The following is a 57,671-nucleotide window of genomic DNA, read 5'->3' as shown; positions in this document are numbered from 1 at the left end:
AAAATAATGTATGAAAATATTTTGCAAGCATTTGGGCCATCAGGGTGTGAAGAACAAGTTGTTACATTAATGAAACAATATTATCAAAAGTATACAACAGAAATAATTCAAGATAATTTAGGAAGTTGTTTTGCGGTTATTCGTAATCAAAAAGGAATTAAAAATGCTAAAAGGGTAATGCTAATGGCGCATGGTGATGAAGTTGGTCTTATGGTTAGTCAAATTAATGAAAAAGGATTAATTAGAATTAATCCATTAGGAGGAATTTGAGAACAAACATTATTAGCTAAGCGGGTAAAATTATTAAAAGATGATGGAACTTTTATAACCGGAGCAATTTCGGCAATTGCTCCCCATTTGTTATCACCAGAAGCACGCTTAAAACTAACGTCAATTAGTAATATGCTAGTTGATTTTGGATTTACTTCAAAAGCAGAAGTATATGCTGCTGCTGTTCGGGAAGGCAATTTTGTTATTTGTGAAGGACCAACTGTTTTTTAAATGACAAACGATTGTTATCAAAGGCAATTGATAATAGAATGGGTGTGATTTTAGGATTAGAAGTATTAGAACAAATTAAAAATAAGGGATTAGATTTTGAATTATATGTTGGTTTTAGTGTTCAAGAAGAAGTTGGAACTCGTGGCGCAGCAACTGCGACAACGTTAATTAAACCAGATTTTGCAATTGTAACAGATGTTTCACCCGGGCAAGATTATGAATCAACAAATACCTTTGGTCAGTTGGGGCAAGGTGTAATGTTACGAGGAATGGATAATGGTTATGTTACTCGGCATGATTTGATCAAATATCAACTTGATTTAATGCAGCAACATCAAATTAAGTATCAATTTTATATTTCCCCAGGTGGTACTGATGCTGGACGTGTTCATTTAATGGATTGTGGAATTCCGACAATTCCGGCTTGTTTAATTGCTCGTAATTTACATACAATTAGTGGTATTATTGATTTAGATGATTTTAATGAAACAATTAAGTTGGTAACAACTATTATTGAAGATTTAAATGAGACAAAGATTAAGAATTTTAATTGAAGTGAGAAGAGGTAAAAATGGAGACAGTATTAATTGGTTTATTCTATCAGCCGGATTTTGATGTTTTAGTTGGGTATGAACCAATCGTTACGCAAGGAGAACATACGATTAAGAAAGAATGGTTTTTTTCATAATAAAAATATTCAATGTCATAGTTTTAATTTGTTAAATGCTAGTCAGCATTTAACAACAAAATTAAGACCAGGTATTAATAGTGATAATCAATTATTATTAACAGAGTTAGCAACAATGTTTAAAAAACAAGGGTATCTATTTCATAATATTAATAATAAACCCCAATTTATTGTTGGTCAAATTTTAGAATGTAAGCAACACCCTAATTCTGATAAATTAAATATTTGTCAAGTTACGATTGGTTCTGAAATTCTTTAAATTATTTGTGGAGCAGATAACTGTGAGGTTGGTCAGTTAGTTGTTGTCGCACGAGTTGGTGCAATTATGCCCTCAACATTACAAATTGTTCCTAGTAAATTACGAGGTGTTATGTCAAATGGAATGTTATGTTCAGAACGAGAATTAGGATTATCATTTTCTAGTATTGGTAAAAAAATTATGTTATTATCACCAAAACAATATCATCTTGGAAATAGTTTTTGAAAGGAATATTATAATGAGTAAAATTAAAACAGGATATTATAGTGCCTTTTATTTTTTAAAAACAGCTAATATTTTAAAAAATGAGAAACCAAATGATATTATAACAATGCAATTTTTTCAGCGGGAAGAAAATGTTATTTTGGCGGGGGTTAATGAGTGTGTTGAATTATTAAAAACGGAATCTTTTAACCCAGAGACACTTGAAATTACAGCTTTGACTGATGGTGATGTAATTCAACCAAATGAGCCAGTGTTAAAAGTTACGGGGCATTATTATCAATTTGGTCATTTAGAAGGAATCATTGATGGTATTTTAGCACGACAAACTAGTATTGCGACTAACTGTCATCGAATTTTACAGGTAGCAAATAATAAACCAGTTATTTATATGAACGATCGTAGTGATTATTATTATAATCAAGAAAATGATGGTTATGCTGCTAAAGTTGGGGGAATTACCAATTTTGTGACAACAGCTCAGGTAACAAAATTGACAGGGAATTATGAACCAATGGGAACTGTCCCGCACGCTTTAATTCAAGCATTTAATGGAGATTTAATTGTGGCACTACATGCTTATCAACGATTTTATCCAACTGATAAATTAGTGGCCTTAGTTGATTATAATAATGATGTTATTACTGATACTTTAAAAGTGGCAGTTGAATTCCCAAATTTATATGCGGTTCGTGTTGATACATCGCAAGCTTTAGTTGACAAATATTTTCTTGGGAAAGAAAAACAATACCCACTTGGTGAAATTAACGGGGTAAATAAACATTTAGTTTGTGCCTTACGCCAACAATTAGATCAACAAGGTTATGATTATGTTAAAATCATTGTTTCTTCAGGATTTAATGTTCAAAAAATTATTGAATTTGAGAAGGAAGGAGTGCCAGTAGATATTTATGGGGTTGGTCAATCTTTAGCAAAAATTAATATTGGTTTTACTGGTGATGCTGTGCAATTAAATGGTGTTGATCAAGCCAAATTTGGTCGGCATAACATTATTTCAAATCGACTAGTTAAAAAGTAAGAAATGTTTTATAATATAGGTAAATAAAGGGGGGGTTTTCATGATGAGTGAAAATAAAAACCAAAAAATCGAATCTTATTATAATCATGATGATGCTTATCCTCATCTAAAGCGTGAACAAAAACGACAACAAGAAGAAGTATCAAAAGCAACTAATATTGAACCTCCAGCTGAGGAAAAACCTTCTTTAAATTCATTGGGAGAAGTTATTTCACCATTGTATGGGAAAAAACTTGATGGGGCTAATGATTTTAAAAGTACGATGAGTAGTTATGAACATAATTTGCATGATGAATTAGAAAGTGCTGCTTCTAATTCAATTAATGAAATTATTGAACAAAAAATTGTTGAGAAAAAAGCTGAGTTAGCAAAAATTCATGTTGTTGAAGAAAAAGTTTCAGATGCTGAAAAAGTTAATATTGAACAATATTTTAAAAAATATAATCCATTGACAGATGGTGGCACAATTAAGTCAACTTTAAAAAATCGCAATAAATTATCAGAACAAGCAGCCCAAACCGTATCATTTTTATTTAAACCACGTAAAAATGGGGAAAATTTTTTTGGGGAACGAACAGCTGAATTAACATTGGAGTTAGAACAAATTAAACAAAAAATTAGTAATCCCAAACCACGTTATCAAGTTGATGAGTATGAACAAACGGCATTGTTCGAAGGATTAGAAGAACAAAAACTAATTAATGAACAAATTCGTCAAGCGGTTGCAGAAGCTTATCATATTGATGATAATTTTTCCGAAAATATGCCATTAGAACAACGCCGTTGCTTGATTCAACACAACTCAACTAAAGCAGGAGCAGTTCGATTTAAGACCCTACTTAATTTACAAGAGAGTAATTTAAATAATCAATTCTTACGTCGTTCAAAACCAATCGCACAATATCATCAAAATTTGCATGATTTACGAAAAGATGATTCAAATTCAGAAACAAAACATGTTAATGATTATTATACTAAACGTAATCCATATTTATCACGTATGTTAGAATTGGAAGAACGTACTGCGCGAGAAGCTGAGGAAAAACGAAAAGAACGAGTTAAGGCTCAAATTAATGAAAGTAAAAATCTTGATAAAGATGAGAATAAATAAGGATTTTTATTTTGATATTAAATAAAATAAGTTATAATGTAAAAGTAATATTTAATTTGATTAGAAAAAAGGGTGGAAGAAATGATATATATCTTAGCAACTAGTGACGATTTATTAATTTCACAAACAATTTTAATTATTGTTTTATTATGTTTAGCGATTGTATTTTGTTGTTATGGAATTATTGCCGCTCGGAAAGTTGCAATTGCTGCTAAGAAATTTGATTATTTTGTTGAAGACTTAACTTATAAATCAGAAATGTTAAACTCTACTGTTGACACAGTTGTTAAAGTTTCAAATTATATTGATGTATTTGAAGCCTTTGCTAAACGGAATGTTAAGGCATGAGTAAAAGTTATTGCTCGTAATAAAGATATTGCTTATCGAATTGTTGATAAATTAAAAGATTTTGCTAATTCTGATGAGAAGGAATAATTATGGCTTTTAAGTTTGTTAAAACATTAGCAATTATGGTAACGGGGATGCTTATTGCTCCTAAAAAAGGATCAGAATTACGGCAAGATTTTATTAATTTAGTTAAAAAGTATAATCCACAATTGAAAAAAATGGTTAATAAAATTGAAATTGTGTGAGAAAAATCACAAGGAATCGAATCAGATGAAGTAGCAGCGGATATTGAATTACGAATTAAAGATGTTAAGGGTGCTGTAGAAATTTTAGATTCTGCTTCAACGAAAGAAATGGCCTATAAAGCATTAAAAAAAATTGATGTTGGGGCTGTAAAATTAATTAAAGCTGCGGCAAAATCACCAAATGTTCGGGCAGTTGCGAAAGATTTAGCTAAAATAACAGTTTCTGCAATTGATGCCGGAATTAAGGTAACGGAAGATTTGAAAAAAACATCAGCGTCAATTTCAGAAAAAATTATTGAAGAGGAAAAACCTAATCAACTTAAAAAAATCGCAAAAGTCGATAAAGAATAACTCTAACATTTTAGAGTTTTTTAAATAGTAGAGGGAATAAATGATGGTAAAAGATATTATAGAAGAATTAAAATGACGAGGTCTATTAAAGCAAGTAACTAATGAAACAAAATTATTAAAAGCCCAAGCTTTAAAAAAGGGGGTTTATTGTGGGTTTGATCCAACAGGTGATTCATTACATGTTGGTCATTTAATTCAAATTATGTTGTTAAAACGTTTTGAAATGTTTGGTTTTCAGCCAATTGCTATTATTGGTGGTGGAACCGGAATGATTGGTGATCCAAGTGGTAAAAAAGCAGAACGGATATTATTAGATGACCAGACGATTATGCATAATGTTCAAGCAATAAGCACCCAAATGCAACAATTAATTGGAAAAAATGTACGAATGGTTAATAATGCTGATTGGTTACAAAAAATGACTTTAATTGATTTTTTACGAAATGTGGGGAAAGACTTTAATATTAGTTACTTGTTAGCAAAAGAAAATATTGCAACAAGAATTGAGGTTGGGTTATCATATACCGAGTTTGCTTATACTTTATTGCAAGCGTATGATTTTTATCAATTATATGTAAATTATGATTGTGCTGTTCAAACGGGGGGAAGTGACCAATGAGGAAATATTACTTCAGGGACAGACTATATTCATAAACAAATCGGCGAAGATAATTTAGCATGTGGTTTAACAATGAATTTATTAACTAAAGCTGATGGGTCAAAATTTGGAAAAACAGAATCAGGAGCGGTTTGATTAGATCCAAAAAAAACATCACCATATGAATTTTATCAATTTTTCTTTAATCAAGATGATCAAGAAACTGGAAAATTATTACGTTATTTAACAATGTTGACGGAAGCAGAAATTATTGCAATTGAAAAAGAACATCAAAAGGAACCAGCAAAGCGTATTGCACAAAGAAAATTAGCTGAAGTAGTAACATTATTTGTACATCAAACTGATGGATTAGCAACAGCACAAATTGTAAGTGAAGCATTATTTAATGGTAATTTGCACCAATTATCGAAACAGCAATTGGGTCAATTGCAAGGTAGTTTATCATCTTTTTCATTAACAACTTTTGATTTGCCAATTCTTGATTTATTAGTTCAAGCTGAAATTGTGCCATCAAAACGAGAAGGACGTGAGTTCTTAGAGCAAGGGGCAATCACAATAAACGGGAATGTTGTTAATGATGAAGCATGGGTTGTTACAAAAGATAAATTTTTATTTAATAAATATTTAATTGTTCGTCGTGGAAAACGAAAATACCATTTAATTTCTTGTGAATAATTATGTATTTAAAATAAAAAGACACACTTTTATAAGTGTGTCTTTTTAAGATATAAAATTATTTTAATTCAACGGTTTTGTTCTTGGCAGCTTTATTTTTATTTTTAACATAAAGACGAGTATAATAAATCACTTGGATTAATAATACAACAAAGATATTAATAAATGCAAATAAACGACAATGTCAAGGTGTTTGTGGTAATGCTAAAACAGCAATTAACAATGCTAAAGCATAAGCATTTAACGTTCCTCAAATTATAATTTTATGTCATAATTTTAATTTTCTTTTCTCAGTTTTTTTCATGTTTAGAACCTTTCTGGTATGTCTGACCATTTATATCTGTGTAAAATACACTTAATATTATTTTAACTTAAAAATCTGAAATTATGTCTTTTATTCTTTAATTTTTAAATTATTTTTCTTATTTTTAATATACATTTATATATTAAAAATCTGGATATATAAGGGAACATATTATTATGAACAATTTTTTAATTAAAACAATAAAATTTAGTGGCTTTCGAAAATTTGATAAAGAAATAGAAATAAAATTTGATACTAATAAAAACTTATATAATTATAAATATTCGGTTAAAGAAGTAGAATTTAAAAATAATAAGACAGAAAATTTTAATTCCGTTAATTATCTTAAATTAATAAATAAAAAATAATACATTCTGTATTATTTTTTATTTATTAATTAGGAGTTTTCTTTTTATTCAATTCTAATTCATTTTTAGCTTTTTCGTATATTTCAACAATTGCTTTATGACGTAGATATTCTTCTTCAGAAATATTTTGAATCACACGTTCCTTAATTTCATCTTCAATAAATAATGATATATATTTATTTAGTGTGTTAATTGCTTTTTCAATTTCTTCGTTTGTTGCAACATAATCAGAAATTAATTCAAATTTTTCCTCTCAAGTTAAACTATTAACAAATTCTAAAATAAACCGTGGATTTTCTTTAATGTATTCTGATAAAGGTTTATCAATATGTTCATCAATAAAAATATCAATTTTTTCTGGTAACATTTATCTTTTTTTACCTCCTGAATCTTTTTAATGTTAATATTTTTTTCTTTAAATTATCAACTTCGTTTTAATTATAACATTTATTTTTAAAATACCGAATATCAAATTAGGTACCTCCTAAACCGCTTAACGGGCGGTTTTTTATTTGCAATCGTACGATAAAATAAGGATTTTTTCAGGTATTTTAAAAGTTAGATACTATTTTTCATTGTTGTCAAATTTTACTCAGTTTGTTATCTTTATATTATTTATTTAATAAAATGACTGAATAAAATGATATTTTAATTAGTTACAAATCCTTATTTTACGTAATAAACAAATGGGAGGTAGAAATGACTATAAAATTATTTAAAAAAATATATAAATCATATATTTATGATTTTTTAAATGAAAATGCAATTGATGAATGGATACATCGTGTTTTAATACTTGGTTCTTGTAATGCTCAATTTTTAGCTAATTACCCTGATTGTGAGAGACAACTATTAAATTTAAATTCATCTGTAATTTTTTCGAAGATTTTAAAAAAGAGGAAGAGCATTTAAACTCTTGGAAAGAGCGAATAAGAAATCAGGAATGGATATCATGGACTTAATGAATGAAAGAATATCGATAAATGAATAGAATAGTATTAGAGGGCATCGATGGTGTTGGCAAATCAACTTTTGCAAATAAATTATGTAATAATTTAAATTCACAAGGGATAATAATACACTCAGATTCAAAAACGCCTAATACTTATGAATGATATTCAAAATTAAATTCTGATGATTCCTTAAATATAATTTTTGATAGATATGCTTATGGAGAAATTGTTTATTCAAAAATATTTAATCGAAAGTCTAAATTAACTGTTACTGATCTTGAAAAATTAGAATTAGAAATTGCTAGTCAAAATGGATATATTATTTATTATCAAGCTTCTAAGTTGGAATTATGTAAAATGAAGTGCAACAAATCTTATTAATTAAATAATAAAACAAAAATTATAAAAAATCAATTATAAATTTTTAAAAATTAAAATATTTATAATTTTTATTTCATTTTAAGGAAAATTAAGCACACTGAAAAATAATTTATTAAATTGTTCAAATAAACTTATCTAAAATTCTCTAAAAATACTTCTTTTGCTGTTCTTCAATTTAAAATAGGCCTTAATTTTCCATTTATAACTTCAACTACTCAATCTATTTTTTGTTGACTAATATTATTAAAATCAGTTCCCTTAGGATATCATTCTCTAAGTTCAGAATTCATATATTCAATTAATGGTTTTTGTTGTGGTGAACCAGGATCACAAAAATAAACTTGTGTTTCAGCAAATATTTCTAATTCTCTTCATTTACTAAATTCTTTTCCTCTATCAGTTATTATTCCTTTAATTTTACCAATTAAATTATTTCTTATAACAATATCCTTAAACTTTTTTACAACTTCATTAGCGGTATGATTTTTCAATTTCATTACAAAGTAATTTTTACTTAATTTTTCAACTAAAACTAAATTACTAGATTGATGGTCTTTTCCAACTACGGTGTCCATTTCAAATCAACCAGCATCAGATTTTTTATTTTCAATATCTCATATTGATTTAAAATTAGTTAATTTACCACGATTATCAAATTTCCCTTTTTGGAATGGCAAGGGTTTTTTGGACAAATTTTATATAGAGTAAAGATTTTTATATTGGATTGGTGATAAATAATTTAATTTGCTATGAATACGAGTATTATTATATCAATTAACATAATCAAATAATTCTAATTTAAATTCTTCAATACTTTTAAATTTTTTATTTTTGACTAATTCAGTTTTTAAAATTTTATAAGTAGATTCAGCTACTGCATTGTCATAAGGATATCCAGGTTTACTATAAGATTTTTGTACATTGTTCTTAGTCAAAAGTTTATAAATAGTACTATTGTTAAATTCACTTCCTTGGTCAGTATGAAATATTTTAATATTTTCTAAAGAAAAATTAAGTTTGTTAAAAGTACTTTCAACTAATTTTGCATCTTTATGAGAACTAACATCATAGCTAATAATTTCACGATTAAACAAATCAATCAATAAACATACATAATATTATTGATTATTAATTCAAACATAAGTTAAATCACTGACAACAACTTCATGTAATTTATAATTATCAAAATCTTGATTTAACAAATTATTATATTTGTAAGTGATATTTTTGTTATTATGATGTTTATATTTAATTTTTGTATAATTTGAAATTAAATTATATTTTTGCATTATTTGACTAATTTTTATTCGTGACAATATAATATTTTGTTGTGCTAACATAACTTTAATTTTTCTTGTACCATAGTTTTTTCTACTTTTTAAGAAAATACTGATAATAGTATTATCAATATGTTGGGCTTGACTAAGTTTATTTGATTTTAATTGATAATAAAATGTTGATCTAGCAACTTTTAGTGTTTTACATAAATTAGTAATTTTATACTTTTCTTTGTTATTTTTTATAATTACTATTTTTTGCCTATTATCAGTGTTGTTTGCTTTAAAATATCATTTTCCATTCGTAATTGTTTGTTTTCTTTTCGCAACTGAATAAGTTCATTTTCTTCAACAGAGCGATTGTCTTTAGCTTTAAATGATCCTGAATTGTTAAATTCATGCACTCATTTTCAAACAATGGATTTACCAATTTGATAGTCATTAGATAATTGACCAGATGTTTTGCCTGATTTATAAAGACCAACAATTTGTTGTTTAAATTCATCGGTATAATGATTCTTTGTCATATAATTACACCTCCATTGTAACTTAATTATAATCTTTTACTCTACATTATTGTTGTCCAATTTATCTTAACCCATCCAATACAAAATTAATCACTCATTTAGAATACTTTAAAAATAAATCTAATTTAATTACTAAACAAAATAATTTATTAAATGTAATTAAATACTTAAAAAAACGTAAAGATGGTATTATTGCGTATAAACATGATTGATGTTTAAGCGCATGTGCAGAAGCATTAATATCACATACAATAAAAGCACAGTTAGGGCATGAAAACAAGATATATTCATATGATTCATTTAGGAATATCTTAGCCTTACGTGTAGCAAAAATTAATGGATTAAACTTAGTTAAAGAAATGTTTAAAGAACAGCTTGAAAATAAAGATATTTCATTAGAAAATATGAAAATGGCTAAGTAAAATAATGATGCTAATAATTCATTATATGAACCTAAAAAAGGAGGTATGCCTGTAATGCAATATCATACTACTGGAATTAGTAAAGCATTAAAAGAAATAATAGTAGTAAGATAGTAGCTAAAAAGTCATTAATTTTGCAAAAAAGAATATTTTTAAAATATTCTCATTTTAGTATTCCCTTTTTTCAAGAAGTGTGTTTTAATAAATATGTAAATAAGATACTTTTAAATTAAGCGGTTTAATGATTAACTATTTTTGAAAATAGTTAAGAAATTTTTGTTAAACTGGTACCTAAAATAATATTTGGACTTTTTAAAAAAAATTTTTGCATTTTTGTAAATAAATATATATAATAGTTGAAAGTACCGGAAATAATTTAAAAAAAGCAAAGGTATGAGAGCAGATGGACAAATTAATTTTTACATTTTTTGGGTTTAAATATATTGATTTAGCATTATTAATTTTTATTGCTAAAATATTAGTTTTTTTTGCGGTTCTTTATCTTGCTTCATATATTACTAATCTTTCTGTTTTAAAAATAAAAGTTAAAAAAACCTTGGCAATTATTTTTTTAGTTATAATTCAAATTAGTTTTTATTTTTTATTAAATATGTCACGATTACTAATTATTCATAATTTACTACATTTAATGACCTTTACTATTAGTTGATGAGTTTTAATAGGCAAGCATCATTTTCCAAATTATTATACTGATTCCATAATATGTATTGTTTCTATTGTTTTTGAATTTATCCTAATTGCAGTGTATGCAATTGACAAAGTTAAAGTTAGAACAGGTGATAGTGTTGTTATTTTTGGGTTTTTAGGTTTTGTTTCAGTTATTGTAACATTATATTTTTTCAGACAACTGTGAACAAAATATTTAAAAATAATCTTAATTAATAAGATTTTAACTTACATTAATTCAATGAAAGCAATTCATAGTGATTTGTTTGAAAATAATCTATCTGTTGTGTTGTTTTCACAAAGTGTTTTTGTATTGTTTTCAATTGCTTTTTCAGTTGATAGTTTAATTATGATTCATAAGATTTTATTAATTTTCAAAAAACATAACATTAAACAAAACTTTAACTTTGTTTTATTAATCGAATTAGATAATATTATTAAATGGTTGCAAATGTATATGTTGGTTAATAAACGTAGTGAAAAAGAATTAAAAATCATTGTTAATGGTTATCAACGGGAGTTATTAAATTAGAATGTTCTCGGGTAGTTATTTTTAATTAAATAAAAGTTTTTATTGATAGTAGAGAGTGTAAAGGAAATAAAGAAATGAAAAAACTTTTAACTATTTTAGGGAGCTTTGTTTTAACTAGTTCAGCGGCTTTGAGTGGTACAGTATGTCAGAATCAACCTTCTGGGGTAAAGCCAGACAATGATTCAAATACTAAGCATGATCAAGTAGATGATCCAACTACTGTTAAAGATCCTGTCCAAGCGGCAAAAACTAAAATTATTAATAAATTAAATCGTTTTTCTGAATTAACGCTGATGATTATTGATAGTAATGATTTTCAAACAGTTAATGCTGATGATGCTTTTAATATTTTAAAAAATAATTTTACTGAATTTGGTGATGATTTAATATTAAAACAAACTAATTTTAGTAAAATTGAAGTTGTTGATGAATCAGTAATGCATTGTGGGCAACTGGAGTTAACTGCTGATTTTAAGGGAGAAGAATTAGTTAATCCGAAAACAGAAGATAATAATTTTGCTGTTGCGGTTACTACTAATGATTTGAAATTAACTAACGAAACAATTCAAAAATTAAATCAAAGTTTAACAATTATTTTTTCAAAAATGGACCTTCCAATTTCGGGAAGTAGTTTATCAATTGAAACTATTTTAGGCATAGTTACTCAGGTTGGTTTATTTGATAATTTACCAACTGTTATTCCAACAAAATTTAATAATAGTGATTTAAATTGAAGAAAATGACAAAATTTTATTAATTTATTAACTAATTTACCAGGTGTTGGTGATTTCCTAAAAGATGGAGCAATTGATAAAACAATAGAACAAAATATTATTATTGGAACAACAGCAACAATTACGATTAAAGCAAAATATCTTGATATTCTAAATAGTTTAGCATCAGATATCATTCATTTTCGTAATTTTGTAGTTGAACAACGCCAACAACAAAAATCACAAAATTTATTGTTACTATTAATTCAATATTTATTTGATACACCACGAAATATTAATGATGATGGTTTTCTAGATGTTAATAAAGATATTGATAGTAATAATGGTGGCAAAATTAAATTTGGTACTAATTTAGAACGTATTTTACATAATTTATTTGATGGTTGAAAAAACAAAAGTAATGAGTGATCGGCTGTTAGGACACCAATTTCAGTTGTGATTGCGGTAAAAGTGCTTTTTGTTACAACAACTATTAATATTAAATATGAGCAAATTCCGCCACGTTGATACCAAGTAACATCAGGAACAGAAGGAATTATTGATATTCTTCCGGTAAAACATGTTAAATCTTTTATTAATCAATTATTTAATTATGATTTAAATTCAGATTTAAAATTAACAGCTCATATTGTTAAATGAGATTTTAATTTTTCAATTCCGCTGAGCAAAGAAATTCAACAATTAATTCCAACGATGTTAAAAATAAATGGTCACAGTGAAACAGCAATTGCTAATAGTAAGGTTAAATTAACTAGTGGTAAATGGCATATTGAATATCAAGATCAACCAAATGGTGAATGAAAATTAGCCAATGGTGTTGATGATTTAGCAACAGCATTTGATGTGCGAATTAACATTGATGGTATTGGTTTTACTGTAAAATCAATTAATGATAAGACAATTTTATTTAAAACAACCAATGAAGATTTACATATGATTTTTATTCCGGATATTAACTCAAAAATTTTAGGGTCATAATTTTTGAGAAAGTTGCTATAGATTTCTTTTAAGTTAAACAGGGATAAATAATAAATATAAATGACTTTGGTATTATTACCAAAGTCATTTTTTAAATTATTGCATTTTTAATTTATAATCAGTATAATTTAATATAATTATGAATAGTAAAAAATGGAGGCTCTATATGAAGAAGATTAGTTTAATTTGTTCAGCGGGGATTAGTACTAATCGAATTTTAGATAAGATTAATGATGTTATTGCAAAAAATAATTATGATATGCAGTTTTTTGCAATAACGCCAGAAGAATTAGAAAATGATGATTATGATATTATTTTATTAGCCCCGCAAGTTGAATATTTAACAACAAAAATTAGAGCTATTTTAAAAAATAGTAAAGTTGTTGTGTTACCATCTGAATTATATATTAACAATGATTCAGAAGGGATTATTAATTTTGTTAATACATTATTTGATTAGATTAAGCAAAATAATGCAAAGATAGTCTTTGCATTATTTTTATCAAACTTTTTATTTATTTATTTTATACAATAAAAATATTTTTTATATAAAAACCATATCCCTTCCTTTTTATGTTAAAATATATGTGTATTATTTTTGACTAAAGAAAGAGTGGTGATATTTCTATGCTTGGACAACAGGAACAGTCCGGAACCAGTATGGACCGGTTAACGAGGGGTATTAATTTTAATAAAAGTAATACATTATTATTTAATATTGTTTTTGACCATCAAAGAGATAATCACCGTAATTGTGCATAATTGCTAAATTTTTTGCTTGCGTTAATTTATCTTCTTATTTTGTTGTGTCAAGAAACAAAGTAGGAAAGGAAGCAGAATATGTTTGGGAGAGATAGAACAAAAGAAGCTTTATTAAAGAAGCTGAATTTTAATGATAAAAAATTAAAATCATGTTCAAAACTGAACCAAACTGAATTATTAACTAAATTCAAAGATAATCAGTTTGGGGTAAAAACTACTGATGTAGAAAATTTACAAAAAGAATATGGATATAATAAAGTAGATACGACAAAATTCAACTGAGTTTTAAATTTCTTTAAATCATTTTTTGGACCATTTAACTTAGTTTTAATGGCAATTAGTGTTTGAAACTTTTATGAATTTTTCTCTACTCCTGTTGCTGAACGGGGAATTGCTGATGTTTTACCAGCAATTATTGTTGCAATAATGATTTTTGCAAGTGGGACAGTTGTTTATATTCAAACGATTAAAGCCCACTTTGTCACAAAAAAATTAATTAGTATTGTAAGCAATAAGGCAATGGCGATTCGTGATATTGAAGGATATGGGAACATTAATCATAATAATATGTTTGAACTAATTAAAAAAGGAGAAGATATTGATGTTCGTGATTTGGTGCCTGGTGATTTGGTTTACTTATCAAGTGGGGATATGGTTCCTGCGGATGTTCGAATTTTAGTTAGCCGAAATTTATTTATTAACCATGCTTCACTAACGGGAGAATCAATGCCAATTGAAAAACATGCAATAACAAGTAATTCTAATTTATTAGAATTAGAAAATATTTGTTTAATGGGGACAAGTGTTGTTTCAGGAAGTGCAATTGCAATGGTGATTCAAACTGGAATTAAAACATATTTTTCATCAATTTCAAGTGCATTACAAGAAAAACGCCCACTAACAAATTTTCAAACAGGAGTACAACGGGTAACATTTTTATTAATTATGTTTGTGTTAATTATGGCCCCAATTATTTACCTAATTTATTCGGGAACTAAAAATGATTGATTGGGGGGACTTACATGAACAGCAGCGGCAGCAGTTGGAATTGTTCCAGAAATGTTGCCAATGATTGTGACAAGTAACTTAGCACGGGGAGCTCGGAAAATGAGTCGGAGTAAACTTGTTTTTAAAAATTTAGGAGCAATTCAAAATTTAGGAGCAATTGATGTTTTATGCACGGATAAAACCGGAACATTAACAAATGATAAAATTGAGTTAATTAATTATGCAAGTTTAGATAATAAAAAAGAAACAAATTTATTGAAACTTTTATACTTAAATAGCTACTTTCAAACTGGAATTAAAAATCCATTAGATACAGCAATTATAGATCATGTTAAGGATAGTTCACATTATTTTACTCCTGATAAATATCAAAAAATTGATGAAATTCCTTTTGATTTTGAACGTCGTCGCTTAACAATAATTGTTAAAAACGAGGAGGAAACAAAATTAATTTCAAAGGGAGCAATTGAAGAAATTATTAATGTCTCAAATAAAATCTACTATCAAAATAAAATTGTTGATTTAGATGATGAAATGAAAAAACAAATTACTAGTACTGTAACGCGTTTGAACAATCAGGGATATCGTGTTTTAGGAATTGGTTATAAAGTTGTTAATGATGATAAAAAAGCATATAGTATTAGTGATGAGAAAGATTTAATTTTTTATGGATATGTAACATTTTTAGATGTACCTAAACCATCAGCAGCAAAAATGGTAAAAGTATTAGCGGCTCGTGGTGTTGATTTAAAAATTTTAACAGGGGATAATGCTGCTGTAACTCGTTCAATTTGTGACCGTGTTGGAATGCAAATTAAAGGGATTATTTCTGGAGAAGAATTAGACAAATTAACTGATTATGAATTAAAACGTGCCGTTGAAATTAATAATGTATTTGTTAAACTAAATCCAATTGAAAAATCAAGAATTATTGCTTTATTAAAAGCTAATAATCACGTTGTTGGTTTTATGGGTGATGGAATTAATGATGTTCCTGTCTTACGACAAAGTGATATTGCAATTTCAGTTAATAATGCAACTGATGTTGCTAAAGAAGCATCAGATATTATTTTATTAGAAAAATCATTAGATGTAATTGAACATGGAATTGAACAAGGACGTTTAACATTTGGAAATATTTTAAAATATATTAAAATAACAATGGCGTCACAATTTGGAAATGTTTTTTCCTTAATTGTTGTGGCATGATGAATACCATTTACTCCGATGCTGCCAGTACAAATGTTATTCCAAAATTTAATTTATGATTTTTCACAGTTTGCAATTGTGTTTGACCGGGTTGATGAAGATTTCTTATTACAACCACAGCGTTGACGAACAAAGGGAATGCTGTCGTTTACCTTTGTTAATGGTCCGATTAGTAGTGTCTTTGACATAATTACCTTTGTTATTTTAGGTTATGGCTTTGGTGTCTTTAATGCATATGTTGCTGATCCAAATTCAGCAAATGCTGCTTACCATGTTGCCATTTTCCAATCAGGATGATTTATTGAAGGCTTAATTACACAATCAGTAGTAATGTTAATGTTCAGAACAAAACAAATTCCATTTATTCAATCAAGACCAACTTGACCAGTTAATGTGTCAACAGCGCTTGTTATGGTGTTGGGATTCTTAATTCCATATGTCTTTAACAATGTCTTTCCGATGACCGCCCCACCATTGGTATATATTCCAATTGTTTTGGGTGTCATTGCGGCATATTGTATTACCGCACAATTGTCAAAAGTTGGTTATATTAAAGTGGTTAAAAATTGATTATAAAATAGTATAATGAAGTATTTAGAAGGAATGTGTTAATAAAATTAACAATTCCTTTTATTTTTTATTGGAATTATCATTTTAATGTTAAAATTTTAAATATACTTGTGTTAAAATTTTGATATTAAATAATATACTAAAAATTATTATTTAGCGTTTCATAATTTTGAGAACTGAAAAATAAATTAATGGAAAGGGTGAGATTGAATTATGCAGAAGAAGGCTGCTCAAAAATATGGATTTTTTATGTGTTTTTGTATGGTTGTTGGAACAGTTGTTGGAACGGGAATCTTCTTTAAAAATGAGGGTGTTTATGGATTAACAAATGGTAATGGAATTTTAGGATTAATTGCTTGAATTATTGGGGGTGTGATGGCACTTTCATTTGGATTGTCATTTATGGAAATTTCATCAGCAAAACAAGATTCTAATTCAGGAATTGCCTTATATGCAAAATTATTTGGTGGGCAACGTTTTGGCCGTGTTGTACGAAATGCAATGAATCATATTTATATTCCCTTAACTACTTTTACTGTAGCTTATTATACAACAAAAGCATCAATTTGAGCTTTTGGTGGTGGATTAGATGCTGAAATTGCGTTTAGTTCAAGGGTTGGTGGTTATGGAAATTATCAATTAATTTTAACTTTTTTTGCAATTTTTTATACTATTTTATTAATGTATATTTGTACTTATTTAGAAAAAACTGGGAAATATATCCAAATGACAACAGTTGTTTTAAAGTTAATTCCGTTAGTTTTAGTTGGTTTAATTGGAATGTTCTTTTTTAAAAATGATCCAAATGCTTTTAGTGAATCGGGCTTAGGGGATCCTGACAAATATAAGTTAGTATCAAATAAAAGTGGATTTGAAATGATTTTAATGGCTTTACCGGGGATTTTATTTTCATTTGATGGGTTTTTATCAACAACATATATTCAAAAAGATGTTAAAAAACCAGAACGTAATATTCCATTAGCATTGGTACTAGGATTAACATCAGTGACGATTCTTTATCTAATTGTTTCAATTGGAACTTTAAACTTAGATTCTAGTGGAAGTGTTGCTGCTGTTGCCGGAAAGATTTTTAGTAATCCTGTTACGAACAAAGTTTTTGAACGGGTTATCTTTGTCTTTATTTTAATTAGTGCTTTTGGAACTTTAAATGGCTATAGTTTTTCAATGGTAAAATTAAGTCGGTCATCAATTGAGGATAATTTTATTATTGGGGCAAAATGGTGTAATAAAATTGTTGCCAAACGTAGTCTTAATTTAGCAAATTTTGTTGCTGCAGTCATCATAACATTAGTATGGGGACTAATTATGGGAATTCCAACTGTTTTTGCAAAAGAGACTTATAATTTTTATGATTTTATTAGTAATGCTGGTGTTGTTATGGCCTTTTTGATGTATGGAGCAATTATTGGCTTAGGAATTTACAATTGTTATCATCAGCGGATTAAAACAACTAAGAATTGATATTTTATCCCGGCAGCTATTATTAGTGTGATTTGTATTGTAACAATTATTAGTTATAATGTTTATTCATATTTCTTAAATGCAATTGTAATGTTAGAGAAAACAGGACCAATTTTAGCAATTGTTTTATTAATGCTAATTTTAGTTTTACCATGACTTGGGTTATGAATGAAAGACAATGAAACAAAAGGGAAAAATATTAGGACCATTAAAAGCATAGATTACCAAAATAATGGTGATAATAAAAATATTAGTGTTGACACAGATGATGATAATATTGAAGAAATTAAAGATAATAAAACGTAGGTAACAAAAAAAGTAAACATATTTTCTTAGATATGTTTTTTATTGGTAATAAAGTCCCCTTTCGATAGGGGGAATAAATCTTTTTAATAGGGGAGTTTTTGGTAGTTTATTCGTTAAAAAAGACAAGAATTAATTTTTTATGTAGAATCCCCTACATAATAGCAATAAAAAGAATAAGTAATATTACTGTTAAAATTAGAATTACTTTTTATTGTTTTAGTGATATAATAAAAATATAAATTTTATTATGTAAATTGTAAATACAAGTGCAACAAATCTATTAACTAAATAATAACATAAAATAAAAAATATTTTTTGTAAAATTAACATAATTTACTAAATTATGATATTATATCTCTATGTTAATAAAGGAACTATTTTATGAAAAAAGAAATAATTATACCAAAAAATGTAAATAAAGAAGGAACTGAAATTAATTTTACTAAAAGAAACATAGAATATTATGGTAAAAAAATAAGTTTTAAGGATGAAATGGGAAATTTTAATTTTATTACTCAATCTGAAATAGATTTTTTCAAAAATTATTATTACTTGCATTTAATATTAAACCAACCAACAAAAAATTTTGAAAATTATTAAGAAGATTGTTTTATAACATTATTTATTAACATGATTTCTAAAAATTCTAAAATAAAAACAAAAGAAGAATTATCTATTTTTTTGGAAAATAAGTTATCAAAACAAAGTTATAATTTTAAATGAATTTTAACAATTATTGGTTCTGAGTATTCTAATATTAGAAATAATATACTTATAATTTTTGATACTTTAGCTAATAGTACAAAATTTTATTAGAATGATAAATATAGCATTTTTATTCGAAACAAATAAATTAACAAAAGAAACCGAAGATAAGATTTTAGATAAAGTTTGACTTAATCTAAAAGATGATAAATTGTTAAAAACAAAAGAAGATATTAACAAAAATTTTTATGATAGTTTTGATGAAAATGAAATTAAAATTTGAAATCAAAATTATAATGATTTGCAAAAAATCAGAAATATTCTTCAACATCCTACAAAAGTATATCAACCAAGTATAAAAAATATTGCATATGAATATTATTCACTTGAATATTTTGAAGAAAACAAAAAGTTAAAATACAAATATATTGAGGCTAATCGCTTAGGAATACAATCTGTTTTAAATGATAATGAAGAATATAAGATAAATTTAAAACATCAGAAATACGATATATTTAAAATACTTATTAATTGTTTAAAATTAATTTTTAAACATATTGATTCATATAATTAAAAAATTTAGAAAAGTTATAAATAAATAGATTAAACCTGAATTATTTCTACAAATTTAATAGTTATTTAAAAAAATGAATAAATAAACTTTTTGCTGAATTTCAATTTAAACATGGTCTTGGTCTTTCATTTATTATATTAGCTATTTCATCATAATATTGTTGTGAATAAATATCTAAATCTATTCCTTTAGGAAATCAATGTCTTAAATCACGATTAATCCGTTCAACAATAGGTTTTTGAGAAAATACTTTTAATAACTCTAATTACTTCGTTTGGTGTCTTATCTTTTAACTTTTTTACAATTTCAAATTTAGTTAATTGTTCAGTTAAAACCAAACAAACAGATTTCAAATCTTTGCCAACTATTGTATCCATTTCAAATCAGCCAAATTCATTTTTATTATGTTTAGCTTCTGCAATAGTTCTAAAACTAGTTAATTTACCACGATTATTAATAGTTTGCTTACTCTTGTTTTTTTGACCATGAAAGTATAAATTACGTTTATTTAAACCAAATAAACCAAGAAAAATATACTTATATAAAGTTTTAAACATACAGGAAATTTAATACCAAATTCACGTTTATATTGATAACAAATAATCTCTGGGGATCAATGAAATTTATTAAATTTTTCATCTAATCACATTAATTGGTGATATGAAAATTTAATATGTTTGACTGATTTTTTACGATTTTTAAGATACTTTTTATGAGCTTTAACAGCATTATAATACTTTGCATTATAAAAACGATTAATTTCACGTAAAATAGTACTTTGATGTTTATCCATTGCTTTTGCTATTTTAGATAAATTTGGTTTACCATTTTTCTTTTGAAATAGTTTTGATACTAATAACTGACTTAATATAACACGTTCATTAATACTGAAATGCTTATAATTCATTATTAAATACCTTTCTAAAATTTTTTGTTATAATTATTACAAGTTTTTAATAAAGGTAGGAATAAGTTGAAAATGAAAAAGTTACTAAGTATTTTAGGGGTATGTGGACTAGTTGGAATGTCAGCAAATTTAACAGCTTGTGATAAACCTAATAATAATGAAAACGGTAACGGTAATAAACCTGATAAACCTTGAATTCCACAACAACCACCAGAAAATAGTAATTGAAAGTTAATAACATCTGTTATTGGTGAAGGAAATACTGGTAAAACTTATATTGGTATTTTTGGAAGTAAAACAAACTGAAATATTATAGATTGAAAAGGAATTGAAGGAGAAGGAAAATGACATTTATATGAGTATAAATCAATTTATCGTTGAGATGGTGAAGGTGAGCCTGAAATACCAACAGTTGACAATAAAACAGGAAAAATTACAGATTGAAAAGAATAAAAGGAACTTAATAGTTCCTTTTTAAATTAATCGTACAAATTTCATAAATATAATTAATAGGAATATATTTGTTATTGTGTTATATAATGCTGGACTAAATTTTCATACCTCAAATGTTTGATTAAAAAAACTATATATTGTTTGAAAAATCTTACCAACGCCACTTGCTAATTCATTCATTTGCTTAACACCTGGAATATTATTAACAATTCAAATTGCCGCATTTCGAATATGACATGCTAAGTTATATCAACTACAACTTTCATATTGTGCTTGTCATCATTGACCGTCAGGGAATAATTCACCATTATTAATTTCTTGTCAGTTATAGATTCCAAAATTAAAATCATAATATCGATACATATCATTTTCTTTTTGAGCTTGTAATTCAAAAACATTATAATCAATTTTTTGTTCTTCAATTTTTTTGTATTTTAAACCATATTTATCTTTTAAAGCACCTTCAAAAACATAACCCTCATTTTGATTAATATTATAGTCATTTGCAACTGAAAAATCATAATTAAATACATTACCATAATTTGTATTATAAAACCGATTTTTAAACGCTGAATATAATTTAATATCTAATTTCTTGTATTTATCTGAAAAATAAAAGTAACGTGGATAAATTTTAAAACCATTATTAGCTAACAAACCATATTTTTTATTATATCCTTGTACATAAGTGTTATTTTCTAAATCAAAAATGGTTCGTAAATAATCTTTATAAAAGTTTTGCGAAACCGTAAACATACTATTTAATAATTTTTCAAATTGAGTTTTATTAGTATTTTTTTCGTCAATTAAAACATCTCTAAAATTAACTAACTTTAAACCAAAAAAGTTAATTAGAACAGTATTATATTGTAAATTATCAATATAACCACTTTCAATAAAATTACTACGATTTTGAAACACTGGCACCAACGCATGCGCAAAAAAGCTTTTAAAAATTTATTAATATTAATTTGACCTTTCATCTGTTCAAAAACTATTTTACCAGTATTAGGAGTATTACCTTGATAATAATTATATGTTTCAGCACTAAAATTAAATATATTTTCTTTTTCTTTCATAAAAAAATAAAAAACCTAAATCATCAGTATATCGATAACTATTGTAATCACTACCATTTCAATATTGTTTTAGGTGTGTTAACTCTAAACTCCCAGCAATAATATTTTTCTTTTCATCAATCGTTAAAATCATCCGATAAATTGATTTTTTAGTTAAAATAGTACCAGTACTAGCTTTATCTAAATTATTAATAATTTCAAAATCAAATATTATTCTTTGACTACCTAAATTTGGATCATCATAATCGGGGTTACCACCTTGCTGAACTCGAATATTTTCTTGCACAATAGCATTAATATACTTTAATAAAAAAAGAACGAGTATTTTGATATTGATTGTCAGTCCAAAAACTAGGATTGCCATTATTGTCAACTGTTGGTATTTCAGGCTCACTTTCACCATCTCAACGATAAATTGATTTATACTCATATAAATGTCATTTTCCTTCTCCTTCAATTCCTTTTCAATCTATAATATTTCAGTTTGTTTTACTTCCAAAAATACCAATATAAGTTTTACCAGTATTTCTTTCACCAATAACAGATGTTATTAACTTTCAATTTTGATGAACCAGATTAACTATTTGTAAATTATCAGCATACTTTTCTAATTTATTAATAACTTCAACAGTATTAAAATACTTAGCAAAAGAATAAGAAAAATTAGTTAATTCTTTTAAAAATTGTCTCTTATCAACATCATAAAACTTATCAATGTTATATTGTTTAGCATAAGTATCTCAATTTTTATATAAGTCCATAAATTGATCACTAGGCTTATCGAATGAAATTCCGGTAGAATAACTATCTTTTAAAAAATCTAAATATCATTTATCATTATAAATTAATGATTGTGATGTTTTTAATGTTGGGTTAATAAAATAATTTGTTTCTGATCAGTTTTCAAAAAAACTACTGCGTAAAAACATTGTATTAATAAAATCAGTTTCATTTATTCCAGTTGCTTGTTGTTCAATGTTATAAGTTTGTTGATTTAATGGTTTAAAAGCCGTTAAAGTGATAAAAGGAATCACTAAACTTAAAATAACTAAAATAAATATTGAAAATAAAGATATTGTCTTTTTCATATTTAATGACTCCTAACTATACAATGTTTTTGAAACAATAAAACCTAAAATATATAAACTTGATATTGCAAGCATTAATGGGTGAGAAAATAAGATTGCCATTTTGCCAAACAACGAAAGTAACCAAGTATCTGAATTATATAGATCCATAATAATGTTTTTTGCTGATGTAAGTTGATTTATAATAACTGTTATAAAACCTGTACCAAAAATAGCGATTGCTGCAACTAATAAAACTAATCTAATCATTATTTATTCACTCTCCGGTATCCTTGTTCTCTCGTTTTTGCTTGCTTAGCCAAATTTGATAATTGTTGTTTATTACGATTATTTTTAAATTGTTTACGTTCTTTAACATGTTTTTGTATACCTTGTTTAGTATCTGAAACTCCACGAGTTGTTGCAGAATATAATTTTGATGTACTATTTTGAACAGTTGAACCTAATTCATTATATTGCGTCGATGTACCATGTATTGCATAAATTGATAATTTAATAACCATAAAAAAGATTATAAAATAAGCAATCGTTGTATTTGTCATTGGTAATTTTGTGTTTCAAATTACATCAAAAATAAAACTAAAAATTTTATCTCAATTACTACTTTCTGACAACAAATTAATCATTTTTACCACTTCCTTTTTTTATTTTTTTTAAAAATTCAATTATATAAATTAAAAAATTAGATAAAACATTTCATATTAACAAATAACCTATACACATTAAATTTCCAATAAAACCTAATTTTTTTATTAAAAATTTTAATTCATTTATATTTACAAAATATAATAGAAGTAGTCCTAGTAAATTTATCAAAATATAAATTATTATTTTTCATCAATTTAATTTTAAAAATTTAAATTTATTTTTCATATTAAAAACCTTTCTGTAAGATTGGAGAAGACTTATTTTGGAAAAATTAATACATATATTTGACATTATTTGAATAGAAATTATTGTTGCAGGGATTATTAATGCAATAGTAATAAATTGAATACCTAATGAAAACAATAAAATAGAAACATTAATACATTTTATTTTGCAAATTTTAAATTGAGGAATACAATTCCAGGATTTAAAAGCAGCAATAATAATTAAACATCAAATAATACTTTTAATTATTCAAATTTTATATGTAATTATATGAGCATGAATAAGAATATATAATTGAAATAAATAATTTAATTATTCACTATTATGTTCTTTTTAGGTTTCAAATTTTTCTTTAAAAGGCATCGTGTAAGTGAAGTGCAACAAATCAACTCAGAAAGGGGTTAATTTTTTATTGAAAAGAAACATTATTTTATTTTGCGGTCCTTAGTAACTAGGTATGGGAAAGATAATGTTATTAATACTGTTAATAACATTGTAATTAATAATGAAAAAGAAGATGAATAAATTATCCGCGTAATTTATTAGCGGTAATTTATTCAATATTGTTTATTTTGAGCGTAGCGAACACGCGAAGCGTGTCGCAAAATTAGATTTTTAGGAGGATTAAATTATGCCATTTTGATTAACGACAATATTTAGTGTTGTTATTATATTAGGGATTTTTGTTTGAATTGGTTTATCAATTTATCAAAAAATTCGCCAAATTCGAGGTAAGAAAAAAGATAAAAAAGAAATTGAAAACAAGGAGGATAAGAAATAATGTTAGGGATGTATTTAACAACAGCAATTAATTTTTTAGCAGTTGGTGATAAGCCTACTATTTCAGATGGAATGGGTTCGATTTGAAGTGGTTTAGGACAAGCAATGATGAAAGTTAAAGAAGCAATTTATGCTGTATTACCACAATTAATGACCTTTTTAGGTGATGCGTGAATTATTTTAATTCCATTTGGTATTTTTGTTATTGTTAAGATTTTAAACTTTTTCCGTGTTATGGTTAAAGGATTTTAATATTTAGTATAACTGATTATATATTTTAGCTGTGGCACACTAACTTTGTTATGTGATTTTATTAAATAATTTTATTGTTTATTTTTACACTATACACTGTTTACAAATTTATTTTTTAATAAACTTTATTATTGTTAATATTGGAATAATAAAAATTCCTATTATACATATAAGTTTAACTATATTTTCTATAGTGGATAAATCTATATTGTTTATTTTTCATAATATTGAGTCTATTATGAAAAATATTTTTTTAGTAGGATTTAATAAAAATAAGAATATTTCTATTAAAGGTCATATTAGTAATAGATTTGGAAAATAAATTTTTATAATATTTTTTATAAATACACCTACTTTCTTTAAAATTTGTAAACAGTGTATAGTGTAAAAATATCAATTTAATTATAAATTATTAATTTTATATTTTAATAAATATTGGATAGGTTACAATAACTTGGACCATATTTATGTAGACTGTAAAAAATAAGCTAAAATTATTAGGAAAGCAGGAATATAAAAATGGCAAAAAACCAGTACACCGATGAATTCAAGAAACAAATCGTAATGTTATATAAAAATGGTAAAAGTAATATTGAAATTGTTAACGAATATAAAATTTCAAAGGCAGTTCTTTATCAATGAGTAAAAAAATTTGAGAATTCTGGTTCTTTTAAAGCTAAAGACAATCGCTCTGTTGAAGAAAATGAACTTATTCAGTTGCGAAAAGAAAACAAACAATTACGAATGGAAAATGATATTTTAAAGCAAGCAGCACTGATAATCGGCAAAAAGTAATATTAATTACTAACAATAAAGACAAATATTCAGTGAGGAAAATGTGTCAAATATTAAAAATAGCAAAATCAAAGTATTATTATCAAATTAATAAGATCACTAAAACTGAAATTAATATTTATGAAAATGAAGTTATCAGTGCATTTAAAGAAAGCTATAAAGTTTATGGTGCTAGAAAAATTAAAATTATTTTAGCAAGAAAGAACATTATTTTATCTCGACAAAAAATTAGAAGAATTATGGCAATAAATAATTTAGTATCAAAATATACTAAATTAAAATATCGCAATCATAAATCTCCTGTAAATAATGATCAAATTAGTAATATTCTAAATCGTGAGTTTAGTAATAAAAGACAAAATGAAGTTATTGTGAGCGATTTAACCTATGTTCAAGTTGGTTCAAAATGACATTATATTTGCTTACTAATTGATTTATTTAACCGTGAAGTAATTGGCTATAGCGCTGGAACAAATAAAACTGCTGAACTAGTTCAGCAGGCATTTTATAAAATAACATGACCACTAAATCAAATTAGGTTGTTTCATACAGATCGTGGTAATGAATTTAAAAATAAAATTATTGAAGAAATTTTATTAACATTTAATATTAAAAGATCATTAAGTGCAAAAGGTTGCCCTTACGATAACGCAGTAGCTGAAACAACCTATAAAGCTTTTAAAACTGAATTTATTAATGGTCGAAAATTTAAAAATTTAGAACAATTAAAGTTGGAACTATTTAATTTCATTAATTGATACAACAATATTCGAATTCATGGTAGTTTGAATTACTTAACTCCAGTTGAATTTAGAAATCAGAAGTCTACATAAAAAGTGTCCTAAAAAGTGTTGCCATTCCAACATGCTAGTTACAACCCATATAAACCAAGTTTATTAGAATTAGAAAATATTTGTTACACAGGAACTAGTGTTATTTCGGGAAGCGCCATTGCAATTGATGTTGGCGTTGGTCAAGATACATATTATGCGACAATTTCAAAAACATTACAAGTTAAGCCCCCAGAAAATAGTTTTAACCGTGGAATTAAAAGAACAACATGATTACTATTATCTTTTATGTTTGTAATGGTACCAATTGTTTTTGTTATTAATGGTGTTACGAAAAATGATTGATTAACAGCGTTATTATTTGCAATTTCTGTTGCAGTTGGGTTGACACCAGAGATGTTACCAATGATTGTAACTTCTAATTTAGCCCGTGGCGCAAGTCGGATGAGTAAAGCTAAAGTTGTTGTCAAAAAATTAGAAGCGATTCAAAATTTAGGAGCAATTGATGTTTTATGTACTGATAAAACTGGAACATTAACAAATGATAAGATTGAACTAGTTGATTATCAACTATTAGATAAGAAGAAAGATGATCGGTTATTAACGTATTTATATTTAAATAGTTATTTTCAAACGGGGTTAAAAAATCCCATGGATAAAGCAATTATTCATTATATTGATGAGCATCATTTATCAAATTTTAAAAATAATTATCAAAAAATTGATGAAATTCCGTTTGATTTTAATCGTCAAAAATTAACGGTTGTTGTTCGTGGCAAAGATGAACATCATACTTTAATTTGCGAAGGTGCAATTGAAGAAATTGTGAAAAATTGTACAAAGATTGAATATAATGGTCAAGTTGAAGATTTAACTGAAGAGCATTTACGAATGATTAATGCAACAACAGAACGAATGAATAGTCAGGGTTTACGTGTTGTTGGATTAGCATATAGTCATGGGCATGACGCTGATACTTATTTTTCATCAGCTGATGAAAAAGATTTAATTTTCTATGGTTTTGCTTCGTTTTTAGATCAACCAAAACCATCAGCGGCAAAGATGATTCAATTATTACGTAAAAATGGTGTTCAGTTAAAAATTTTAACTGGTGATAATGAACAAGTAACACGGGCAATTTGTGATCGTGTTCATTTAAAAATTAAGGGGGTTGTCACGGGTGATTATATTGAAAAACTAAGTGAATTTGAACTTCGTGATGTTGTTGAACAAAATAATGTTTTTGTAAAATTAAATCCATTGCAGAAAGCAAAAATTATTACTGCCTTAAAGCAAAATAAGCATATTGTTGGTTTTATGGGTGATGGTATTAATGATGCTCCGGTATTACGACAAAGTGATGTTGCCATTTCAGTTGATAATGCAACTGATATTGCGAAAGAAGTCTCAGATATTATTTTATTAGAAAAATCATTACTAGTATTGGAAAAAGGAATTGTTCAAGGACGACAAATTTTTGGAAATATTTTAAAATACATTAAAATTACCATTGTTTCTAACTTTGGAAATGTCCTAAGTATTTTAGTAGCATCAGCGTGGTTGCCGTTTCAACCAATGATGCCGATTCAAATTTTATTTCAAAACTTATTATATGATATGTCACAATTAGCGGTTGCTTTTGATAAAGTTGATGCTGATTTCTTATCAAAACCGCAAACATGGACGACAAAAGATATTTTACCATTTGTCTTTATTAACGGACCAGTCTCCTCAATTTTTAATATTTTAACGTTTGTTGTTATGGGCTACTACTTTGGTGTGTTAAGCAATCCACAGCATATTACTGCTGAACAAGTAACTTTATTCCAAACAGGATGATTTGTTGAAGGATTAGTAACACAAACTTTAATTGTTCAACTATATCGAACAAGAAAAATTCCATTCTTTCAATCAATGTCATCATGGCAACTATTGGTGGCAGGGGCTGCTGTTATTGCGGTGGGAATTGCTTTACCATACACATCATTGGGACCACAATTAAGTTTAGCGCCATTACCAGCAATGTACTTTGCTTGATTTGCCTTATTAGTGGGTGGTTACTGTTTTATGAGTCAGGGCGTCAAAGTATTGTATATTAAAATATTTAAACGATGATTATAGATTTACTAATTGTAAATCTATTTTTTATCAAATAAAAAAACATCTTGCCCTTGCAAGATGTTTAATGTTATCCTTTAAACATTTCAAATAATGTTTTAATCATCACACCAGTTCCACGACCATCGCTAGTGTCAGCTGTGCCAGCAATGTCTAAATGAAGATATGGTTTTTTTTCAACAAACTCACATAGGAAAGCGGCAGCAGTTGAACTTCCAGCAAAGCGTGAACTCTCAGCATTAGTTAAATCAGCAATTGGTGTTTTATGCATTACGGCAGTATGTTCTTCTAAGATTGGCATTCTTCAAATTCCTTCGTGTGCATTTGTTGCTGCATTAGCAAATTGATCATATCAACCATCATTATTAGCAAAGACTCCAGTTAATCACTTTCCTAAGGCAACTAGAATTGCGCCTGTTAAAGTTGATGCTTCAATTAGTTTGTCAACATTTAATTTACGAATTGCATAAGTAATTCCATCAGCTAATACTAATCTTCCTTCTGCATCGGTATTGTCAATTTGAACTGTTTTTCCGTTCATTGAAGTAACAACTGATTCAGTTAGCGTTGCTTTTCCCCCAATACGGTTTTCAGTTAAACAAGCAACAGCAGCAATATTTGTTTTAACTTGCGCTTTTGCTAAAGCTAAAACTGTTGAACAAACAATAGCTGCTCCAGACATATCAAATTTCATTCCTGTCATAGCATTTGAAGGTTTTAGATTATATCCACCACTATCAAAAGTAATTCCTTTTCCGATTAAACCAACTTTTTCCTTGTTACTACTATCACCGGTGTATTCTAAGACAACAACTCGTGGTTCTAAGTAACTACCAGCATTAACAGATAATAATAATCCCATTTTTTCCTTTTCAATTTCTTTTTTATCTAAAACAGTAACTTTTAAATTGGCAATTCCTTTAGCAGCATTTGTAATTTTTTCTGCAAAAATTTCTGGATACATTAAGTTTGGTGGTGTATCTTGTAACATACGGGCAAAATTAACAAATTCCATTTTAATTTTAATTTCTGCAAAAACAGTTGCTGCTTTATCACAATTATGAATTAAGTTAATTGTATAAGTTTTTGGTTCTTTTTTTGTTGTTTTCAAAGTATAACTATCATTTAAAGCATACAATGTTCCTTCTGCTAGGGCTTTAAAGATATGACTATTTGGTTCAGATCCTTTTTTAAAAGTATCAACCTCAATATTTAAATTATATTTTATTGTGCTCATAAATTTTTTAATAAAATCTTCTGCAGTTTTAAAAGTTAGTGCCTTTTCAAAATAAACATAAATTGTTTTTTGGTCTGAAATTAATGTTGTAACGCCATTTTCTTGCACAACCAATGGATTAATATCATCTCCCTTAAAGACTGCTTCTAATGTTAAATCTTGTTTTTTGTCATTTAATAATATCATTGTAAATTTCCCTCTTTCTATATAGATTATTATATAAGTATTATTATAACATTATCTAGGATAACGACAAAAATATTTTGTTTTCCGTTATAATATGAGGTATAGTTTTGATAGAGAGAAGGGAAAATAATGAAGCGAAAAGATGCCTCGGCCCAATATAAATGAGATTTTAGCCATTTATATCAGGATAATAAAGCGTGAAAAGCTGATTTAGCTAAAATTGTAAAAAAATTAGAGGAAATTATTACTTTTAAAGGAAAGTTACATGATCCAGTTGTTTTTAAAAAATATGTTTTATTGGATGAAGAAATTGATTTAATTGCTAGTAAAATGGGACAATACTTGCATATGGGAGATATTGATACAACCGATTTATCATACCAAGAATTAGCTGGGATTTATTCAAATACTTTAAATCAAATTTCAAGTCAATTAGCTTTTATTGCTCCAGAATTAAAAGCGATTGGTGAAGAAACCATAATGATGTGAATTAAAGCTGATTCAGCACTTAGTGCATATGAATATAGTTATCGGAAGTTTTTTAAAAATGCGAAATATATTTTATCAGAACGAGATGAAGAAGTATTAGCGTTGGTTACCCGTTCTCGTGGTGTGGCTTATGATTTATATGATTTATTAGCATATGCTGACAAAAAACCAGTATTTATTGATTATCACGGCAAAAATACTGAATTAACAAGTGCTGTTTATAGTGAGATTATGGAGAAATCTGACCCGCTAACTGAACAAGAGTTTCGGATTCAAGCAGCAAAATTGTTTACAGAGCATTTAACTGACAAAAAACATTCTTTTGCTCGTGTTTATGAGGGAATTATTCAACATAGTGTTGAAGCGGTTCGTTTACGCGGTTATCAAAATACCTTACAAGCGGCATTAAGTGGTGATGATGTTTCAGAAGAAATTTATGAAAGTTTAATTAAATATGGTCGTGAAAATAGCCACTTGTTTGTTCGTTATAATGAATTATTAAAAAAGCATTTTAAATTTAAAAAACTTTATGCAACAGATCGTAGTTTAAAATTAGTAACTAATGTTGCTTCGTTAGATAAAAAATATACGGTCGAAGAAGCAAAAATAATGATCCGTGAATCATTACAACCATTAGGTTCTGATTATCTAGCGCAATTAGAAGTAGCGTGAAGCGATCATCGCATTGATTACTTTGAGGATACTAATAAGCGCAGTGGAGCTTATTCATCGGGTGGCTCGGGGGTTGATCCAATTATTTTAATGAATTGAGATGACACCATTGGGTCAGTTAATACATTAGCACACGAAGCAGGACATTCGGTGCATACTTTATTGGCAGATTTAAATAACAAGTATCCGTTAAATAATTACCCAATTATCTTGGCAGAAGTTGCTTCAACAGTTAATGAACATTTATTGTTTGATTATTTATATAAGCATGCAACAAGCAAAGAAGAAAAAATTTATTTATTGCAAAATCGCATTGATGAAATTATGGCTACTTTTTTCCGCCAAATTCATTTTGCTGATTTTGAATGAACAGCACATAAATTGGTTGAAAATAATGAGCCATTAGATGCTGATAAATTAGCTGATCTTTTTGAACAAAAAGCAAATGAATTTGGTTATACGGTATTTGATAAGTATGATGCAACAAAAAAAACATATGGATGACCACGGATTTTACATTTCTTTAATTCGCCATATTATGTTTATAAATATGCCACATGTATTGTTGCTTCTTTTAAACTTTATAATGATGTTATTAATGGTAAACCAGAACATTTATTAAAATTTTTAAAACAAGGTGGGCAAAAAGAACCATTATTAATCTTAAAAGATATTGGGATTGATTATACTGATGCAAATGTTTATGCAGGTTTAATTACAAAACTAACAGCAATGATTAATGATTTAGAACAGTTATTATTAGGCAAAGACTAAGGTTTTTCTAATTTTTAAAAAAATAAAACAATTCGTTAAAAACGAATTGTTTTATTTTTCAATATTATAATCATAAGAATGTTAATTTAACAAATAATTTAATTAAAATTCAATCCCTTTCCAAACAGGAACTTTTTGGTAAAAATAATGTTTTGTTGCTTGGACATGACTCACTAAATCAACAGCATTGATTAAATTATCGGTAATATGGTGCCCAGAAAAAGCCATTTCGATGTTGGGGCTTTTATTTCTAATAATTTCAATTAATTCTGCTTCGGTAATTAATTCGTTATAAATACATCCAAGAAGTTCATCAACAATAATTAAATCAACTGTTGAATCTTGACTTAGTTTTTTAAGTTCTTCAAAACTAACGCGTATTTCTTTCCGAAGAACTATTTTTTCTTGATCATCCATTTCTCAAAAAAACTTTGTGCTTGATGAATAGTAGTTTAATTACTTCCAAATTAGGGTCAGCTAATTTTTGAAAAAATAACATTTCACCAGAAGTACGATTTTTTAAAAAAGCGCAAATATTTAACCTTTCACTGGTATCCTAGAGCACGAATTGTCATTCCATTTAAAATGGATGTTTTTCCTTTTCCGTCACCATAATAAATATGACAGTAACCTTTTTTGCATAATTACCTCCTTATGTTATAAACATTGTACTAGAAAGTTTTGGGTTTTAGATTTTAAATATAAGGAAATATGTGATAAGATTAAATTACCATTTAAAGAATTTAAATGTAACTTAGAACTAACAATGAAAAAATAATTTTACATTAATACTAACTTTCAAGGAATTTACTATGAAGATATATTTAATATTAACAAGTAAATGAAAGGACAGATATTATGAAAAAGATGTTGTTAACAGCCATTATATTATTATGGTGACATCATTAAATGGGGTTCCTTTAAATTATCAATCTCAACAAAATAATGATTTAAATAATATAATTACCGCCAAGGAACAAATAACATTAACGAATGATGCTTTAAGTTTTCTTGAAACATATATTAATACATTTATAAAGTTAAAAGACCATAATATTAATAGTATTTCTGTTAAAACAGAATTAATTAGTAAGATTGATGAAGTATTAACAGAAGGTGATTATAAGAATATTGGAATAATCACGTGCTTATATGAATTAAAAAATGAATTAATGGCAACTGATGATAAAGCAATTATGATTGATTCATTACATAGATATAGCAGTGATATTCGTGATAAAGTTAAAAATAATTTACAAAATATGATTTTAATATTAGAAAAAATGCGCAAAAGAGATCCTGCACAAATATCACATTTAATTTCTCGTTGTCATACCTTAATTAATCGTATAAGTAGTTTTGAACTTGATAACAAGGATAGTATTATTAGTTTTTTATTTGAAGTAATTCAATTCAAAGATGCAGTTATTATTCAATTAACTAATATGATAAATAATTTAATTAATATTGCTAGTGATGAAAAATATAACATTATTAAAATCAAGATTTTACAAAATAAAGTTGAAGATTTGAAGAAAGAAATTGCTATTGCGCAAATTGGAATGACAAAATCAGAAGCCTATTTATTGAGATGATTTTCATGCAGAGAGAAAAACTAATTTTAATTGATTGCAATATTATGAAACAAGACTAAAAAAATAAGTTTTACTTATGATGTTTATCATGGTCAAAATTTGTGGGTGCGTTGAGTGGAAGTAATGTCTGATAGTTATCATGAAATATACTATAGTAATCTACCAGCGTTTTATGATGACCTTAGTGATGATTTTACAAATAGTTCAATTTCAATTGGATGGGTTAAGATAAGTTGAAGAAAATAAACTTATTCAGTTGCGAAAAGAAAACAAACAATTACGAATGGAAAATGATATTTTAAAGCAAGCAACACTAATAATAGGCAAAAAATAGTAATTATAAAAAATAACAAAGAAAAGTATAAAATTACTAATTTATGTAAAACACTAAAAGTTGCTAGATCAACTAAACTTAGTCAAGCCCAACATATTGATAATATTATTATCAGTATTTTCTTAAAAAGTAGAAAAAACTATGGTACAAGAAAAATTAAAGTTATATTAGCACAACAAAATATTATATTGTCACGAATAAAAATTAGTCAAATAATGCAAAAATATAATTTAATTTCAAATTATACAAAAATTAAATATAAACATCATAATAACAAAGATATCACTTACAAATATAATAATTTGTTAAATCAAGATTTTGATAATTATAAATTACATGAAGTTGTTGTCAGTGATTTAACTTATGTTTGAATTAATAATCAATGATATTATGTATGTTTATTGATTGATTTGTTTAATCGTGAAATTATTAGCTATGATGTTAGTTCTCATAAAGATGCAAAATTAGTTGAAAGTACTTTTAACAAACTTATTTTTTCTTTAGAAAATATTAAAATATTTCATACTGACCAAGGAAGTGAATTTAACAATTGGATAGGTTACAATAACTTGGACCATATTTATGTAGACTGTAAAAAAATAAGCTAAAATTATTAGGAAAGCAGGAATATAAAAATGGCAAAAAACCAATACACCGATGAATTCAAGAAACAAATCGTAATGTTATATAAAAATGGTAAAAGTAATATTGAAATTGTTAACGAATATAAAATTTCAAAGGCAGTTCTTTATCAATGAGTAAAAAAATTGAGAATTCTGGTTCTTTTAAAGCTAAAGACAATCGCTCTGTTGAAGAAAATGAACTTATTCAGTTGCGAAAAGAAAACAAACAATTACGAATGGAAAATGATATTTTAAAGCAAGCAGCACTGATAATCGGCAAAAAGTAATATTAATTACTAACAATAAAGACAAATATTCAGTGAGGAAAATGTGTCAAATATTAAAGATAGCAAAATCAAAGTATTATTATCAAATTAATAAGATCACTAAAACTGAAATTAATATTTATGAAAATGAAGTTATCAGTGCATTTAAAGAAAGCTATAAAGTTTATGGTGCTAGAAAAATTAAAATTATTTTAGCAAGAAAGAACATTATTTTATCTCGACGAAAAATTAGAAGAATTATGGCAATAAATAATTTAGTATCAAAATATACTAAATTAAAATATCACAATCATAAATCTCCTGTAAATAATGATCAAATTAGTAATATTCTAAATCGTGAGTTTAGTAATAAAAGACAAAATGAAGTTATTGTGAGCGATTTAACCTATGTTCAAGTTGGTTCAAAATGACATTATATTTGCTTACTAATTGATTTATTTAACCGTGAAGTAATTGGCTATAGCGCTGGAACAAATAAAACTGCTGAACTAGTTCAGCAGGCATTTTATAAAATAACACGACCACTAAATTAAATTAGGTTGTTTCATACAGATCGTGGTAATGAATTTAAAAATAAAATTATTGAAGAAATTTTATTAACATTTAATATTAAAAGATCATTAAGTGCGAAAGGTTGCCCTTACGATAACGCAGTAGCTGAAACAACCTATAAAGCTTTTAAAACTGAATTTATTAATGGTCGAAAATTTAAAAATTTAGAACAATTAAAGTTGGAACTATTTAATTTTATTAATTGATACAACAATATTCGAATTCATGGTAGTTTGAATTACTTAACTCCAGTTGAATTTAGAAATCAGAAGTCTACATAAAAAGTGTCCTAAAAAGTGTTGCCATTCCAAAATAATTTTTTAGAAAAAGGTGAACAATTAAAATTAAAATTTTTGGGAATTAATAACTTAATTATTGAAAATAATTCTTCATTTTTTAAACAATATTTTTCCTATTTAATTATTAATCACTCTGCTTTTTAAGAAATATTTTTAATACTATAAATGATACTTTTATCAAGGAAGCAGAAATACAAGAAAAAAACCTAGAAAAACATGTTTATAATAAAAGAAGTGTTTGAGAAGGATGAGGGGGTTATATTAGCAAAATTGTTAGAAATGTTTATTTTGTTGATCACTTTGAAATTACATTAAAACAATTAATTGAGCCTTATACATTGTGGACATTTTCACAGGGCTCTTTTCCGACTCAAGTTTTATATGATGTGTACAAAGTAAATAACAATTATTATGAATATGATTTTAAAACAATGGCTCTTAATAATAAAAGAAGTCTAATTGGTACGTTAACAACATTGTTTGTTGTAAATACTTTTGCAACGTGATTATTATGTTATTTATTCAACCGTTATAAATTTATGGATCATAGTTAAAATATTATTGTAATTTTTAAAGGAAATAAAATATCACCAGTAAGGTGATATTTTATTTTAAGAAATAATTTAATTATCATTATGAGGCATGTGTTTAATTTTAAAGGTTGTTTGGGCACGAATAATGGCATCATTGTCAGCTAATAAAATCGTTTCTGCAATCCGTTTAAACATTGTTAGGGGAATGGTAATCATTACCATATAAGCATTGTCTTTGTATTCACCATTATAATTAGTAGTAACTTTTCATAATGCATTATGGGCGAAACCATTTTCTTTTAAACGGGTAATAATAACTTCTGGTTTGTCACTTATAATTAGTAATGATGTGTTTCTGTAACGAGGGAAAACTTTGTTTGAAACAATACCACAAATAATAATTACCATAAAGGCAGCAAAGAATGGCGCTGAGAAGTAATAGGTTGCAAAAGATGGATTTGGGGTAGGTGTCTTTATTGCATAACTCATGGCTCAAGTAATAAGCATTAAGACTGTATTAACAATAATTGAAATATTACCAACTGGTTTTTTCTTTTTGCGTGAAATATAATTATTAACAATGTCAGTTCCACCAGGGCAAGCATCAGCGATGTATAAGAAACCAAAGGCAATTCCATTTAAGATTGCAGCAATTAATCCAAAGAAGAAAATTCATAAATCATGAATTGTTGGGTCGGTAATTTTATTTAAGTCTTGTAAAAAATGAAAATCATTAGCGTTAATATAAGGGATGCCGTGATAAGATCCAACACCATTTAAAATAATATGAAAGATTGCTTGAGCAACCATAAAAATAATAGTATTAATGGTAAAACGATGACTTACAAAGAATCAACTAAAAATAATTAAGGGAATATTATTAACAATGTAAAAAACATAATACATTAAGTTTGCATTATTAATATTATTGCTATTTAATGGTGGAAAAATATATTGTGCAAAAATTCTTCCTAATGCTCCAATTCCAGGTGGTAAAACTTTTGATGGTGATAAGAAATAATCAAAAGCAATTGTACAAATCAATCCGGCCAAAACAAGGTACATATAACCTCTAATTTGTGTTTTTTTCAAATAGTTTCTTAGTTCTAAAGAAGTTTCTTGTTTGATCATTTCTTTTTTATTAATGTTACGAAACTTGGTAATCCGAACATCATCGGCAAGTCCTAATTTATCTTCGACATTAATTAATTGTTCTTCATAACTAACAATTTTATTAACAAAATGATGTACCATTGCGATTTCTTTTGAGTTTAATTGTTCTAGTTGCAATTTTAATTTAAATTCTTTTGTTTGATCAGGATGTTTTTTTAACCGTTCTAATTTTATTAATAATTGTTGACGTGATTGGTGTGTTTGTTGGGTATAGTGTTTTAATAATTTTTCTGCTTGTTTAATATTTTTTTTAATTATTTCATATTCTTCATAGTTACTAATTTTATTTCCTTTATTTTTCATTACTTATGAATCTCCCATATCATATATATATTCATTATTATTATATTCCTACTTTAAAAAAAATAAAAAAAGTTGAAAAAATTTAACATTTAGTGCTTTTTAGTGTAAGATATAATTAAATAATTTTGAAGAAAATTATAAAATGATACATAATATGTAGTAAAAAGATGGAATTAGGTAGTTATAAAAATGATGAATGCAAAAGAAAGCAATAATGCAGATGAACATTTGTTAAAATCAGAAGAAACAAAAAATGATTTAGATTTGATTCGGTCAAAACGCCGAATTATTTTAGGGATTCTATATGGATTAATATCGGCAGTTGGATATTCATTTATCCCCCTGATGTTATACATGATTCCCGAACAAGGGCCTTACGGAAATTTAGCGTCACCAATTAATGCAACATTTTATGTTACCATTCAAGAAATAATGGCAGCATTTGTGATGTTTATTTTTTATAAGCCAAAGAATTTTATTAGTTTTTTTAAAATGCTACGTCATAAGGAAACATGACTAGTTGTTTTATACGGATTTTTAGGTGGACCGTTCGCAATGGTTTTTTTCCAGTTATCAGTATTATTAACAATTAACAATATAGGGCAAACTGATGGAACAGTTCCTGGTTTATTATTAAACTTAAATGTTATTTTAGCTGGAGTTGGAAGTGCAATTTTCTTTCGTGCTCGCCAGAGTAAATACACTTGAACAGCATTAGCTATTTCAACTTGTTTAATTCTAGGAATGTCAATTCATTTTGCTATTAATGAAGGGTTAACATGAAAATCAATTGGTGGGATGTGTTTAGCTTTAATAACAGCCGCTTTATATGCGATGGAAGCATTAGGAATGTCGCATTTAATGAGTTCTTCAAAAATTAATTTTACTAATTATGAAACAGTTTCAATTAAAACAGGTTCTTCAGCATTATTGATGTTATTATTAGGAACACCAATTGCTGCTGTTGCTTCACATCAAAGTTTTGTTGAAGGTTATAAAGTGTTTGCTAATTTTCAATATTATCAATATGCCTTAATTTTTATTGTTGGTGGAATCATTATGGGTAGTTCACGTATGTTATATTATGCTTGTTTAGTAATGTCAGGACCAACTTATACAACATCAACACAATTATTAATGTTCTTTTGAATTCCAATTTGACAGTATATCTTTATTGCTACTGGCGTTCCAAATGAAATTTTAGAACCAATTTGATATTATTGAGTATATGTTAGTCCAATTGTTTTTTGTACTTTTGTTATTTCCAGCAATGAGTTTCTGATGTATGCTGGCAAGGTTGGTTGGAAGCGGGCCTTTCACGAACTGTTTGGAAAGATCCCAAAAGAATCAGGCACAAAAAAATTATAAGGAATCATGTAAGTGAAGTGTAACAAATCAACTCAGAAAGGGGTTGATTTTTTATTGAAAAGAAACATTATTTTATTTTGCGGTCCTTAGTAACTAAGTATGGGAAATGTAAAGTAAAGATGCAAATAGGACATTTAACCCTTATTAATTTGATAATATATCTTTTATTAAAAAATGCAATACTTTTTTGAAAAAAATAATTTTTTTTAAATATAAGTTAATATTTCAGCACGCAAAAAAGGAAACTTTGCTACAAATATATAATTCATATTTAAAAAAATTAAATATTAATATTTTGTAAAAATACATCTTTGGAAGATAATCAACTTAAACTCGGTCGCGGTTTTTCATTAATAATTTTCATAACTTTATTAATTTCTTTTTGAGTAATATTATTAAAATCAGTTCCCTTAATGAGATATTCTCTAATATTTCTATTCATTCTTTCAACCTTGGGTTTTTGTGTCGGAGTTCCAGCATCACAAAAATAAACATTAGAACTAGTAATTTTTTCAATTTCTTTTCACTTGCTAAATTCTTTACCTTGATCTGTAATAATTCCTTTTATATTTACTTTATAAAGTTTATTTTTAAAAATAATTTTAATGGCTTTATTAACCTCTTCTGAATTATGTTGATTTAATTTAAAACAAATAGTATATAAACTCTTTTCTTCGGTAAAAGTTAAACAAGCAGATTGATGTTCTTTTCCAACAATACAATCCATTTGAAATCAACCAAAAGTACCTTTTTTATGTTCTGCTTCTTCAATAAATCTAATATTAGTTAATTGACCACGATCATTTTTTCTCTTTTTTGTTTTAAATTTTTTACCTTTAAATGGTAATTTTTTCTTAATTTCAGTATTTTCATCATCAAAAACACCATGATCAATATATTTGTAAAGTGTCACATGTGAAAATGGAATTTTTTCATTATATTTTTTTTCATATTCATGAATAATTAACATTGGTGAATAGATTTTTTTACTTAAAATTTTTATTACATGATTTACAACTTTTTTTGTAATTGTTGTATATTTTATTGATTTTTTTCTTTTCTTTTTATAATCATCATTTGCTTTTTAGGATTGTATTCTTCTTTAAGTCTGTTAACCTCTAATCTAATTGTATTACGACTTTTATTCATTGCTTTTCCTATTTTAGAATAATTAGGCATACCATTTTTCTTTTTAAATTTTTCACATTCTAAATATTCTTTTAAGTCATTTCTATCTGCTAATTTAAAATGCTTATATTTTTTCTTTTCCATTTATCTAACCCTTTCTTAAAATTATTTATACACTAAAATTAAAATTTTGTTGACATTTTATAAAAAGATGTTAGGATGGTGATGTAATTTAATACAAGTAGGATTTTCTAGCCCTTAATCTCTTGTTTAAAAATTACTAAAAATAGAGACTTGTAAAAGTCTTTTTTTATTTTACTTTTTTTTATTTTTTTGTAGAATGGTGATGACAAAAAGAGGTAAAAAAGATGGCAAAAGTGGGAATTAATTGATGAAAAGATGCAAAAAAGCGTAATATTGATGCAAAAATAAGTAAATTTGATGACTATTGTGAGAAAAATAATTATAAATTAGCAACAAAAGAAACATTATTAATCTATTCAAAATTAGAAGAAGATGAATATAATACCTTAAAAGACACTAATTTATTAGCATTTAATGAACTTAAAATGAAAATAAGAATACTAGAAAATAATATAAAATTACATCTCTTAAACGAAACTAAGGGGGGGGTGTATCCGTATATGCTCAGTATTATGGTCGTGAAAATGAAACTGAAATAAATTATACTCCACCAGTAATTAACATAACAGATGGGAGAAAGAATATAATGGCAATGTTGTATGAATATAGTTATCTTAATGAAATAGTAGTTAGTTTATTAAATAATAAAGAATATATAGCAGATGAGATTAATTTAGCAGGTAGTCGTAAAGCTGGTAAAACATATTCTATTGATGAATTAATAGCATTATTAAGTTGTGTTGTATTAGCAAATAAAGATAAAAAAATAGCTATATATGGTTTTAGATTAAATAGTGCTGATACTGCTGAAATGCAACAAGATATTCAAGATGCATTAGATAAAGTTGGTTTAATCCTTAACCCTACTAAAAAATGAAAAGGTGGTCATTATCAATATAATGCTCGTTTTAATAAACCTACTTGAACATTTCCTAATGGTAGTTTTATTAAATTACAAGGAGCAAGAAAAAGTAATTCATCGCAAGTATTAGGTAAAGGAACAGCTAGAGCAAATGGTGCTGATTTATGTATTATTTGACTTGAAGAAGCTAATGAATTTAGTAAATCAGAAAAAGAAGCAATTATGCAAGCAGTTCGTGATTATAAAAAATTAATATTAATTACAAGTACTAACCCTGATAGTATTTATCAAGATCATATCGATTATTTAAATAAATTAATGCCTTTTAATCGTAAAGAATTAGAAAGTAAAGGTGAACAAATATCTAAATTAGTAATTCCAGTATTAGACCCTAAAACAGGTCAAAAAGCATATGATAAAAAAGTAATTAATCATTATACTAATTATTTAATTAATAAAGATAATTTAAATTATGATGAATTAATGAAATTATATGAATTAAAAGCAGAATGACCTAAAAAATATGAGGTTTGAGGTATAGGAATGCCTGGTGCATTAGATGGTAGTATTTTTGCTAATTATTTATTTAGTAAATTATATGATTTTGAACCAGTTAATTTTAAAGCAGGTTTAGATTTAGGTTATGCAGATAGTCCATTAGGACATGCAACTCATGCTATTTTAATGGGACTAGATAGAGATTATAAAAAAATGACACCATTAATGGAATATAAACATAGTAATGCTGAAATGATACATAAAGATACAACTAAGATTTTATTTGAAATAGTACACTTTTATATAACTGCTTCCATACAGTGAGAGTATTTACAAGATGGTTTAGATGTAAATGTTGACTATGGAAATGGTGGTTTAGTTTCTATTGATACATTAAATAATATTAGGCGACAATATTTTCCTGAGGCTAATTGATTAAGATTTAAACCAGTAGTAAAAGATGTTTGATATCGAACTGATAGAATTGATGCTATAATCATCCTGCTAAATAAGAATTATTTACAAATTAGTCAACGATTAACACCAGAGTTATTTAAGGATATGTTAAAAATGGAATGAAGAAAACCACCAGCAAATAAATCTACTTATAAATTAGAAGATAATAAATTATTTGATGATGGTTTTGATGCTATGACTTATGCTGTTATGGATATAATGGAATATTTTATAAAAACATTAGATAATCCATTTTTAATAAGTAAACAATTTGGAAAGCGAGGTTAATAAATATGAATAATGAAAATACTTTATTATCTAAACCTGAATGAAAATGATATTATTCTTTATTATTTTTTACAAGAGGTGCAAAAGATTATAAAAAAGATCGTGAAAGATATGATAAGCAATTTTTAAGTGAAAGTGGAATTATAGCTTATGATACTGATAAAGGAATTACTGGAACAAGTGCAGTTTTATTAAGTATAATTGTTGCTTTGTGATCTATTTTACCGCAAGTAATAGAATTACCTAATTATTTACAATTTTTAAAATGTGGTTTAGAAAATGTTGATTAAAAAAATAATTATGGAAATGCATTATTAATGTTAATTATTCCGTCTAGTGCTAGTTTTATTTATCAAAAAGCACCTAAAATTATTCCAAATGCAAAGATAAGATTATTAACTAATATTGCAACTAAAATTATTCCAGTTATTATTCTTACTATTTTTATTTGATTTATTTTAAAAATGAAAGCATATTTTAAAGCAAGAGAAAATGAAAAATCAATTAATATTGCTAAACATGCTGAAAATAAAAAATTAAAAATAGAAAAACAAAAAGAATTAATAGTTCAAAAACAAGCTTTAAAAATATTACGAGAGGAAAATAAAAAATATGGCAAAAAAACAAATTAAAAGAAATATTGAAAAAATGCGAATGGATAAAAATATTTGTTGGATGATAATTGATGGTAAAGAGTGTTTTAAAAAAGTAAGTAAAAATTGAAATGGTATTGGTGTTCCTGCTTGTGAAGAACATACTAAAATATTTCAAGAATTAATGAAAGAAACTTATGATTATGGTGTAAATAATAAAAAAGAATATTTAGATCAATATGAAAAAGGTTTTAAAGAAGGAATTGAAGAAGCTAGAACTGAAATTAAGAAAAAATACCCACAAGTTTACAAAAATTAAAATGATGGTAAGATGGTGACGATAGTTTTTGAAATTTTCTATAAAAAATAATGGAGGGATTAAAGTATGACAAACTTTAAATATGATTATAAAGAAAATATGACACAAGATGAAATTAATGCTTTATTAGAACAAAAAGAAAAGCAAGTATTATCTAGTGTTTTACCAAATGCAGAAACTCGTATTAAAACTGAAACAGAAAAACAATATGAAGAAAAAATTAATAGTTATCAGTCAAAAATAAGAGAATATGAGTTATCACAAGTACCACAAGAAAATCGTAAAATAGTTGAAGAATTATTAAATAGTGGTAAAGATATGGAATATATTAAAACTAATTTTAAAGATTTAGTTGAGAAAAAACCAATATTAGATATGAAAAATCTAATGAATGGTGGAATTCAAATTAAAGATGAAAATATGTTTATTGAAGAATTAACACAAAAAATTAAAACTAGTTTAGATGAAAATAAAGATATTCCTGTTAAGGAAAGAATTAAAAATTTAGTTCAAAAAGAATATCAGAAAGGAAAATAAAATATGGCATCAATTATAGGATTACATGAAGGATTTGTTATTGGTAATGGTGTAGCAAATCTAACAACAGAAGGACATTTATTATTATCAGCACAAGAAATGAGAGTTAAAGATATTTTATCAAACCCTGATTATTATACATTTCATCGTTTAACAGCAACATCACAATCAAGTCCTAATATGGAAAGTGCTGATTATGCAGTAGCAATTTATACAATTCCAGAACGATTATTTTATGGAGATAGTGAGTGAAATCACGAAAAAGGAAACCCAAAACAAAATCAAAATGCTAAGCGTGGTCGTTTAGTAATTGATCATACTATTGGTTTAAAAACACAATGAAGACGATTTGATTTATCTCGTTTAAAAAATACTGATCCATCATTACGAGGTGAATTAGTAGCGAAATGAACAGGTTCAATTACAGAAAATATGATGTTTAATTTAGAATTATACTTTTTAAAAGGTGTAATTGATAATTATATTGCTCGTAGTAAATTTAATAAAGATTATGCTTTTGTTTATGATACAACTAAAATTAAAACTCAACAAGATGCCTTAGATTTAATGTATAAACTAGGGCATCGTATGACAGATGAAACAAGAAAAATTAATGCATCTCAAATTGGGACAAATACTAGTGATTGAGAAATGATTTGAGAACCACATTCATATTTAGATTTAACACGAGCATATACTCAATTAATTGGTGAAAATATTTCAGCAAATACAATGGTAACTGGTACTTTATTCCAAGATAAAGTTTTAGGTTATATGGTTTCTAAATCATTATGGCTTGGTCAAAATATTAAACCTTTACATAGTAAAACATCAGATGGACAATTAGAAATTAATTTACAAGGAATGAATAGAACTCGTGGCTTTGATTTATCTATTAATAATAAAATAGAAGCATTAGTTATTCATAGAGATAATGTCGCAATGATTACTATTTTTACTGAAAATATTAGTTATGTTGATAATGATACACAAGAACCTGCATTTACTAGTCGTGTATTATTTTCATTGCCTGCTTTAACAAGACCTGAATTAGGTTTCTTAATTGTTAAAGAAATGTTTACAGAACAAGAACAAATGGATGCTATTGCTCGTATGTGAGATAATACAGATCCAACTGGTGATTCATGACAAAAATATAATGAATTTACTGGTGAATGAGAAAATGAATTAACTTATCAATTATTAGATTATGATCCAAATTATAAAGATTTTTATAATCCTACATTTAAAACTGCAATTCAAAATACTATTACTAATATTAATAATTTAGATGTAGATCAAACAGCATTAAATATGGATGTATCTAAAAAATATAATGAGTTTTTTGGAATTACTCCAACAACTCCTGACACAGCAGAAATTAAAAAATTATTTGATAAAATTTTAGATAATAATTTAACTACACCACAGAAAAAACGAGTTTTAGCATTTATGCGTTCTATTATGATATTAAGTGATGGCAAAAATGATTATCCAATTCAAACAAATTCAGCAGGTATTTATTTACCAGTTAATGAAATTGTAAGTGGTAATATTTATTTACATATTAATGCAGGTATTATTGATAATCAAAATATTAATGATAAAAAAATATTAATTAAAGGTAATTCTAAAATAAATATTAGTGGAATTAATAAATTAGATAAACCTACTATTCATATTGCAGTCCCAACAAAAGCAACAGCTGAACAGTTAAAACCACAATTTAAAGATGTTGTTTTAAAAGCAGTAAAAGCAGTAAATAGTTCTTTAATTGAAAGTGATTTTGATTACTTTATTGAAAGTAAAGGTGAAGACTGACCAATTAATATTACAAATGATAAAACAGTTGCAGTTCAAATTGAAGGTAAAAACAATGCTACTGGTCAAACAAATCCGATTGATGTAGTAATTAAAAATTCATAGTATATAAAAAATAGGAATTAACCTATTTTTTATTTTTTTATATTATTTACTGGATGTTTAATTATATTAATTCCTTTTTTAAGTTCTTTATAAAGATTAATTGTTTTTGGTTTTGATATTATTTTAGTATGTAAATTTTTATATCCTGTTTTTAAATTAGTAGCATATTCTCTTTGTTGATTTAATCAATTTTTATTATCGATATATTGTTTATTTTTATTTAATTTACTATCTTTTAAATTATAAAAATTAGTACTATATTTATTAATTTCTTTATTTAATTCTAATAGGTTTTTATTAATACGACTAGCTCTTAATTTAACATCTCCACTTGCTTTATTTTGTTTAGTATTTATTTGTCAATTTACATATTCTCTTAATTCACTGCGTAATCATACATGTAATCACATATTTCATAATACTGATCCTGCCCCAGTTCCATTTTTACCAGTTGCTGATTTCATTGCTTGTCATACTTGGATATGTACTTTTGGGTAAGTATATGGTCCATATCATCTTTTTTGTTTATCATTATCTGATTGAATTAAAATATTTAAATTACCTATTAATTTTTGTTTATTAGTTATTTGAAAAAATCCTTTTTTACATCAACTACTAGATAAGATAGTTCAATTACTTTCTGTTGGAGTTAATGATTTTACAATTTCTTTATATTTATTTTTATCTAAAAAACTAATATCTTTAAATAATTGTATTTCTAAACTACGAGGTATTTTTTTTAAAAGATCATTTAAAACATTTGGATTTAAATAATATTGAATTTGTGCTAATTGATGTTCAATATCTTGAATACTTTGTAAAATTGCTTTTATTTTAGAATTACCATATTTTTCTAATAATTTTATAATTCTTAATGCTATTTTGGGGTTTTCTAAAATACTAGTAATTAATGTTAATAATTTTCACATTTTTTGACACTCTCCTTATGGTGATTATATAATGGGTGATGACAAAAAGAGGTGTAAAAATGCAAGATAAACAAGAAATAAATTTTAATGAATTAATTAATAAGCCTGAATATTTAAGTTATTTAGAAACAGGAAAATATAAAATATTGCAAGAACAAAAATATTATATTGATATTCCTTGAATTATTGCTAATAGAAAAGCGGCTCCGTTAACTATTGGGCAAGGCTTAATGTTTAATTGTGATAATGATGATACGCAAGATTGAATAGAAGAATGATATGAGAAAAACTATGTTTATTCAAAATTATATCAAAATGAATTAGCAAATAGTTTATACGGGCGTAGTGTAATGTATTTATTAAAAACAGAAACTGATGATTTAACGATTGATGTTGCCCCGATTGGTTCAAATGTTCGTATTGCTAAATATTCAGAAATAGAACAATATGCGGAAATGTGAATATTACCTGCACAATCTGATTATATGTGATATCAAAGAGTACAATTTTATCCTAGAAAAGCAAAAATAATTTACTATACAGCAAAAGATTTAGAAATTGGGGTATGACAAACTTATGGTGAATTAGAAAGTAAATTAAAACCAGTTTCTACAATGGAATACGACACTGGTATTGATATTTTACCTATTGTTGAATTTATTAATTTGCCTAAATTAGTGCATGGTACTAAAACTACTGTTGATTGTGTTCCTAATTGCTTACCAGTATTTAATTTAATTAAAGATGTTCAAGATAATATTTATTATAAAAGAATTGAAAGAATTATTAACCGTACTCATTTTATAGGACAAAAAGATACTACTCATTCACTTGTTGATAACGGTAAAGGTTCAGAAGAATTAGTAAGTGCTGATGCTATTATTACTAGTACAGTACAAGGTTATGCTAATTTAACTGGTAATAGTGGAATGGGTTTAATTCATGCTCAACAAAATTATACTGAAATAACTATTGATAGTGATTATTCTATGAAAATGATATTTAATGGTGCAGGATATGATTATGATAATTTTACTGGTGAAACTTATACTAATAAAACTCAATCTTTAATGAATGGTAAAAATGATATTCAAACTACAAAAAATAAAAGAACATTAAGATTACCAAAATTATATCGATTATTTGATTATATATTTAGAGATTATAAAAAATGAGATAACTTAAATGATGATAATCCAAATAATGATAATGTTAGACCTTATACAATAGAATTTATAGATATTGATATTGTTGATGATATTACACAAGCTGATGTTATTGATAAACGATTAAATAATGGAACTATTACTCATATTGAGGCAATTCATAAGCAAGATAAGGTGACAACTAAAAAAGCAAGAATGATGTATGAAGAAATTAAAACAGAGCAAAAAGAACAATTAGAGCAAGAAATGAGTTATATTGATGATGATAATCAAACAAGAGAAGAAGATATTAAAGGAGATATACAATAATGCAAGTACCTAATATTAATAGTATTTTTAAAAACTTAAATGAAAGAATAATGGATAATAGTGTTCGATCTGATTTAACTAAATTAGATATTGATATTAAAAGTAATTATTTCTTTTTCCCATTTATTATTAAAACTGGTTTAGTAAATATTACTGATAAAGGTTTTCAACCTAATAATGGAGTACCACAAAACTTTACACAAATGTCACAAATATTTACAGGTAAAGAGGGAATTATAGCACAATGAAAAAATGCAATTAAAATTAGATCTAGACATATACCTGATATTTGAAATTATGATTTTTTACAAAAAGAAAAATATTGATTTACTTATTCTATTGATGATTTTAAAAAAAGTTTAACAGATAAAATAAGTTATTTTAATAATGGTGAATTAAATTATTTATGAAATGAAAAAGATCAAATATTTACTAATTCAGAAATTAATCAATCTTTTAGCGTTAATGATGTTTGAAATTGAATTAATTCAGATGAATATTTAAATTATAATGTTTATGTTATAAATTTACAAAAAATTAATAAAGCATTAGATAATTTTGCTATTAAAAGAAAATTTAAAGGTGATGCTTATAAATGTCATATTGTTAATATTAATGATACTGTTGAGTTTTCTAAATTAGGTGGTGAAGAATATTTTGGCGAATATAATGCTTGATATCTTGATCGTACAATTACGGTTGAAACTACTTATAATTTTCAAAGAGAAGATTTTTTAAGATTTTATTTAGTTCCTTTACAATCTGATAAAGAAGATGTTGATGATAATTTATTAATGTTTATATCAAATGCTCAACCAAAATATAATGACCTAAATGAATTAGTATATTGAAATATTACTTTTAGTTATGTTAAAGATTATATTAATACTACTGGGCAAACTATTCAGCAATTCGTACAATTTTCAGCACCAGGTGAAGGCTATGTAATTCCTAAAATAATATGAGATGATTTAGGTATTCCAAAAGATTATGAAATTAACGAGAAATTTACTGGTGATAATGGTATTAAAAGTATTCAATTAACTTTATTAGGTAATAATGGTTTTACTGCACCAGTTATTTTTGGTCGCCCGATTGAAAATTTAGGGAAATGAAATGAAAAAGTATATCCACAGCGTAGATTATTTATTGATAATTTAAAAATGCCAGTAGCAGATAGTTTAACAAAATCATCTAAACCATTAACTACTTATTTATTAACAAATGGTATTCCTGCTATTAATGGTCAATATGATAATTGATTAAAAAGAAAACAAGCACAATCTAACCAAGAAATTAAAAAGAATTATGAGGGTTATTTGAATACAGATAGAAAATTAACACAAGCAACTAATCCTAATAATTTAACTGTTAAAGATGTTGCTTTAAATTATAAAGGTAATAAAGTTATTAAAGATTTTGATGTACGAGCAAATGGTTATTTTAAATATAATGTTGATATTGGATATAATACAATTAACCCAAGTAAAAATCGTGGGCAATTAAAAGATATGTTAAATTTATTTAGTATTATGGTTAATCATATTATTAGTTTGCCAATAGATATTACTGAAAGTATTGCATGAACTCAGCGTGATATACCTATTGTTGGTAAATTTTTAAATGCAATAAGTTTAGGTATTCCGATTTATTGAAAAACTATTGATAATAATACTAATAATTTATATCCAAATATTAAAACAGGAATTCCCTTATTTATTGGTAAAGCAAATTATACATTTTATGATGAAAGTTATTGACCTATTGTTGAAGATAGTACGCGTCCACAAGCAAAAAATCAAGGTAATATCCCCTTAGATGCTTTTAGATATAATACACAAGATGAAGTAAATGATATTATTGGTGCTAGTGCAAGTAATACAAGTTGAGCATTTACTTTAACTGATAAAATAACAGCATCAAGTTGATCTAAAAAAACTAAAACAGAATATGGCAAAAATTATAGAATTAGTAGTGTTATGATACCTCAATCATTTAATAATGAAGATAGTATTTATTTAATTAATGAAGAAACAGTATCTTTACCAACAATGGAAAGTGAAAATTTATTAACTGATATTGTTGGCAGTGGTAGATATATAATTGATGCAGTTGGTTTTTATAATTTAGGTAAAACTGCCTGTCGTATTTATATGTTTTCTGATGATATTGATATATATGACCCATATTCAATTATGAGTTATTTTGTTAGTTTACAAACTACAAGTTTATATAATAATTCAGTACGAGATTGATTAACTCTTTATTCACTTAGTTATTTAGACCAATACATCGATGATGATATTGTACACGATTGACCTGTTAAATTACCAGACCCACCACCAAGTATTAATTTTTATCCAGTCACTGTTGATTTTAAAAAATCTGATACCACTATTGATGTTTCAGCAGAAGATAATTTACAAGGTGGTACAAAAGATGAAAAACCATATTCCCAAGATATAGTATTATTTGATTTTTCACAATTTGGTGCAACTGAATGGAAACAAGTACAAGATAATTATGATAATTTTACATTTTCAATTAATGGAACAATAAAAATAAGTTCTAATAGTGTTGATCCATCTTTTAATTGAGAAGAATCATTAGGTACTAATACAACGATAAAAATTGAAAATATAAATTCAAGTGGACTTACTGTTTTTGAATATTTAAGAGATTATCAATATCCTTTTGAACAATATAAAGATGGTTATCATTTTAAAACACAAGTTGTATTTTACAATGATGATGTTAAATTAAAAATGCGAGTTTTATATAAATTAGGTATTAAAGGGAAACAATCATTTAGTAACACAAGAATATTAAAAGCACATTTTAATGTATATTCACAAGGTTCAGGACTTATTAGTTTAAAACAAAAATAAAAAATAGAGATAAAACTCTATTTTTTTATATTATAATATTTCCATCATCATTAATTTTCGGAATATCATTATTGGTTGGTTCATTATTACCTAATCATTGATAAACATTTTTAAAATATTCACCTTTGTCTTGTCCTCAAGTATGAGGAAATTTTTTATCATCTTTTTTAATTCATATTACTAAACCAGAATAATTTCTGCTACCCATATTTAATTTAATATCATATTTATCAGATGTATAAATATCTTTAATTTTATTGTTGTTTTGGAATTTAATAATATTTCATTTAGTATTTTCTCCTCTTGCAATAACAAAGTATCATTTATTATCATCTTTGTGAAAAGGTTTATTTGAAGAACACATTTCTTTTAAATTTCCAATAATTTTATTTTTACATTTTTTTTCTTCACAACTTATTAAACTTGTTGTGCTTGTTCCTACTAAACTAATTGCACCTAAAATACTTAATATCTTTTTCATGTAGAATTTTCCTCCCTTTAATGTCATCATCATACCATCAACATAGTTAATGTCAATAATTATTTAATTTTATTCCATAAAAAAAGAGATTTAATAATCTCTTTTTTGTCGGGCAGCTTGCCTGCTCTCTAAGAACACACCAGCAACTTTGTTTCTAGAAGTATTTACCGACTAGACTCTGGCCGACAATTTGACAAGTCTATATTTAACTCTTTAAATGATATAAAAAGAACAGAAATGTTATTAATTTTTGACTTATCTGTAATTAAATTATATATAAATATAAATATTTGTAAACTATTTTTGTGCATTTTTCTTATAATCTAAGAATAAAGCTATAAAATAATTTTTTAATTGTATGTTGAGAAACTCTATATATTTTATCTAGTATTTTTTTATTTTCTTGCTTTTTTATATTATTTTTTAAAAATGTAAAATTAAAAAATGGTTTTTTAGACATATCCTTATCTGCTAAATAAAATTCTGGATTCTGCATAATTCTTTTGAAAAATATTCTTTAATTAATTCATCTTTAATTTCTTCATTTTCATTTGTTAATTGTCAAGGACCTTCATGAGATAAATTTACTAATTGATAAACTGAAAATTTAGAATAAAAATTAAATATTTTTTTAATAAATTTAATCTCTTCTTCATTAAAATGTTTAGAAAATTTATTTATAATTTTAATAATTTCATTGTCATTAATATCAATATAAATTTTATTATTTTTATTTTCTCTTAATCAATGATATATGTGTGGTATTACAGGACCATATTTTCATGCTTCAAATTTATCACTAATTAACTTTTTACCAAATTTGGCATAATAATTTCCATTTATAAAATATAATAATTTTTGAATTTCTAAATTTGATAATCGTACAATTTCTTCTTCATTAATATTATATGATTCTTGAATTTGTTTAAATTCAGAAAGCATTTAAATTATTAAATCTTTTGTTATTGTATTCTTTATTTTCTCCATATTTTCCACCCCTTATTAATATAATTATACAATAAAAAATGCTATAATTAAATAGCAAGTGATGTTGCGAGTTATTCTAGGTTCTACTTGCAAGTTTAAATAAAGAAAAGAAACCTCGCCAGTCAATAGTCTGTGCGATACTATAAATAAAAAAAGAGAAAATTGTTATTTTTCCTCTTTTTTTGTTTCTTCTTCGTATATTTTTAGAAAATTAATAGCTTCTTCACTATTGGTGAATTCAATTTCTATTTTAATTTTATTAGTTGCATAACTATTTTTAAAAGTACTCATTTTTATTACCTCTTTTCTTGATCGTCATCATCTTAACATGTTTTTTAAATAAGTGGTGGACAAATTTTATGGTGATGTTAAGATGGTGTCGTAAAATTAAAGAAAGGAAGATAAAATATGAGTTATGAAATTTTAATTGGTATTGGCGTTGGAATTGCTTTTGGTGGTATTTTAGGTTATAAAGGATTAGAACTTTTAATTAAAAAAGTAATGAAAAATAAACTTAAATTATCTACAAATAAAGTAGTAGGACAAGAAACATTAGATGCTATTCATTTAGGTTTAATTCAAACTGCTAATACTTTGGGTCTTGGTAATACAGAATGAGCACAAACATTAGAAACAAATAAACCTATTAGTGAAGATGAGTTTAATCAAATTGTTAAAGTACAAAGAGCCAAAAAATCAATTTCTAAAAAAGATATTAAGTTATCTAATAAAACAATTAAAGTCTAAAAAAGACTTTTTTTGTTTATAATGATGATGCAAAGAGGTGAAATTATGGCAGATATAACAAAATTAGAAAGTTTTAAATTAATAACATTAGAAGAGTTTAAAAATTGAGAGGGTTTTGATAAATTAGTAGCACAATATGGGGAAAAACTTTATGATGATAATATTTCAAATTATTTAATTGAGGGAATTACAAGAGCAAGTTTACAATTAGATAGTATTTGTGGTTATCGTTTAGAAACGGAGTTTCTTTTACTTGATCCAAATAGTGAAATTGATAAAAAACGCATTAATTATGTAAAAATTGCTTGTTGTTTACAAACTCAATATTTAATAAGAACTGGGATTGAATATTCTAGTGGTGGTGAAAATAGTAGTGATGGTGTCGCAAGTTATACATATCCTAGTAATATGAAAATTGAATTCTCCCCTGATGTTATAAGTTTATTAGAAAAAGCAAAGTTTTATAAATCACAAACTATAACTAAAATAAATTCTGATAATTATGGTTTTAAAAATGAATATTATACTTGATTTGGTCGCCCTGATACTAATCATAAAGATAGACCAATTATGTTAAGTGAAGCTGATGCTAAATATGTATGGAAAAATAGTATATTTAGATCTAATACTTTATCTATTATTCCTTGAGTAGATACTGAAAAAAGTGGTATATGACAAATTGAAATATCACAAGAATTATTAGCAAAATATATTGATAATTATTTTAAAAATATTAAAATTGATAATAAATCAGTGATATATAATTCTAATAATGAATTATCAGTTCCATTTGATAATTATACAATTTATAATGAAAATGGTGTTTGAAAAACAAAACAAGATGGTCAAATTCCATCAGATGTTATTAAAGATAGTGATTTAAATAAAGATTATATTGATAAAGTTAATAATAAATATATTGTAAAAACATCACAAGATATTAATACTAAACAAGATAAATTAGTAAGCGGTACAAATATTAAAACTATTAATGGTAATTCATTATTAGGTAATGGTGATATTTCAATTAGCGGTGGTAATGATTGAGAAGTAGTTGATATTAGTGATTTTATTCCAGATGGGTCACAATATTTTATTAAAGATTTTAATAAAACAAAATATCAATATAAATTATGAGCAATTTATAAGTATCAACAGAATATTACCTTAACTCCCGCTATTGAAACACCTATAAATTATATTGGTGCTATTGAATGAACAAGATATATTCCAACACAAGATAATAATTTAATCGTAAGAATAAATACTAAATATGGAAATATATCATTTGGAAATTTTGGTAAAGATATACTTCAAAATATAATACTTTATAGAAAATTGGTGAGTTAATTATTAAATTTAAAAAATAACCTTAATTGGTTATTTTTTATTTGTTTTTAATATAATTAAATTCTTTTCCCCATAAGTACTTTTATAATATTCTCAATATTCAGTTGATTTAATATCTATATCTTCAATATCTGATCCAGTAATATAATTACCTAATGGTGTTTTACAAGGCCTATTACCTTGTAAGGTTTTATAACATAATATATAGTTATTCATTATCATTGTTGCCTTTTGTAAATTCTTGAATATCTTTAAATAATAATTTATTTTTTGATATATCGTGTGGCCCTAAATTTTTTCTTGCTTTTATTCATGGTAATGAATCACGAGTTTTTTCTACTAATTCTATTGATGACATATTTATGTATTTTTTTATATTTTCATTAATAAAATTTTTCACTTTTTCATCTGTTAAGTATTGTATTTTTTCTATTTCTAAATATTTATCAGTATAACTTTCTATTTCAATAAAATTATATCCATTATATCTTATATGGTTAAAAATTTTTCTTATAACTGGACCATAAATCCATGCTTCAAATTCATCATCAAATAATTTTTCATCATATTGTTTTAAATAATCTAAATATAAAAAATATAAAATTTTTTGTAATTTAACAGGTTCTTTAATATTATATTTTTCAACTAAATACTTTGTGATAGAAAAAATAATATCGTTGTTAATTTTATATTTTACTTTATTCATTATCATTTCCTCCTTTATTATTTATAATATAATAATTAATAAAATGCTGTATTTTTTGACTATTAGTATATAATTCAGGTAATTCATTTCAAACTTTTTCTTGTTCTTTATTTAAATAAACATTAATATTACGAATTATTTTTTTTGCCATTTTATTTATCTCCTTTAATTAACTTAATATTTAGTTTTTTACTTATTTTAATGCTTATTAAATAAAATAATGGTAAACATATGGTATTTGTAATTAATATTCCGATAATTATTTGTTCTATATTTAAAACTCCAAAATTTAATCAAAAAAGAATAAAATCAATTGGCGTATAAATAATTATGTTTGTTAATAAAATTAGAATAATTTTAATAATATGATTTATTTTAATTAAATTAATTAGTTTAATTAAAATTGCCAATAAACCTGTACCAATATTTCAGCATAATGATCCTAAGGTAAAACCTCATAATGTTAAATCTGATAGAAAATGGCCCATAAATCCAATTAACAAACATCAATATCAATTTAAAATAAATCCGCTTATAAAAATAGGAATTAAAAATATTGGAATTGATGTTCTTGGAATAATTTGTATTCGCATTGTTTGCGATAATACAACCATCATTGCAATTAAAATTGATACATAAGTTATTTTTTTAATTAAATAAACTTGGTTGGACATATTTTAATCGCTCTTTTACTAATTTATAATATTTTTCGTTTATTTCTATACCAATTCAACGCCGTTTTAATTGTTCACAAGCTAATGCAGTTGTGCCGCTGCCTAAAAAACAATCTAATACTGTGTCACCAACTTTACTATGTTTATTAATTTGTAATTTAATTAAATTAATATCTTTAACAGTAGGGTGTTTAATTTCACCCGCATATTGATTATTACTATTAGTAATTTGATAAACAGTTTGCATATCTTGATTTCAAACATTACTATAAGAAATTGGTTTATTATAAATATATAAACATAATTCTTTATCTTTACGATATGCATTATTACTAGGTACATCATTTGTTTTTTGATAAATTATTAATTCAAACTTTAAATTATAATTTTCAATTTCAATTAAATATTTTTTTAATTGTTGTTTTGATAAATAAATAATCATATTTGGTTTTTTACAAATTCGCATTCATTCTTTAAAATATGACTTTATATCAATATTATTTACAAATTCGCCCTCAAGAAATTCAATTTCTCTCTTTCTAATTTGATATTGAACATTTGATGTATTTGGGTTACTAATAATTCTTTTATTATATTCAATATGTTTTTCTTTATTTTCTAATTTTTTAGCAATATCAGGGTAAAGGTAAGGTGGATCAGTTAATATTAAATCAATACTTTTATCAGGTATTGTTTTTAAAATTTCTAAACTGTCACCAAGTATTAATTGACCTAACTTAGTTTTCATAATTAGCAATAATAATTGCATCGCGGAGATGATTACTTATTTTTTCATTATTATAGAATCAACCTTTACCATATTCATAAGTTAAATTAACATCTTTTTCAAATTCTCATAAACAATTATCATTATATTTACTTAAATTTTCCATATTTTTAACAACTGATTTAGTATGTTTTGGTGATACTCAATTAATACTATTTCAAAATTGTTTTTCAACAACACCTAATAATCTTAATAAATCATCGCGGTCTTTTGAACCATTAGCATTTGTATATAAGCAATTTTCAATATTTATAATTTCATTTTGATATAGATATTCTCAAATAATTTCAATAATATAAGTAGCATGACATTTTCAATCTTTATTATCAAACAATTCTTTTCTAATAAGTTTATTATCTTCAAAAATAGCAATAGCGGTAGTACCAGTTCCTGATGGGTCAATACCAATTTTTATCAAGTTGCTCATTCTTCATCATTGTTATTAACTGCTGGTACTACATTTGATATATCTTCTTCTTTAACTACATTATCGTTTGT

60 protein-coding genes and 7 pseudogenes (2 of these 67 cut by a window edge) are annotated in these 57,671 nt (G+C 25.6%); 41 read left to right on the top strand and 26 right to left on the bottom strand.

Going from position 1 to position 57,671, the window contains the following annotated elements; genetic code table 4:
- From ACOBWH_RS08010 to tyrS, 8 genes and pseudogenes are all read left to right on the top strand, one after another.
- A protein-coding gene (locus tag ACOBWH_RS08010; RefSeq protein ID WP_424526413.1) for a hypothetical protein crosses the window boundary here: on the top strand, positions 1–501 show its 3' portion. It extends 21 nt beyond the left edge of the window; only the last 501 of its 522 coding nucleotides appear in the window; the start codon falls outside the window, past its left edge; it ends in the stop codon at positions 499–501.
- Complete coding sequence (locus ACOBWH_RS08005; protein ID WP_424526412.1) at positions 477–1,070, top strand: M20/M25/M40 family metallo-hydrolase; 594 nt, start codon at positions 477–479, stop codon at positions 1,068–1,070. The genes ACOBWH_RS08010 and ACOBWH_RS08005 overlap by 25 nt, the downstream gene beginning before the upstream one ends.
- A gap of 234 nt (positions 1,071–1,304) precedes the next feature.
- Positions 1,305–1,694 (top strand): annotated as a pseudogene (gene ytpR / locus ACOBWH_RS08000) (YtpR family tRNA-binding protein).
- Entirely contained in the window at positions 1,687–2,709 is a 1,023-nt protein-coding gene (locus tag ACOBWH_RS07995; RefSeq protein WP_424526411.1) for a nicotinate phosphoribosyltransferase, read from the top strand. The pseudogene ytpR and the gene ACOBWH_RS07995 overlap by 8 nt, the downstream one beginning before the upstream one ends.
- 43 nt (positions 2,710–2,752) lie before the next feature.
- Positions 2,753–3,820 (top strand): hypothetical protein, encoded by a 1,068-nt coding sequence (locus tag ACOBWH_RS07990; protein ID WP_424526410.1) that lies wholly within the window; start codon positions 2,753–2,755, stop codon positions 3,818–3,820.
- An 81-nt stretch (positions 3,821–3,901) separates the two neighbouring features.
- Positions 3,902–4,255, top strand: a complete 354-nt coding sequence (locus ACOBWH_RS07985) for a hypothetical protein (protein ID WP_070407141.1) — start codon at positions 3,902–3,904, stop codon at positions 4,253–4,255.
- A 2-nt stretch (positions 4,256–4,257) separates the two neighbouring features.
- Positions 4,258–4,764: a hypothetical protein gene (locus ACOBWH_RS07980; RefSeq protein WP_070407140.1), complete on the top strand. Its 507-nt coding sequence runs from the start codon at positions 4,258–4,260 to the stop codon at positions 4,762–4,764.
- Positions 4,765–4,807: 43 nt separating this feature from the next.
- Positions 4,808–6,058, top strand: coding sequence for a tyrosine--tRNA ligase (tyrS, locus tag ACOBWH_RS07975; RefSeq protein ID WP_424527457.1), 1,251 nt, complete (start codon positions 4,808–4,810; stop codon positions 6,056–6,058).
- A gap of 58 nt (positions 6,059–6,116) precedes the next feature.
- Here the strand turns inward: tyrS and ACOBWH_RS07970 are convergent, their stop codons facing one another.
- On the bottom strand, positions 6,117–6,362 hold the full coding sequence (locus ACOBWH_RS07970) for a hypothetical protein (RefSeq protein WP_070407138.1): 246 nt from the start codon (positions 6,360–6,362) through the stop codon (positions 6,117–6,119).
- A gap of 176 nt (positions 6,363–6,538) precedes the next feature.
- Between ACOBWH_RS07970 and ACOBWH_RS07965 the strand changes: the two genes are divergently transcribed.
- Positions 6,539–6,730 (top strand): hypothetical protein, encoded by a 192-nt coding sequence (locus tag ACOBWH_RS07965; RefSeq protein ID WP_424526409.1) that lies wholly within the window; start codon positions 6,539–6,541, stop codon positions 6,728–6,730.
- A 25-nt stretch (positions 6,731–6,755) separates the two neighbouring features.
- Here the strand turns inward: ACOBWH_RS07965 and ACOBWH_RS07960 are convergent, their stop codons facing one another.
- Positions 6,756–7,097 carry a hypothetical protein gene (locus ACOBWH_RS07960; RefSeq protein ID WP_424526408.1) on the bottom strand — a complete coding sequence of 114 codons (342 nt, stop codon included), beginning with the start codon at positions 7,095–7,097 and terminating at the stop codon, positions 6,756–6,758.
- 332 nt (positions 7,098–7,429) lie between these two features.
- Here ACOBWH_RS07960 and ACOBWH_RS07955 point away from each other — a divergent pair, with 332 nt between their 5' ends.
- Entirely contained in the window at positions 7,430–7,642 is a 213-nt protein-coding gene (locus ACOBWH_RS07955; protein ID WP_424526407.1) for a hypothetical protein, read from the top strand.
- 71 nt (positions 7,643–7,713) lie between these two features.
- A complete protein-coding gene (locus ACOBWH_RS07950) occupies positions 7,714–8,064 on the top strand; it encodes a hypothetical protein (protein WP_424526406.1) in 351 nt (116 codons plus the stop codon).
- A gap of 131 nt (positions 8,065–8,195) precedes the next feature.
- Here the strand turns inward: ACOBWH_RS07950 and ACOBWH_RS07945 are convergent.
- The 4 genes and pseudogenes from ACOBWH_RS07945 to ACOBWH_RS07930 form a co-directional block, all read right to left on the bottom strand.
- Positions 8,196–8,732: pseudogene (locus tag ACOBWH_RS07945) on the bottom strand (IS30 family transposase); the annotation flags it as partial.
- A gap of 27 nt (positions 8,733–8,759) precedes the next feature.
- Positions 8,760–9,170 carry a transposase gene (locus ACOBWH_RS07940; protein ID WP_424527455.1) on the bottom strand — a complete coding sequence of 137 codons (411 nt, stop codon included), beginning with the start codon at positions 9,168–9,170 and terminating at the stop codon, positions 8,760–8,762.
- A 12-nt stretch (positions 9,171–9,182) separates the two neighbouring features.
- Positions 9,183–9,473, bottom strand: a complete 291-nt coding sequence (locus tag ACOBWH_RS07935; RefSeq protein ID WP_424527453.1) for an IS3 family transposase — start codon at positions 9,471–9,473, stop codon at positions 9,183–9,185.
- 119 nt (positions 9,474–9,592) lie between these two features.
- Complete coding sequence (locus ACOBWH_RS07930; RefSeq protein WP_424526405.1) at positions 9,593–9,868, bottom strand: transposase; 276 nt, start codon at positions 9,866–9,868, stop codon at positions 9,593–9,595.
- A gap of 825 nt (positions 9,869–10,693) precedes the next feature.
- Here ACOBWH_RS07930 and ACOBWH_RS07925 point away from each other — a divergent pair.
- The 7 genes from ACOBWH_RS07925 (at position 10,694) to ACOBWH_RS07895 (ending at position 19,837) form a co-directional block, all read left to right on the top strand.
- The gene (locus ACOBWH_RS07925; protein ID WP_424526404.1) at positions 10,694–11,509 is read left to right on the top strand and encodes a hypothetical protein; all 816 of its coding nucleotides are present in this window, start codon (positions 10,694–10,696) and stop codon (positions 11,507–11,509) included.
- A 74-nt stretch (positions 11,510–11,583) separates the two neighbouring features.
- Positions 11,584–13,221, top strand: coding sequence for a lipoprotein (locus ACOBWH_RS07920; protein WP_424526403.1), 1,638 nt, complete (start codon positions 11,584–11,586; stop codon positions 13,219–13,221).
- A 166-nt stretch (positions 13,222–13,387) separates the two neighbouring features.
- Complete coding sequence (locus ACOBWH_RS07915; protein WP_070407132.1) at positions 13,388–13,681, top strand: PTS sugar transporter subunit IIB; 294 nt, start codon at positions 13,388–13,390, stop codon at positions 13,679–13,681.
- Between the two features lie 380 nt (positions 13,682–14,061).
- Positions 14,062–16,776 carry a magnesium-translocating P-type ATPase gene (mgtA, locus tag ACOBWH_RS07910; RefSeq protein ID WP_424526402.1) on the top strand — a complete coding sequence of 905 codons (2,715 nt, stop codon included), beginning with the start codon at positions 14,062–14,064 and terminating at the stop codon, positions 16,774–16,776.
- Positions 16,777–16,983: 207 nt separating this feature from the next.
- Complete coding sequence (locus ACOBWH_RS07905; protein WP_424526401.1) at positions 16,984–18,558, top strand: APC family permease; 1,575 nt, start codon at positions 16,984–16,986, stop codon at positions 18,556–18,558.
- 381 nt (positions 18,559–18,939) lie between these two features.
- Complete coding sequence (locus ACOBWH_RS07900; RefSeq protein ID WP_424526400.1) at positions 18,940–19,158, top strand: hypothetical protein; 219 nt, start codon at positions 18,940–18,942, stop codon at positions 19,156–19,158.
- Between the two features lie 217 nt (positions 19,159–19,375).
- Positions 19,376–19,837 (top strand): hypothetical protein, encoded by a 462-nt coding sequence (locus ACOBWH_RS07895; RefSeq protein ID WP_424526399.1) that lies wholly within the window; start codon positions 19,376–19,378, stop codon positions 19,835–19,837.
- Positions 19,838–19,898: 61 nt separating this feature from the next.
- Here the strand turns inward: ACOBWH_RS07895 and ACOBWH_RS07890 are convergent.
- Positions 19,899–20,744: pseudogene (locus tag ACOBWH_RS07890) on the bottom strand (IS30 family transposase).
- A 72-nt stretch (positions 20,745–20,816) separates the two neighbouring features.
- Here ACOBWH_RS07890 and ACOBWH_RS07885 point away from each other — a divergent pair.
- Positions 20,817–21,197 carry a lipoprotein gene (locus ACOBWH_RS07885; RefSeq protein ID WP_424526398.1) on the top strand — a complete coding sequence of 127 codons (381 nt, stop codon included), beginning with the start codon at positions 20,817–20,819 and terminating at the stop codon, positions 21,195–21,197.
- A 21-nt stretch (positions 21,198–21,218) separates the two neighbouring features.
- Here the strand turns inward: ACOBWH_RS07885 and ACOBWH_RS07880 are convergent.
- From ACOBWH_RS07880 to ACOBWH_RS07870, 3 genes and pseudogenes are all read right to left on the bottom strand, one after another.
- A pseudogene (locus tag ACOBWH_RS07880) lies at positions 21,219–23,364 on the bottom strand (spiroplasma phage ORF1-like family protein).
- A 12-nt stretch (positions 23,365–23,376) separates the two neighbouring features.
- A complete protein-coding gene (locus tag ACOBWH_RS07875; RefSeq protein ID WP_424526397.1) occupies positions 23,377–23,613 on the bottom strand; it encodes a hypothetical protein in 237 nt (78 codons plus the stop codon).
- Positions 23,613–23,990, bottom strand: coding sequence for a hypothetical protein (locus tag ACOBWH_RS07870; protein ID WP_424526396.1), 378 nt, complete (start codon positions 23,988–23,990; stop codon positions 23,613–23,615). The genes ACOBWH_RS07875 and ACOBWH_RS07870 overlap by 1 nt, the downstream gene beginning before the upstream one ends.
- 878 nt (positions 23,991–24,868) lie before the next feature.
- Here ACOBWH_RS07870 and ACOBWH_RS07865 point away from each other — a divergent pair.
- The 4 genes and pseudogenes from ACOBWH_RS07865 to mgtA (ACOBWH_RS07850) all read left to right on the top strand — a co-directional run.
- Positions 24,869–25,018, top strand: a complete 150-nt coding sequence (locus ACOBWH_RS07865; RefSeq protein WP_424526395.1) for a hypothetical protein — start codon at positions 24,869–24,871, stop codon at positions 25,016–25,018.
- Complete coding sequence (locus ACOBWH_RS07860; RefSeq protein WP_126821177.1) at positions 25,018–25,269, top strand: hypothetical protein; 252 nt, start codon at positions 25,018–25,020, stop codon at positions 25,267–25,269. The genes ACOBWH_RS07865 and ACOBWH_RS07860 overlap by 1 nt, the downstream gene beginning before the upstream one ends.
- 519 nt (positions 25,270–25,788) lie before the next feature.
- Positions 25,789–26,897, top strand: a protein-coding gene (locus tag ACOBWH_RS07855) for an IS3 family transposase (protein WP_424526394.1) whose coding sequence is annotated in 2 segments (ribosomal slippage) — positions 25,789–26,029 and positions 26,029–26,897 — 1,110 coding nt in all. Because the reading frame shifts where the segments join, the coding sequence is not laid out codon by codon here.
- Positions 26,898–26,924: 27 nt separating this feature from the next.
- A pseudogene (gene mgtA / locus ACOBWH_RS07850) lies at positions 26,925–28,976 on the top strand (magnesium-translocating P-type ATPase); the annotation flags it as partial.
- A 67-nt stretch (positions 28,977–29,043) separates the two neighbouring features.
- Here mgtA (ACOBWH_RS07850) and ACOBWH_RS07845 read toward each other — a convergent pair.
- Complete coding sequence (locus ACOBWH_RS07845) at positions 29,044–30,396, bottom strand: M17 family metallopeptidase (RefSeq protein WP_424526393.1); 1,353 nt, start codon at positions 30,394–30,396, stop codon at positions 29,044–29,046.
- A gap of 129 nt (positions 30,397–30,525) precedes the next feature.
- On the opposite strand from ACOBWH_RS07845, the gene pepF reads away from it, so the two are divergent.
- Positions 30,526–32,331: an oligoendopeptidase F gene (gene pepF / locus ACOBWH_RS07840; protein ID WP_424526392.1), complete on the top strand. Its 1,806-nt coding sequence runs from the start codon at positions 30,526–30,528 to the stop codon at positions 32,329–32,331.
- A gap of 102 nt (positions 32,332–32,433) precedes the next feature.
- Here pepF and ACOBWH_RS07835 read toward each other — a convergent pair whose 3' ends face one another.
- On the bottom strand, positions 32,434–32,748 hold the full coding sequence (locus ACOBWH_RS07835) for a cob(I)yrinic acid a,c-diamide adenosyltransferase (protein ID WP_424526391.1): 315 nt from the start codon (positions 32,746–32,748) through the stop codon (positions 32,434–32,436).
- A gap of 50 nt (positions 32,749–32,798) precedes the next feature.
- Entirely contained in the window at positions 32,799–32,951 is a 153-nt protein-coding gene (locus ACOBWH_RS07830) for a cob(I)yrinic acid a,c-diamide adenosyltransferase (protein ID WP_424527451.1), read from the bottom strand.
- 273 nt (positions 32,952–33,224) lie between these two features.
- Here ACOBWH_RS07830 and ACOBWH_RS07825 point away from each other — a divergent pair, with 273 nt between their 5' ends.
- The 5 genes and pseudogenes from ACOBWH_RS07825 to ACOBWH_RS07805 all read left to right on the top strand — a co-directional run bounded on the left by ACOBWH_RS07825 (position 33,225) and on the right by ACOBWH_RS07805 (position 36,575).
- The gene (locus tag ACOBWH_RS07825) at positions 33,225–33,950 is read left to right on the top strand and encodes a hypothetical protein (RefSeq protein WP_424526390.1); all 726 of its coding nucleotides are present in this window, start codon (positions 33,225–33,227) and stop codon (positions 33,948–33,950) included.
- A gap of 6 nt (positions 33,951–33,956) precedes the next feature.
- Positions 33,957–34,172, top strand: coding sequence for a hypothetical protein (locus tag ACOBWH_RS07820; protein WP_424526389.1), 216 nt, complete (start codon positions 33,957–33,959; stop codon positions 34,170–34,172).
- A gap of 30 nt (positions 34,173–34,202) precedes the next feature.
- Complete coding sequence (locus tag ACOBWH_RS07815; protein WP_424527449.1) at positions 34,203–34,868, top strand: DDE-type integrase/transposase/recombinase; 666 nt, start codon at positions 34,203–34,205, stop codon at positions 34,866–34,868.
- 27 nt (positions 34,869–34,895) lie between these two features.
- Positions 34,896–36,003: pseudogene (locus ACOBWH_RS07810) on the top strand (IS3 family transposase).
- A 404-nt stretch (positions 36,004–36,407) separates the two neighbouring features.
- Positions 36,408–36,575 (top strand): hypothetical protein, encoded by a 168-nt coding sequence (locus ACOBWH_RS07805; RefSeq protein WP_424526388.1) that lies wholly within the window; start codon positions 36,408–36,410, stop codon positions 36,573–36,575.
- A gap of 69 nt (positions 36,576–36,644) precedes the next feature.
- Here the strand turns inward: ACOBWH_RS07805 and ACOBWH_RS07800 are convergent, their stop codons facing one another.
- The gene (locus tag ACOBWH_RS07800; RefSeq protein ID WP_424526387.1) at positions 36,645–38,030 is read right to left on the bottom strand and encodes a YitT family protein; all 1,386 of its coding nucleotides are present in this window, start codon (positions 38,028–38,030) and stop codon (positions 36,645–36,647) included.
- Between the two features lie 189 nt (positions 38,031–38,219).
- Between ACOBWH_RS07800 and ACOBWH_RS07795 the strand changes: the two genes are divergently transcribed.
- Positions 38,220–39,398, top strand: a complete 1,179-nt coding sequence (locus ACOBWH_RS07795; RefSeq protein WP_424526386.1) for a hypothetical protein — start codon at positions 38,220–38,222, stop codon at positions 39,396–39,398.
- Between the two features lie 280 nt (positions 39,399–39,678).
- Here ACOBWH_RS07795 and ACOBWH_RS07790 read toward each other — a convergent pair.
- Positions 39,679–40,670: pseudogene (locus ACOBWH_RS07790) on the bottom strand (IS30 family transposase).
- 224 nt (positions 40,671–40,894) lie between these two features.
- Here ACOBWH_RS07790 and ACOBWH_RS07785 point away from each other — a divergent pair.
- From ACOBWH_RS07785 to ACOBWH_RS07755, 7 genes are all read left to right on the top strand, one after another.
- Positions 40,895–41,209: a hypothetical protein gene (locus ACOBWH_RS07785; RefSeq protein ID WP_424526385.1), complete on the top strand. Its 315-nt coding sequence runs from the start codon at positions 40,895–40,897 to the stop codon at positions 41,207–41,209.
- A gap of 47 nt (positions 41,210–41,256) precedes the next feature.
- Positions 41,257–42,774 carry a phage terminase large subunit gene (locus ACOBWH_RS07780; RefSeq protein WP_424526384.1) on the top strand — a complete coding sequence of 506 codons (1,518 nt, stop codon included), beginning with the start codon at positions 41,257–41,259 and terminating at the stop codon, positions 42,772–42,774.
- A gap of 5 nt (positions 42,775–42,779) precedes the next feature.
- The gene (locus ACOBWH_RS07775; protein WP_424526242.1) at positions 42,780–43,064 is read left to right on the top strand and encodes a hypothetical protein; all 285 of its coding nucleotides are present in this window, start codon (positions 42,780–42,782) and stop codon (positions 43,062–43,064) included.
- Between the two features lie 27 nt (positions 43,065–43,091).
- Entirely contained in the window at positions 43,092–43,406 is a 315-nt protein-coding gene (locus ACOBWH_RS07770; RefSeq protein WP_424526243.1) for a hypothetical protein, read from the top strand.
- A complete protein-coding gene (locus tag ACOBWH_RS07765; protein WP_424525748.1) occupies positions 43,387–43,686 on the top strand; it encodes a hypothetical protein in 300 nt (99 codons plus the stop codon). The genes ACOBWH_RS07770 and ACOBWH_RS07765 overlap by 20 nt, the downstream gene beginning before the upstream one ends.
- Positions 43,687–43,752: 66 nt before the next feature.
- Positions 43,753–44,223 carry a hypothetical protein gene (locus tag ACOBWH_RS07760; RefSeq protein ID WP_424526131.1) on the top strand — a complete coding sequence of 157 codons (471 nt, stop codon included), beginning with the start codon at positions 43,753–43,755 and terminating at the stop codon, positions 44,221–44,223.
- A gap of 3 nt (positions 44,224–44,226) precedes the next feature.
- Positions 44,227–46,149: a hypothetical protein gene (locus ACOBWH_RS07755; protein ID WP_424526383.1), complete on the top strand. Its 1,923-nt coding sequence runs from the start codon at positions 44,227–44,229 to the stop codon at positions 46,147–46,149.
- A 29-nt stretch (positions 46,150–46,178) separates the two neighbouring features.
- Here ACOBWH_RS07755 and ACOBWH_RS07750 read toward each other — a convergent pair whose 3' ends face one another.
- On the bottom strand, positions 46,179–47,078 hold the full coding sequence (locus tag ACOBWH_RS07750) for a hypothetical protein (protein ID WP_424526382.1): 900 nt from the start codon (positions 47,076–47,078) through the stop codon (positions 46,179–46,181).
- A 59-nt stretch (positions 47,079–47,137) separates the two neighbouring features.
- On the opposite strand from ACOBWH_RS07750, the gene ACOBWH_RS07745 reads away from it, so the two are divergent.
- Positions 47,138–48,553, top strand: a complete 1,416-nt coding sequence (locus ACOBWH_RS07745) for a hypothetical protein (RefSeq protein WP_424526381.1) — start codon at positions 47,138–47,140, stop codon at positions 48,551–48,553.
- Entirely contained in the window at positions 48,553–51,441 is a 2,889-nt protein-coding gene (locus tag ACOBWH_RS07740; RefSeq protein WP_424526380.1) for a hypothetical protein, read from the top strand. The genes ACOBWH_RS07745 and ACOBWH_RS07740 overlap by 1 nt, the downstream gene beginning before the upstream one ends.
- Positions 51,442–51,466: 25 nt before the next feature.
- Here the strand turns inward: ACOBWH_RS07740 and ACOBWH_RS07735 are convergent, their stop codons facing one another.
- From ACOBWH_RS07735 to ACOBWH_RS07725, 3 genes are all read right to left on the bottom strand, one after another.
- Complete coding sequence (locus ACOBWH_RS07735; protein ID WP_424526379.1) at positions 51,467–51,922, bottom strand: lipoprotein; 456 nt, start codon at positions 51,920–51,922, stop codon at positions 51,467–51,469.
- Positions 51,923–52,393: 471 nt separating this feature from the next.
- Entirely contained in the window at positions 52,394–52,864 is a 471-nt protein-coding gene (locus ACOBWH_RS07730) for a Panacea domain-containing protein (protein ID WP_424526378.1), read from the bottom strand.
- Positions 52,865–53,074: 210 nt separating this feature from the next.
- On the bottom strand, positions 53,075–53,200 hold the full coding sequence (locus tag ACOBWH_RS07725; RefSeq protein WP_424526377.1) for a hypothetical protein: 126 nt from the start codon (positions 53,198–53,200) through the stop codon (positions 53,075–53,077).
- A gap of 117 nt (positions 53,201–53,317) precedes the next feature.
- Here ACOBWH_RS07725 and ACOBWH_RS07720 point away from each other — a divergent pair, with 117 nt between their 5' ends.
- Positions 53,318–53,656, top strand: a complete 339-nt coding sequence (locus ACOBWH_RS07720; protein WP_424526376.1) for a hypothetical protein — start codon at positions 53,318–53,320, stop codon at positions 53,654–53,656.
- 45 nt (positions 53,657–53,701) lie between these two features.
- A complete protein-coding gene (locus ACOBWH_RS07715; RefSeq protein ID WP_424526375.1) occupies positions 53,702–55,006 on the top strand; it encodes a hypothetical protein in 1,305 nt (434 codons plus the stop codon).
- A 30-nt stretch (positions 55,007–55,036) separates the two neighbouring features.
- On the opposite strand, the gene ACOBWH_RS07710 is transcribed toward ACOBWH_RS07715, so the two are convergent.
- The 7 genes in view from ACOBWH_RS07710 to ACOBWH_RS07680 are tightly spaced (at most 1 nt apart) and all read right to left on the bottom strand, a layout consistent with a single transcriptional unit that may run on beyond the window.
- Positions 55,037–55,222, bottom strand: coding sequence for a hypothetical protein (locus ACOBWH_RS07710; protein ID WP_424526374.1), 186 nt, complete (start codon positions 55,220–55,222; stop codon positions 55,037–55,039).
- Complete coding sequence (locus tag ACOBWH_RS07705) at positions 55,215–55,712, bottom strand: Panacea domain-containing protein (RefSeq protein WP_424526373.1); 498 nt, start codon at positions 55,710–55,712, stop codon at positions 55,215–55,217. The genes ACOBWH_RS07710 and ACOBWH_RS07705 overlap by 8 nt, the downstream gene beginning before the upstream one ends.
- Positions 55,705–55,863, bottom strand: coding sequence for a hypothetical protein (locus ACOBWH_RS07700; RefSeq protein ID WP_424526372.1), 159 nt, complete (start codon positions 55,861–55,863; stop codon positions 55,705–55,707). The genes ACOBWH_RS07705 and ACOBWH_RS07700 overlap by 8 nt, the downstream gene beginning before the upstream one ends.
- 1 nt (position 55,864) lies before the next feature.
- Positions 55,865–56,386 carry an ECF transporter S component gene (locus ACOBWH_RS07695; protein WP_424526371.1) on the bottom strand — a complete coding sequence of 174 codons (522 nt, stop codon included), beginning with the start codon at positions 56,384–56,386 and terminating at the stop codon, positions 55,865–55,867.
- Positions 56,361–57,134 (bottom strand): DNA-methyltransferase, encoded by a 774-nt coding sequence (locus tag ACOBWH_RS07690; RefSeq protein WP_424526370.1) that lies wholly within the window; start codon positions 57,132–57,134, stop codon positions 56,361–56,363. Before ACOBWH_RS07690 ends, ACOBWH_RS07695 begins: the two co-directional genes overlap by 26 nt.
- The gene (locus ACOBWH_RS07685; protein ID WP_424526369.1) at positions 57,124–57,600 is read right to left on the bottom strand and encodes a hypothetical protein; all 477 of its coding nucleotides are present in this window, start codon (positions 57,598–57,600) and stop codon (positions 57,124–57,126) included. Before ACOBWH_RS07685 ends, ACOBWH_RS07690 begins: the two co-directional genes overlap by 11 nt.
- On the bottom strand, positions 57,585–57,671 hold the end of the coding sequence (locus ACOBWH_RS07680) for a recombinase RecT (RefSeq protein ID WP_424526368.1). Its footprint extends 828 nt past the window's final position; 87 of the gene's 915 nt are visible here — the last part of the coding sequence; its start codon lies off the right edge, out of view; the stop codon is at positions 57,585–57,587. Before ACOBWH_RS07680 ends, ACOBWH_RS07685 begins: the two co-directional genes overlap by 16 nt.

It is taken from the genome of Spiroplasma endosymbiont of Glossina fuscipes fuscipes (assembly GCF_049669535.1).
Taxonomy (GTDB): domain Bacteria; phylum Bacillota_I; class Bacilli_A; order Mycoplasmatales; family Mycoplasmataceae; genus Spiroplasma.
The sequence above is the reverse complement of the archived record's forward strand: the minus strand, read 5'-3'. Positions and strand labels throughout refer to the sequence as shown.